Below are 54,596 nucleotides of genomic sequence, written 5' to 3'. Positions count from 1 at the left end.
AAAAAAACGCGTCGTCGTGCCGGCCGCGTGGTCCAACCGGGATCGCGCGACGTATCGGGATCACCAAAACGGGAGGCGCCACATGAACCCTGTGGTTAAGTCCTTGTCGGTCGAGCGGGCTCTGGGGCCCTCCGCGGACAAGTTTCTGATCAAGCAGCCGACGCAGGAACAGGCGGAGGAGGCCGTGCGCACCCTCCTGCTCTGGGCCGGGGACGACCCGTCCCGCGAAGGTCTCCAGGACACGCCGCGGCGCGTGGCCAAGGCCTACAAGGAATTCTACAAGGGCTATGAGGAGGATGCGGCCGAGATTCTCGACCGCGTCTTCGAGGAGGTCGAAGGCTATCGCGACATGGTCCTCGTGCGCGACATCCCGTTCTACTCCCATTGCGAGCACCACATGGTGCCTTTCGTCGGCAAGGCCCATATCGGCTACTACCCGGCCAAGGGCGTCGTCGGCCTGTCCAAGCTCGCGCGCGTCGTCGATGTCTATGCCCGGCGCCTGCAGACGCAGGAAACCATGACGGCCCAGATCGCGGATGTGATCGACCGCGTGCTCGCGCCGCGCGGCGTCGCCGTCCTGATCGAGGCCGAGCACATGTGCATGTCGATGCGCGGCGTGCAGAAGCAGGGCTCCTCGACCATGACGACGCGCTACACCGGCCTCTTCAACGAGCCGGCCGAACAGGTGCGCTTCTTCACCATGGTGAAGTCGCCGGGCCTCTGACCAGCAGGCGCGCGGCACCATCGCGCGCCTGCCGTTCCACCCCCTAGTTGCGGCCAGCCATCACGCCGCCATCGACGTCGTGGATCGCGCCCGTCGTCCAGCCAGCCCGCTCCGACAGCAGAAACGCGATATGGGCCGCGACGTCGGCCGCCCGACCGACCCGGCCAATCGGATGGAACGCATCGAATCCGCCGGTCAGCGTCGCCTCGATCGCTTCGGGCTCGATGAAAGCACCGTAGATCGGCGTGACGACGACCGCCGGTGACACGGCGTTCACACGGATGTTCAGGCCCGCCAGTTCCATCGCGAGATGCTGCGTCAGGGCGTGGAGGCCCGCTTTCGCCATAGAATAGGCTGAGGACGGCGTGGCCTTGACGGCCTGTCGCGCCCACATCGAGCCGATCATGACGATCGCACCGCCTCCATGAGACGCCATGTTGCGGGCCACCGCCTGCGTCACGAAATAGAACGCCCTGTTGAGCGCGTGATAGCGGTCGAAATCCGCGCCGGTATGCTCCAGGAACGGCTTCGGGAAGAAATAGCCGGCAGCATTGACCAACTGATCGATATGGCGTCCGTCGCCATCAATCCGACGGATCAATCCATCCACGGCAGCGGCATCGTAGAGGTCCGCTTCGATCGTTTCGACGGCGCCACCGCTGTCCTTTTCGATTTGCTTTCGCGCGATCGCGAGCTTGGCGGGATCACGGCCAACGAGGGCAATGGTTCTGCCCTCGGCAGCGAGCAGCGTTGCTGTCGCGAGGCCCATTCCGGATGACCCGCCAACGACCAGGCTCAACGAACGTCCCATGATAAACTCCCTTGATAAATCTATCTATCGATAGATAGACATCCGAGCCTAGATAGTTGAGATCGTGCGCGTCAAGCCTTATCTATCGACTGATAGAGAGGCTGATATGATCGAGACATCCGCGCGCGAACAGATTCTGGACGCTGCCGAAAAGCGGGCGCGGATGACCGGCTATCACGGCTTCAGCTTTCGCGACGTCGCTGACGACGTCGGCATCAAAAGCTCAAGCGTGCATTACCATTTCCCGACCAAGGGCGATCTCTGCGAGGCCTTGGCGCGACGCTATACCGTGCGGGCGGTCGATCGGCTGGGCGATCCCCGGAGCCTGGCGCCCGGCGAAGGTCCGGAGCGCGTCGCAGCCCTGTTTCGCGATGCCCTGCTGATCGAGGACCGGATGTGTCTTTGCGGGTTGTTTGGTTCGCAACGCGACGCTTTGCCGACGCAGGTCGCCACGACCGTGGCTGCATTTTTCCAGATGATCCTGGATTATCTCGATGCGGCGCCCAAGGCGTCGCGAGGCAGCCAGAACCCGGCGGCCTTGCTGGCCCGTCTTGAGGGAGCGCTCATTCTGGCACGGACGCTGAACAATCCGAGCCTGTTCGAGGACGCGCTCAGGGAGCCCGCAGCCTGAGCCTTGGCGCCCGCGTCCCCGCCTCGCCGACCAAGACCGCCTGATGACACGCAACACCCGCCGAATGAGACACCGATGAACGCTTTCCCCGTCCTCGACACCAAGCAGGCCCTCGAGGAGGGCACCACCTTCGCCCCGCGCTTCGACGCCAACGGGCTCGTGACCTGTGTCACCACCGATGCGGCCACCGGCGAACTGCTGATGGTCGCGCATATGAACGCCGACGCGCTGGCCCGTTCGATCGAGACCGGCGAGGCCTGGTACTGGTCGCGCTCGCGGGGCGAACTCTGGCACAAGGGCGCGACCTCCGGCCAGATCCAGACCATCGTCGAGATGCGGGTCGATTGCGACCAGGACGCGCTTTGGCTGAAGGTCCAGGTCGCCGGCGATGGCGGCTGCTGCCACACCGGGCGCCGTTCCTGCTTCTACCGGGTGCAGCCGCTGCGCGAGGAGGCCGACGCCCCGCTGCGCTTCGCCTGACGCCGGGATGGCGCCGCCGTCACGCGGCGGACACGAAGCACTGGCAGGCGATTTGCCTCACCGTCGCCGGGGCGAGGGTGGCAGGGATCCGACCCATGAGCGATGCCGGCATGTCGAAGGTCAACGGGAACGGCCGGCCGAAGATCGGCCTCGCGCTCGGAGGCGGCGCCGCGCGCGGCTGGGCCCATATCGGCGTGCTGCAGGTCCTGACCGAGGCGGGACTGCAGCCGGACGTGATCGCCGGCACCTCGATCGGCGCCGTCGTCGGCGGCTGCTTCGCCGCCGGCAAGTTGGCCGAACTCACCGATTTCGCCACGGGCCTTACCAAGCGCCGCGTCGTCGGCCTGATGGATTTCCACATCGGCGGTGCCGGGCTGATCGGCGGCGGGCGGCTCAGGCGGCTGCTGGAACGCGATCTGACGGGCCTGCGAATCGAGGACCTGTCGACGCGCTTCGTCGCGATCGCCACCGAACTCGGCACCGGCCACGAGATCTGGCTGACGCAGGGCACGCTGGTCGACGCGCTCGGCGCCTCCTATGCGCTGCCGGGCGTGTTCGATCCGGTCAAGCTCGGCGGCCGCTGGCTGATGGACGGCGCGCTGGTCAATCCCGTGCCGGTGACGGCGGCGCGCGCGCTCGGCGCCGACATCGTGATCTGCGTCAACCTGAACAGCGATCTCGCCGGCCGGGGCACCATCATCCAGAACCATGCGGCCGAGCCCGACCCGGAGATCGTCCCCGAACTCGACGTCCGCCCGACCTCGCGCTGGCTCGGCGGCATCACAGGCGCCGCCCGGCGCGTGCGCGGCCTCGTCGGCCGGCAGGGCGAAGCGAGACCGGGACTCGCCGGCGTGATGATCGACGCCTTCAACATCACGCAGGACCGGATCTCGCGCTCGCGTCTGGCGGGCGACCCGCCAGACGTCATGGTCGGCCCCAGGCTCGGTCGCACCGGCCTGTTCGACTTCCACCGCGCGCAGGAGACGATCGAACTCGGCCGGCAGGCCACGCTGCGTTGCCTCGACGACATCGAGACGGCCATCGCCGGCAGCCGTCTCTCCCCCTGAGGCGGGGTCGTCTCAGGCCATGGCGATATAGTCCCGCATCGCCCGGCTCTCGGCTTCGATCGCCGCGACGCGGTGCTTGACCACGTCGCCGATCGAGACGAGGCCGACGACGCGGCCGGCTTCCACCACCGGCACATGCCGGAAACGGCCCGAGGTCATGATCTCCATCAGCTCGTCGACGCTGGTCTGGGCCCGGCAGGTCACGACCTTGGCCGTCATCACCCGCGAGACCGGGCTGTCCAGCGCGGCCGCCCCGCTCTCCCCGAGCGCCCGGATGATATCGCGCTCGGATAGGATGCCGACCAGCGCACCGTCCGCACCCATCACCACGACGGCGCCGATCCGCTTCTCGCTCAGTGTCTTCACGGCCTCGCCCAGCGTGCGATGCGGCTGGACGGAGATGACCTCGCGTCCCTTGTCCCCCAGAAGCTGCTCGACATTCATGGCGTCGTCCTCCTTGCGGTGGCGCCGTTGCCCGGCGCGCGGGTTCGTCCTGTTCCCGCCATCCGCGCCGAACTCGACCGCCCGGCAAGACCGCGGGAACGCTGCGAAGACCGCGAGTGTGGGCGAAGACGGGGGCGCAGGCAAGGCGAGCGCGGGGCCGGCTCAGCGCCGCGATGCACCCCGGTCAAACAGGGGAAACAGCAGGAGCCCGACGAGGAATCCGCCGATATGCGCCTCCCAGGCGATGCTCGTCTCCTCCCCCAGGATCGGCACCAGCCCCGCCCCGAACAGGATGTTCGTCGCGAACCAGATCACGATGAAGAGCATGGCGCGCGAATTGCGCCAGAGCTCGCCCAGCGGTTCGGCGGGAATCGCCCGCACCACCGCATCGTCGGCGAGGGAGCCGAAGCGTAAGCCCGGCGCGAAGACGAAGCGGATCGCCGCCGCCGTCGCCCCCGACACCGCCGCCGAGGCCCCGACCAACGGCAGCACGTCGAGCTCGCGGGCGAACCAGTGCAGCAGCGCGCCGCCGATCGTCGACAGGCCCATCAGGCTGAGGAAGCGGCCGCTCCCGAGCCGGCGCGCCACGGGGCTGCCGAAGGCCGCGAGCCAGACGACATTGGTGATCAGATGCACCCAGGACCCGTGCAGCAGGCCATAGGTCAGCAGGTTCCAGAGCCTCGGCCCGCCATCGGCCAGCAGCAGCCGCACCAGTTGCAGCCGGTCGGCCAGATTCTGCCCCGCCGCCGAACTCGCCACGGCGGAGACCATCTCCTCGAGTCGGTCGGGTGCGAGCCAGAGGCTCAGCCGCGCCGGAACGAAGGCGAACCAGGACAGAAGGACGTAGTCGTCATAGGCCGACAGCAGCTCACGCCCGCCCTGGATCAGGGCGAGGAGCGCAGTCAGCCAGACGATGACGGCCGGGAGATTGAGGATCGGCTCGCGCTGGACGGGGGCGGGATGGCCGGGAGCAGGATGGGACATGTGTTCCAACCCTTGCCGAAGCCGCCGCCGCTGGCAAGCGAGGGCGGTAGGCGCCGATGAAAAAAGGGGAGCGGCCTCGCGCCGCTCCCCTCGCCCCGGCTGATCGGGCGCGAGCCGAGCGGCTCGGCGCCACGGTCACATCCCCGCCGGCCCCTCCGTCTGCGGGGCGAAACCGCCTCGCGAAAACAGACAATTTGATAATCATTTTAGGCGGTTATCCACAATCGAAAGGTCTTGTTAACCCTAACGCACCGTTTACCCGAACTCCGACCGGCCGGCATGGCAAGACGGCATGGCGCCTGCGTCCTTCACCGACCGAAGGGCCGATTCGTCCCGCCTCCTGACGGTTCTGCGCCATCGCGGGACGGCGGGTCGGCAGTGGCGGCGGCCGGCAGCACTGGATACCGGAATGAAGAACACAAGCACCCGCCTCGTCTTCGAGTACTGGGACGCTCTCCGCGGAGAGCGTTCGGCACCCGAGCGCGGCGAAATCGAGCCGGGCGCCCTGCGCCATGCGCTCGCCGATACCTTCGTCCTGGAGAATGAACCGATCGGACCTGTCTTCAGGCTTGCGGGCACGCGGCTCTGCGCGCTGCTCGGCCACGAGTTGCGCGGCCGCGCCTTCACCGCGCTCTGGTCAGACGTCGAATCGCAGGCCGAGATGCGCCGCCTCGCCCAGACGGTGATGGACGAGTCAGCCGGCGCAGTGGCCGGCCTGACCGGCGAAACCCGCACCGGCGCACCGGTCTATCTCGAACTCCTGCTGCTGCCCCTGCGCTATCGCGGCCGCACCCATGCCCGCATGCTCGGCGCCCTGTCGGCCGCGGCAACGCCGGAATGGCTCGGCCTCGACACCATCGAGTCGATGCGGATGATCTCGCTGCGCATGCTCTGGCCCGGCCTGGCGCCGCGCCAGCAGACCCCGGTGCCGGCACGCGGGCACCCGCCGAAATTCATGGTCCTTCCGGGCGGCCGCGCCTGACGGACACACCATGCGTTAACCAGATCGCTTATAGGATCGGCCCGAAAGCAGGCTGACCCTTTGATGTTGAGCGCCCTACAACCGCCCCGGACGGCTGCACGCACTGCCGAGCGCAGGCGCCATCATCGTATGAAGGTGGTCCTTCTGGGCCGCTACATGCTGCCCAACCGCATGGAATATCCCTGCCAGTCGATCGACATCTCGCCTGGCGGCGTGCATCTGGCCGCCCCCGCCCGGGCCAACCCCGGCGAGCGCGTCATCGTCTATCTCGAACATCTCGGCCGCATCGAGGGCACCTGCGTGCGCACCACGATGGAAGGCTTCGCGATGACGATCACCGCGACCAGCCGCAAGCGCGAGAAATTCACTGCCCAGTTGACCTGGCTCGCCAATCGCGAGGAACTCGGGCTGCCCGAGGATCGCCGCCACGAGCGCATCGTGCCGCGCAATCCGCGCGCCGTGGTGGCACTCGATGACGGCACGGAGCATGTCGTTCGCCTCATCGACATCTCGCTCTCCGGCACCGCCTTCACCAGTGATCTCGACCTGCCGATGAACACGCCGCTGCGGATCGGTTCGACGCCCGCCAAGATCGTCCGCCGCTTCGACGGCGGCTATGCGGCCGAATTCCGCTTCCCCCTCTCGGCCGACCTGCTCGACGAAAACCTCGAGCTCTGACGCAAGACCACCGCGCCGCCGCTGCCGCCGCCTTCGGCACGAACCCTGCTTGCGCCGGCTAACCGCAGCCGCCATAGCCTGTGGCTTCCGAAACGCTGCGCCGGCCGGGCATGCCCTACAAGCTGATCATCTTCGACTTCGACGGAACGCTGGCGGACACCTTCCCCTGGTTCACGGGCGTGCTGAACGATGTCGCGGCGCGCTACCGCTTCCGCCGGGTCGAGGCGGACGAGGTCGAGGGGCTGCGCGGCCTCAGCGCGCGGCAACTTCTCGTCCATCTCGGCATTCCTGCCTGGAAGCTGCCCTTCATCGCCCGCCACATGCGCCGTCTCGCCACCGATGACGGCGAGCCCGCGCCGATCTTCCCGGGCAGCGACGCGATGCTGCGCGACCTGCACCAGGCCGGCCTCATCCTTGCCATCGTCAGTTCCAACACCGAGCGCAACATCCGCCGCGCTCTGGGACCCGAACTGGCGGGGCTGTTCAGCCATTATGCCTGCGGTGCCGGCCTGTTCGGCAAGGCCGGCAAATTTCGCCAGATCGCCAGGCGGGCGGGCATCGAGCACGAGGACTGCCTGTGCGTCGGCGATGAGATCAGGGATTTCGAGGCCGCATCCGACGCCGGGATGGCCTTCGGGGCCGCCACCTGGGGCTTCACCAGCGCCGCTGCCCTGCAGGCCCTCGGTCCGGCCTTCCTGTTCACACGCATCGAAGAGATCGAGGCACGACGGCTCGTCGAGGCCGCTCCGCCCGAACGGCCCGAAGGAGCCGTCCGCCGCAAGGCCCACCTGCCACGCATGGTTAAGCAGATCGCACCCGAGGCCGATCGATAATTAACAGCCGCTGAATCGATCCCGACAATTTGCGAACGACGGCTTTCACGACGATTTAGACTAAGTTCTCTTACCCGGAGACAGCGACGAATTCACTAGAATTGTTCGCTTTCATTTCAAGTCAAATCCATGAGCCGGCGGCATCGTCTTCCCCAGGGACCAGAAAGGGGACGACATGCCTTCGAAGACCACAAAGACCCTCGGCGCTGCTTTTGCCTTGCTGCTCGTGACCGTCAGCGCATCGGGCGCATCCGCTCAGACCGCCGGCGTTCCGATCGCGAGCCTTCCGGCCGCGGCCTCCGGCGACGCCAGGGCACCCTATGCCTGGAATGACCTCTGCCGCCGCACCCCGGCCGAATGCCGGGTCGATCTGCGCGAAGCCGAGGTCGTCGAGATGACACCGAAGCTCTGGAAGACGATCCTGGCGGTGAACACCCGGGTGAACCGCGAGATCGAGGCGATCACCGACGAGGATCACTGGGGCGTCGTCGATCGCTGGGATCTGCCCACGGACGGCAAGGGCGACTGCGAGGATTTCGCGCTGCTGAAGCGCAAGCGCCTGGCCGAAGCCGGTGTCCCGCGCCGCGCCATGGTGATGACCGTGGTGATCGACGAGGAGAACGCGGGCCACGCCGTGATGATGATCCGGACCGACCGCGGCGACTTCATCCTCGACAACAAGCGCAACGCCGTCCTGCCCTGGAGCCAGACCGGCTACGTCTACGTCAAGCGCGAGTCGCAGATGCGGACGGGCTGGACCTCGCTCGGCGGCGCGCAGACCTCCACGGTCGCATCCGTGCGCTGAGGCGACGAATTCGAGCGGCGACGATGTCGATCGGAACGGGACCTTCCGTTCCGCATAGGCGGCGAGACTTGGTCACGTCCCCACCCACCCCGTCCCCAAGGCCGGGTTTCGCCAAGGGCCGGCTCCTTCCCCGGGGGCCGGCCCGCTTCGTTTCCGGCGGGACGGCTCAGTCGAGTCGCACGAGCCCTGCCGCGAATTGCTTCCAGCGGGCCGCATAGCCGCGCGCAGAGGCGGTGATGCCCGCGGCCGCGGCCTCGTCCAGCGTGCGGATGGCCTTCGCCGGCGCCCCGACGATCAGCGAATTGTCCGGGAATTTCTTGCCCTCGGTGACCAGCGCGTTGGCACCGACGAGGCTGTTGCGGCCGATCTTCGCGCCGTTCAGCACCGTCGCGCCCATGCCGACCAGGCTGTTCTCGCCGATCACGCAGCCATGCAGAATCGCCCGATGGCCGATCGTGCAGTTTTCGCCGACGACGAGCGGAAAGCCCATGTCGGTGTGCAGGACGCAGCCCTCCTGAATGTTGCTGCCGGCCCGGATCTCGATCCATTCATTGTCGCCGCGCAGCACGGCACCGAACCAGATCCCGACATCGACGCCGAGCCGAACCCGCCCGATCACATGGGCATCGGGCGCCAGCCACCACTGCCCGTCACCGGGCGTCTCGGGCGATTGTCCGTCGAGGGCATAGAGAGGCATGACCGCTGTCCTTCCGCGCTGGAGCGCCGTCAGGAGTGGCCGCGGGCTGCCTCCGCCGTCAAGAGGCGAACGCGTGCAGCAGGTCGAGCACGACCCGGCCGGAGAAGATGCTCCAGACCGAGGCGATCATGCTGGCGATCATCACGAACACGATCGGCCGCCCCTCGATCCGCCGGCCGCGCACCGTATTGCGCAGGATCAGGAAGGGCGCGCTGAACACCACCACCGGCACGCTCGCCACCGCAAACAGTCCGCCGGCCTGGAGCAGGCGGAAATCGGCGCGCTGCGCGGTGAAGAGTTCGAAGGCCGAGGCCAGCAGCCCCGCGAATGCGAAGCCGACGACCAGCGCCTTCAGCACTTCCATGGCGGAGGGATCGATCGTCAAGGAAGTCTGCTCCGGCGGCCGCGACGCCGGAACAGTGCCTCATGGTTTACGAAGTGTGAAGAAAAGGCTGAAGCAGTGGTTAACACCGCCGCCGGCGCCGCGACCGGCATGGTTTACGTCACGTTAACGGGCAGATGCTTGAGTGGCGACACAGCCAGACGGAACCGGACGTGACCGCCTATCATCCCCAGGATCCCGCCGTCGATCGCACGCAGCCGGCCCAGGCCGCAGCCGCGCTCGCCGGGGCCGTGCGCAACCGGCTGAAGCGCCCGCCCCCGCCGCTGCCGCGCGCCGATGGTGCACTGCTCAAGGCCGCCGCCGCGATCATGCTGCTCGGCGCGCTGGCCACGGGGCTCGCGCTCTATCTCGGCCATCGCGAGGTCCCCGCCGAGCCGGTGATCCAGCCCGCCCGGATCGGCGGTGTCTCGCTGCTGGTGCCGCAGAACCTCACCGGCGCCGAGCCCGACGACACCAGCCGACTCGTCGGCATGGTCCGGCTCCGGCTCGACTGGCCGAGCCTCGGCCCGGCCCAGACCGGCCCGAACGCGCTGCAGCACCGCCAGCGCCTGCTGGTGACGCTGAGCCCGCCCGACAAGGTCAACGATCCGCAGACGCAGCTCTCGGTCTATGCCCGCTTTTTGACGCCGACCGTCTGGTCGAATCCCGGCGGGCTCGTGGTGCGCGGCTTCCGCAAGGGCTCGCCCTATGAGGGCGAGGAGCTTTATGTCTCGGTGCCCGACGGGCGCGGTTTCGCCGCCCGCTGCCCGCTCGACGGCATCAAGGCCGATCCCGCCAGGCCCGATCTCGACGAGCCCTGCCGGGTCACCTTCAAGCACCGCGGGATGGATGTGAACATCCGCTTCCCCCGCGCCATCATCGCCGACTGGGAGCTGATGCTCGGCGGCGTCCGCCGCACCATCGACGGCCTGATCCGCTGACGGTCGTCCGCAACGCGCGGCAACACCCCGTCATCCCGGACAAGCGGCGAAGACGCGCTGATCCGGGATCCATCGTCGTGCGAAGACGGAGCCGGTGATGTCTGCCCCTTTCGATTCCGTGGCGGGGGCGATCCACGATCCGAGGGCTGGCGTCGTCTCGGCGGCGCGAGCCCGGACGGAAGGATCAATCCTCGAGATCGACGTCCAGGATCGCCATCGTGAAATTGAACGAGCGGTCGCCGTCCTCGTCGTCGACATGGATGATGCCGATGAACTCGTCGGCGAGATAGACCTCGGCCGAATCGTTCTTCTTCATCCGCGCCCGCACGCTGATGCCGTGATTGTTGAAGGTGCGCCGCAGATAGCCCTCGAGCTTGGCGAGTTCGGTCTTGTCCATGGGACGGGTCCTTTCGAAGTGGCCGGACGGATGCCATGGCCCGCCGGTGAGGGCAAGCCGCTCCGTCGCCTTTGCCGGTGCGTCGGCGGCCGCAACCTGGACGCTCTCGCTGAGCCAGGACCCACGCCGGAAATCAGAATCAGGAGATGGCGGGACATGCCGTCACCCGCGGATGTCCCGCGGCAGGATCCCGAGCGTCGCCCGTAACGAGCGCGCCATCTGGGCCGCGCCATCGAATCCAGCGGCGACCGCGGCCTCCCCGACGGAGCGCCCCGACTTCAAGGCCTCGACCGCGGCTCGGCATCGCAAATCCAGCAGGTAACGATAGGGCGTGCGGCCGGTCGTCGCGCGGAAACACCGGATGAAGTGGAACTTGCTCATGCCGAGGACACCGGCCATCTCCTCGAGACGGATGTCTCGGGCGATGTTCTCCCGAAGGTATTCTTCGACCCGCCTGATCTCGGTCAGCTCCAGTTTGCGATCCGCGCGGGCGGGCGGCTCGCTGGCGGACTGGAGGCTGGCAAAGGTGGCGACCGCAACCTGCCCGAGCGACTCGACGAGAAGCTCCTTGAACGGCAGCGTCCCGTGCAGAACCTCGTTGAGCTGCGTGAACACGCGCAGCAGCGCCGGTGACTGGAAATAGATCGCCGGCCGGCTCCAGCACGCCTCCGTCAGCAGCGGCTCCGGAACGGCATCGGGCTCGATATAGAGGGCGGTAAAGGCCTGGGGACGACCCGTCGGCTTGCACCAGCCCTCGACCGCGATCCCTGCGGGAACAAAGGTTAGCGTCTGCCGCAGATCACGACCGCGTCTCGGCTTTTCGCCCTCGACGCGCATCAGGCCGTCGTGGAAGACGAGATCGTGGAACGCGACGTAATGCCGGTCGCTCGTCATCGAGAATTCGTAGTCGACCGGGTTCCGCGTCTCGACATGCTCGACCATGCAATCGCTGGTTTCGGCATGCGACCGCAGAACCCTGGTGCGGCGCTTCAGCGTCAGATCGATGTTTTTGGGTTGTGCCACGCGCCAGTATTGCCCAGTGCGCCCTGCGAATGAGAGGCCAATTGCAAGATCAGATTTCAGCGGCGACGCCGTCGGTGTCAAGCGAAGATGACACATCTGAGACCAGACTGCGTCGCATGTGACCGCGATTTATCAAGCCGCTCGGGGCAAACAGCCGCGAAAACACGATCGAGCCCCCGCTTGAGTCAGTCCGCATAGCCCGAATACTGTGGCGCGGCGCGGTTGATTTCAAATGTATCCATGTATTACAGCAGCAACATCGGCAGCATGGGCTGCATGACGTAAACGCATCGTGCTAAAAGTGCTCGCATTTACCTAAATTTAAAGCTGCGATTCTAACGTTGCGGCAGGCGACGAAACTGATCCCCCTCATTTCGGACCTCATGACAAAAATTGCGGCGCCTTGGACTGACGCCCGCCGGGAGAAAACACGATGTCGATTCGCGATCTGATGAACAGGGGCGCGCATGCCGCAGAGGCCGCCGCCATCAGGCGCACCCAAGCGGTGATCGAATTCGATCCCTCGGGCAAGATCCTGGGGGCGAACGACCTCTTCCTGCAGACGATCGGCTATGGGCTGGGCGAGATCGAGGGTCAGCATCACGCGATGTTCGTCGAAGCCGGCGAGCGGGCCAGCCCGGAGTACCAGGCGTTTTGGCCACGCCTGGCGGCGGGCGAGGCGATCCAGGCGCAGTTCCTCCGCATCGGCAAGGGCGGCCGGCGCCTCTGGCTGCAGGCCATCTACACGCCGGTCATGGACCAGGGCGGCAAGGTGAAGAAGGTGGTCAAGTTCGCCACCGACATCACCGCCCACAAGACCGCCATCGCCAATATGGAGGGCCAACTCGCCGCCATCAACAAGGCCCAGGCCGTGATCGAGTTCGATCTCACCGGCAAGATCCTGCACGCCAACGCCAACTTCCTGGCCGTGACCGGATACAGCCTCGGAGAGATCGTCGGGCAGCACCACCGCATCTTCGTGGCCGAGGAGGAGCGCAGCGCCGCCGCCTACGGGCAGTTCTGGGAGAAGCTGCGCCGCGGCGACTATGAAGAGGGCCGCTATCGCCGCATCGGCAAGGGCGGCAAGGCCATCTGGATCCAGGCCAGCTACAACCCGATCCTCGACGCCATGGGAGCCCCCATGAAGGTGGTGAAATACGCCACCGACATCACGGCCAGCAAGGAAGACGAGGAGCAGACGGAATTCGCCATCGCCGAGGTCGGCACGGTCGTCCAGGCGGCGAAGGACCGTGACCTGACGCGGCGGATCGCACTCCAGAAGCTGAATCCCAAGAATGTCGAGCTCTGCGAGGGCGTGAACGAGCTCGTCGACACGCTGGCGAGCCTCGTCGGCCAGGTCGCCGTCGCGGCCCAGGGCATCGACACGGCCGCCAAGGAAATCTCCATGGGCGCCGACGATCTGTCGAAGCGGACCGAGGAACAGGCCTCCAGCCTCGAGGAGACGGCGGCGACCACCGAGGAACTGGCCGCCAGCGTCAAGGCTTCGGCCAACAACGCCCGCGCAGCGGCCAACCTCGCCTCGGAGGCGACCGCAGCCGCGCAATCCGGCGGCGACATCGCCGGAGAAGCCGTCAACGCGATGGCGCGCATCGAGGATGCCTCGCAGAAGATCCAGGCGATCACCCGCGTCATCGACGACATCGCCTTCCAGACCAACCTCCTGGCGCTGAACGCCGCAGTCGAGGCCGCGCGCGCCGGCGATGCGGGCAAGGGCTTCGCCGTCGTGGCGAGCGAGGTCCGCACCCTCGCCCAGCGCTCCGGCGAGGCCGCCAAGGACATCTCGGCGCTGATCTCCTCCTCGAATGCGGAGGTCGGCGAGGGCGTCAAGCTCGTGCGCAAGGCCGGCGAATCCCTGACCGTCATCCTCGACGCCTCGCAGAAGGTCGCCTCGACGATCGCGGATATCTCTTCGGCCGGCGGCGAACAGGCCAATGGCATCGACGAGATGAGCCAGACGGTGGCGCATCTCGACGAGATGACCCAGTCCAATGCGGCCCTGGCGGAGGAAAGCGCCGCCTCGGCCAACGCCCTGGCCGATCGCATCGCCCAGCTCAACCAGCTCGTGGCGGGCTACCGCACCGAGGCGGGTGGTTCCGTCGCGGCCGCGAGCGCGACCGGTCTGCAGCGCCAGCTCCAGTCCGCCTTCGCGCAGCCCCGTGCCGCCCGGCCGGCAACGCCCCCCGCCGCGCGCCCGGCACAGCCCCCGATGAAAAAGGCCGTCAACGCCCACGCCTCCTCCGGCTGGGACGAGTTCTGAGCGAAGGCCTGGCGGGGCCCGGGCACGCGCCCGGCCTCCGGGGACGAGGAAGCACCGAACCGCGGGGAACCTTCACCCTTGTGGGGCGGGGCCGGAACCGCGACGCCTCTTCCCTTCTCCCGGATGGGAGAAGGTGGCGCGGAGCGCCGGATGAGGGCCCGCCATCTCCGCAAAAGGCACCACGGCTCCGTCTCGCTTCAGTAAGGAGCGGCAGTCCCTCACCCCTGCCCCTCTCCCATCCGGGAGAGGGGTTCCTCGCGCTTCATTACGACAGGGCACGACCAATCCCCGCCCGCCTTCCAGCGGCGGTTGATGACGAGGGGCAGCGGAGCGCCGCGAGGCGCGTAGCAGTAAATCCGCATCCATTGAGCCAGGATGCGGCGCGGATGGATTGAGCCACCCGCCGCACGCCCCGTGGCGCTCCGCTTGTCGGGGATTTTGGGCTCCGGGCCGCGCTTATCGGGTCGAAAGCCATCCTCCGCCGCGAGCCCTTTCGACGCCAGTGCCCCTCATCGGGTTCAGCTCTAACCGACGATCGCAGGCCGCGACGGCGCAGGCCCGGTCATGGCCTGTCCTCGCCATGGGGCCGACCATGAACAAGAAGCCTGCGACTGCGCATTCGTTATTTCGCGGAAGCGGTCATCGTCCCAAGGGCCGTGCTCTTGGCGGCATGCGAACACCCCCGCGGCAAAAGTGCTGCGATCGCGGGTGATTTCGACGCCACTTGAAGCCTGATCACCGACAGTGCGAAGCGGATCGAGTTAATTCTGGCGGATGCGTCCTGATACTCTTGCTTACGTCAGAGCGCGAAATGACTTTGAACACACGGCACAAAAAGACCGGCGCTCAGCGCCGCGTTCACTATCCAGATTACCGTCAAAGCAATTGACTTGTTTAAAATTCGGCTCTCAGTTTGAGCAGCTCAAGATGCCGACCCCGGGGTACGCCGTGAACGCAAATGCAGGAAGCTTCTCCCCACCGCCGCACCCTCTGGATCAGCAGTGGTACGTAGCCGAGAATGGCCAAACAATCGGCCCTATGCCGGGAGTGCAGCTGAAAGAGCTGATTTCCAAGGATCAGGTCATACCAACGGCCATCGCGGCTGACTCACGGGGGTCTTTTCGGCGGCTCGTTTCGCTGATTCCATGTGCGCGAGGAGGATTCGCGCCATGGCTGCTGCGGTGAAGCTTCGAACGGACTACTCGGCCCTCGACCTGCGTCGGCTTGCGGCGGGGTCGAGGCACGCCAACCAGAGCCGCCGGCTTCTGTCGCTGGCGGCGGTTCTCGACGGTATGGATCGGGAGCAGGCCGCGCGGATCGGCGGCATGGATCGCCAGACGCTGCGCGACTGGGTTCACCGGTTCAACGAAGGCGGCCCCGACGGGCTGAAGGACATTCGTTCCAAGGGACATCCGCCCAGGCTCTCGACCGATCAGCTCGCCGCCTTGGCGGCCATCGTCGAGACGGGCCCCGACCGGGCCGTCAATGGCGTGGTGCGCTGGCGGCGCATCGACCTGCAGAAGGTCGTTCGTGAGCGCTTCGGCGTTGATTATCACGAGCGCACGATCGGGAAGCTTCTGAAGCAGATCGGCTTTTCCCACATCAGCGCGCGCCCGCACCACCCGGCGCAGGACGCGCGCGTGATCGAGGCGTTCAAAAAAACTTCGCGGTGACGCTGGGGGCCCATCTCGCCCATGTGCCGAAGCGCAAGCCGATCGAACTCTGGTTCCAGGACGAAGCCCGCATCGGCCAGAAGAACGGCCTGGTCCGGCAATGGGCCAGGCGCGGAACCAGGCCGCGCCAGCCCGCCGACCAGCGCTACGAGAGCGCCTATCTGTTCGGGGCGATCTGCCCGGCCCGCGGCGTCGGCGCGGCGCTCGCCATGCCCTTCGCCGATACCCACGCCATGCAGGCCCATCTCGACGAGATCGCCAGGACGGTCGCGAAGGGCGCCCATGCCGTCCTACTGCTCGATCGCGCCGGATGGCACACCACGGCCAAGCTCGTCGTGCCGAAAAACATCTCGCTGATCTTCCTGCCCTCGCGCTCGCCCGAACTGAACCCGGTCGAGAACATCTGGCAGTATCTGCGCGCGAACTGGCTCTCAAACCGCGTCTTCGACACCTACGACGACATCATCGACGCCGCCTGCGACGCGTGGAACCGCCTCGTCGATCAGCCCAGGACCATCACATCCATCGGGAGGCGTGAATGGGCGCATATCGGTCAGGAATGAGGGCCGTTGGTATCACACCGAAAACACTGGTTTGCGTCGTCGGTGCCACTGAATGGACCGAAGCCGGATCAGTGCCGTTTCTCGCCGGAATGTTCGCGGAGCGGGCTCCGCCGCTGCCGCCGATGGCGACGGCGCTTCCGCCAGCACCGACCGCAGACGTCCGGATCACCCAAAACCAAGGCCAATACGGCGGCTATCCTCAGCCGGCGACTGCCGGCAACGTTCGCTATGCTGGATTCTGGATTAGGACCGGCGCCTACCTGCTCGACGTCGTCTTCCTCTTCTTGCTGATGATCATCCCGGTGACCATTGTCATCATGATTACTGGCGATCCGAATTCGGGACTCGGCACAATCGTGACACTCTTCGTGGGCATTTGCTATTACGTGGTCCCCGTGTCCGGCCCAACGCAAGCTACATGGGGCAAGCAGATGGTCGGGCTGAAAATCATCCGAGTCGATGGGGCGCCAGTCAGTGGAGGCTTGGCCTTCGGCCGGTACCTCTCCTACATCATCTCCGGCATCCCATTCGGTATCGGCTTTTTCATGGTTGGCTGGACCAACCAGAAGAAGGGATTGCACGACATGATCTGCGGCACCCGCGTCATTCATAAGGCCTGACCGGTGAGCGACACGCCCCCACTGCCAGCTCCGATCGGCGGCAACAGCAATGTCCCGCTGCCTCCGCCCCATCCGCTCGATGGGGAGTGGTTCATCTATCTCGAGGGCAAGAACTACGGGCCCTACACAGGCCACACCCTCAAGACCTTCCTCTCAGAAGGCCGCATTGACGACAAGACGAGCGTCTGTGCAGTCGGAAAATCGGATTGGATTACCGCATCGAAAGACGCAGTGCTGGGTCCGCTCTTTCGCGCGCGGCCGCCCGCCGTCGGGTCGGCCTCATCACTCGTGCACAGCGTCCCAAGTGCCTCGGCGGCTGGAAGTGGGGCAGAGGGCCAAATACGGAATGATGGCGGCACGGTGGTGCAGATCACCCAGCATTTCGGACCGGGGCCCGGCTATAACCCGGAACTCTATGCCGAGATGGGTCCGAAGAGCCCCGGGCTCGCTCTCCTGCTCTCGTTCTTCATCCCTGGCATCGGCCAGATGTACAACGGCCAAGTTGGCAAAGGCATCGTCATGCTGCTGCTGTGCGCCGTCCTGTGGCTGGTGCTGCTGGGCTGGATTATCTGGATCTGGGCTATGATCGACGCCTACTCGTCAGCCAAGGCTGTGAACATCATGTTCCACCAGAGAGCAGCCCGGCAGTGGCCCAATCCGTAGCGCAGCCACCACCGCCTCCTACGCTTTGCAGGCAATGCGGCGCCCCGCTTGCCCGGCAAGCCATTGTCTGTCGGGAATGCGGCTGCGTACTCCTCATTGAGGATTCCTCGGCTGTCGTAATCTCGGCGATCGGCGTTACCCGCCGCCGTGCGCGCAGCACGCTGCGGTTGATCTTTACCAACAGGTTCGCCCTTCTCTGGCTCCTGGCGCTAGTTCCATTCGTGATGGTGACGCCTTTCGCCGTCCTTGCCTATTGCGCCTTTATGATCCTGAGGCCGGGTTCCGGTCTAACGCCAAGAGACATGCTGCATCTGGCGATCATAGGAGGTGTGGCGCTGATCAATCTGAAGCTCAGCTACGACTTCAGCCACGACACGATCTCCGCCGCCTCGATCTGGGTCGCCCAATGGCGGGACTGGCTTTTCAACCTCCGGCCGCTCGACCGAAACCCCTCAATTCGAAGCGCCTAAAGCGAACCGAAGCAGACGCCCCTTGCAGGCGGCGTCGATCTCCAGTTGCTGGCGCCAACGTAACGATCCGAGAATTCAGCAAGGCTTGGATTCAACACCGATACCGATCGCAGCACGGTTTAGGACCGCCGAAAGGATCGGCTAGATGTAAGCGGTGTTCTCAGGCCACGGCCTTGAGCGGCAGTTTGGCGTAGGCCCAAGGCAGCAGATCGTCGAGCTGGCTTTGCGGGTGGCCGGCGACGATACGGGCGATGACGTCGGCGAGGTAGGCTTGCGGATCGACGCCGTTGAGCTTGGAGGTCTCCACGAGCGAGGCGACGACTGCCCAGTGCTCGGCGCCGCCATCGGATCCGGCAAAGAGCGCGTTCTTGCGGTTCAAAGCGATCGGTCGGATCGCGCGCTCGACCACGTTGGAGTCGATCTCGACGCGGCCGTCGTCGAGGAAGCGTGAGAGACCGGCCCAGCGCGAGAGCGCGTAGCGGATGGCCTCGGCAAGCTTGCTCTTCTGGCTGACGAGGCCGAGCTTGTCCTTGAGCCACGGCTCCAGCGCCGCGACAATGGGGCGGCTCCTGGCCTGCCGGGCGGCGCAGCGTTCCTCGGCCAAGCAGCCTTTGATGTCGGCCTCGACCTGATAGAGCGTCGCGATGCGCGCGAGCGCTTCCGTGGCGATTGGCGCGGGGCCACCTTGCGCGAGATCGTAGAACTTGCGCCGGACGTGTGACCAGCAGAAGGCCAGGCTCACGGCATTCCTCTCGGCCAGCGCCTTGTAGCCGGCGTAGCCGTCGACCTGGAGCACGCCGGTGAAGCCTTGAAGATGCCGGATCGGCTGGTCAGCCTTGCGGTCGGGCGCATAGAGATAGGCCACGCCAGGAGGGTCTGCGCCGCCCCAGGGCCGTTCGTCACGGGCGTAGGCAAAGAGCTGGCCGGTCTTGGTCCGGCCGCGGCCGGGATCGAGCACCGGCGCCGTCGTCTCGTCGGCGAAGAGCTTGGTCGATGCCTTCAGCCGCTCGAACAAGCGCTCATGGACCGGCCGTAGGAGGAAGGCTGCCTTGCCGACCCAGTCAGCCAGGGTCGAGCGGTCCAGGTTCACGCCCTGCCGGCCATAGATCTGGGCCTGGCGGTAAAGCGGCAGGTGGTCGGCGTATTTGGCGACCAGAACATGGGCCACCGTTGCCTCGGTCGGGATGCCGCCCTCGACGAGCCGGGCGGGTGCCGGCGCCTGCACCACGACCTCCTCGCAGGCCCGGCAGGCGTATTTCGGCCGACGGGTCACGATCACGCGGAACTGGGCGGGGACGATGTCGAGACGCTCGGAGACATCCTCGCCCATCGCATGCAGCTCGCCCCGGCAGCACGGGCAGGTCTTGTCCTGGACGTCGACGATCTGCTCAACCCGCAGCAGGTGCGCCGGCAGTGCTCCACGGTTGGCGCGGCGTTTCCTGGCCCGGTCGGCATGCTTGACGGGATCAGCCGCTTCCTCGCCCGCGAGGGCCTCGGCCTCGATCTGCTCGGCCTCCTCGAGCCCGAGCAGGAGCTGATCGAGCGGCAGGCTCTCGGCTCGGCGCCCGAAGCGATGACGCTGCAACTCCTTGATGATCTGACGCAGCCGCTCGTTCTCGGCGCGCTCTTCCGCCAGCATCGCCCGAAGCGCGATCGGATCGCTGGTCAGTGGGTTGGCCGCGTTGTTCACGAAGCCGATTCAATCATGGATTACAGTGGCTTGCCAGTCTGGAACGATCAACTTGCCGCGACGGGGACCCGTGTCTCGCGCCGTTCATGCACCCGTCGCCAGTCGAGGCCTTCGAGCAACGCCTGAAGCTGTGCCGCTGTCAGTCGCACGACGCCGTCGGCGATGGCGGGCCACTGGAACTTGCCGTCTTCCAGCCTCTTCGAGAACAGGCAGACGCCCGTTCCATCGAAGTAGACCAGCTTGATCCGGTCGGCGCGCCGCGCCCGGAACACATAGACCGCGCCCGAGAACGGATCGGCGCCCATGTTCTCGCGCACCAGCGCGGCCAGGCCCTCCGCGCCCTTGCGGAAGTCGACCGGCTTCGTCGCGATCATGACGCGGACCGCGCCGGTCGGGCCGATCACGCGCCGCCCTTCAGCGCGCCGATCACCGCGGCAATCGTCTTGGGGCTCGCACCGGTTCCGACACGCACCACGACGCCGTCAATCTCGATCTCGATCCCGCCGCTCGGCCTGGCGACAGTGCGACGACGACGCGTGGTCGGCTGCCTCACGGTCTCGGGTTCGCAACGAACTGCATCGACCACCGCGGGCACGAACATGGGCGATGATGCCGGCTCTGGTGCTCGCCGCAAAAGACGCCGCCAGCCGAAAAGCTGCTGCGGAGACAAGGCATGGCGGCGCGCAATCGCGCTCACCGTCGCGCCCGGCTCGTAGCTCTCCGCCACGATCCTTGCCTTGTCGTCGTCCGACCAATCTCGTCGGCGCCCGGTCCCAGTGAAGACCTCGAACCGCCGAACCGGCTCGTCGTCGCTGGATTTAAGCGTAAGCTCTGAAATCGTCATGTGTCGAAGCCCTCAGGGGCCTCAAACATCGGCGCTCAGACCGCTCAAGCAAAGGTGCCAGCGGGACATCGCTTACGGCTAGATTCGGGCTGCTTCATCTGCAGCTATGACAAGCCGGTCGCCGGCGAGGGCATGCACGACGAAGCCGACCAAAGACTGTTCTATGTTCAACTGTAGTCGCGACCGGGAGAGTTTGCCACTCGCCGCCTATAGCGCCGAACCGCCAGCGGTGCGCTGCAACGTCATCTGCAGCGCTCGGTTAGGGACCGACGAAATCGCGATGGTCGAACCAGCTTGGAGCGCGCTGAACCGATGCGCTTTGCCACCCTCACTCATCAAGGCTTTGCGTAATCAGAACCTGATACGCGCTAGAGCAATGTTCCCAAAGCCGCAGAAAGGGCATCTCGGGCACGCGGCACACCGGAGGATCTACCCCCGAAACAGGACGTTCGGGGAGTCAGGAATTCTCCCCTCACCGCATGAAATGCAGCCCCCGGAACCTCCCCCGGAACGCCGTGACATCCCGCGCGATCGCCTCCGCCGGGCGCGAGCCATTCAGACCCTCGGCGATGTAAGCAGCGAGTTCGGGCATGTCGGCCGGGGTCATGCCGAAGCGGACGATTTCGGGGGTGCCGAGCCGCAGACCGTTGACGTCTCCCGCCACCTCCGGCAGCGGCAGGCCGATGCCGCAGCTCAGGATGTTGATGGCGCGCAGCTTATGCGCCGCCGCCTGGCCGCCGCCATAGGCATGGGCCTCGATCGCGAACTGGTGCGAGGTGGTGATGCCGCGCTCGCGCGCATAGACCGGGATCTGCCGCTCGCAGAGCGCCTCGCCCAGAGCCTTGGCGGTGGCGGCCATCATCTGCGCGTAATCGCGGCCATGGGCCTTCCAGTCGAGCAGCGTGATCGCCAGCGAAGCCGATTTCGCCGCGTCGAAATTCGCCGTCAGCCCGGGATAGGCGATGGCGTCGAGCCGCTCCGCGATGGCGGCGTCATTGGTGACGATCAGCCCCGAGGGCGGGCCGCCGAGGCTTTTGTAGGTGCTCATCGTCATCAGATGGGCGCCCTCCTCCAGCGGCTGCTGCCAGGCCTGGCCGGCGATCATCCCCGACATATGGGCGGCGTCGAACAGCACGAGCGCGCCGATTTCGTCGGCGATCGCGCGGATTTCGCGGATCGGATGCGGGAACAGGTTCAGGCTCGCGCCGATGGTAATCATCTTCGGCTTCAGCCGCCGCGCATCCGCGCGCAGCTGCGCGACATCGACGGTGTAGTTCGTCGCGTCGACCGGCGCCGGATGGGTGACGATGCCGTAGAGCCCGGCCGCGCCGGCGCCGTGATGCGTGACATGCCCGCCGATCGAGGGCGGCGGCGCGATGATGCAGTCACCGGGCCTGGCCGCGACCATGAAGGCGTAGAGATTGGCGATGGCGCCCGAGGGCACGCGGATCTCGGCATATTTGGCGCCGAAGACCTCGGCCGCGAGCTCGGCGGCGATGATCTCGATCTGCTCGATCGCCTCCAGCCCCATCTCGTATTTCTCGCCGGGATAGCCGAGCGAGGGCCTGGCGCCGAGACCCGAGGCCAGCGCCGCTTCGGCGCGCGGGTTCATCACATTGGTCGCGGGGTTGAGGTTGAAGCAGTCGCGCTCGTGGATGTTGCGGTTTTCCGTCGTCAGCGCCGAAAGCCTGGCCTCGATCGCGTCGAGCGGCTGGCCGCTGACACCGCCGGCGATCTCGAGCACGTAATCCTCGCTCGCGGCGGGAACCCAGTCGCGCCTGCCCAGTGCCGTCATCGCCATTCTCCCGCCCCGCCGGGGCCTGCCTGAAACCTCACGCATAGGAGCGGTTTGCGCGGGCCGGCGCAAACGAGTATTCGTCGCCGGTAGGCGGAGAAAATCTCAGCCTCCCGCCGGACGCTCCCATGGCCATCAAGCCGCCCCGCCCCCGCCTGCCCTCGCTCAAGGCGCTGCGCGCTTTTGAGGCGGCTGCGCGTCTGGAAAGCTTCACCGAGGCCGCCGCCGAGCTCGGCGTCACGCCCGGCGCGGTGACCCAGCAGATCCGCCAGCTCGAGGTCGCTTTGGGGCTTTCGCTGTTCCGCCGGCTGCCGCAGGGCGTGGTGCCGACGACCGCCGCGCGCGAGGTCCTGCCCCGGCTGACGCGCGGCTTCGACATCCTCGCCCAGGCCGCCCAGAGCCTGCGCGAGAGCGAGAGCCAGCGCGCGCTCACCATCGCCGCCTTACCTTGCATCGCCCAGCTCTGGCTCTCGCCGCGCCTGCCGGCCCTGCAGCGCGCCTGGCCGGATCTGCAGGTCTCGATTTCGGCGATGGAGGCCCCGCCCGATCCGCGCCGCGAGCCGCATGATCTCTCGATCTTCTATCGCGAGCCGGGCTCAGGCCCGCAGGCGCTGACGCTGCCCGGCGAGGATGCGATCCTGCCGGTCTGCGCGCCCGCGCTGGCGGAACGCCTCGGCTCACCCGCCGATCTCGCCGGCCAGACGCTGCTGTACGACGCCGTCTGGCAAAGCGACTGGTCGCGCTGGCTCGCTCATGCCGGGGCGCCGCGCCACCTCGATGCGACGCGGGGCCCGCGCTTCTCGCTCTACAGCCTGGCGCTGGACGCGGCGCTGACCGGCTCGGGCGTGCTGATGGGGCGGCTCTCGCTGGTGGCGCCGCTGCTCGCGCAAGGGCGGCTGGTCGCGCCGCTCCAGCCGCCGCTGCCGCTCAGCGAGCGGCTGACCGTGGCACCCGCGACCGCGGAGCGCCCGCATCCGCGCCAGGCCGAGATCGCCGCCTGGCTGGTCGCGCAGGGCTGAGGCCGCAGGCCGCGCGGCTCAGATGTCGGCGCCGCAATCGCCGCCGAGGATCTGGTCCATCGAGCGCGACGGCTCGGCACAGCCCGCCTCGCCGACCACCTTGGCCGGCACGCCCGCGACCGTCTTGTTGCGCGGCACGCTCGCCAGCACGACCGAGCCAGCCGCGACGCGCGAGCACTGGCCGACCTCGATATTGCCGAGGATCTTGGCACCGGCGCCGAGCAGCACGCCCTTGCGGATCTTGGGGTGGCGGTCGCCGCCCTGCTTGCCGGTGCCGCCCAGCGTGACGCTGTGCAGCATCGAGACGTCGTCCTCGATCACCGCCGTCTCGCCGACGACGAGCCCGGTGGCATGGTCGAGGAAGATGCCCTTGCCGATGCGCGCGGCGGGGTTGATGTCGGTCTGGAAGACCTCCGAGGCGCGGCCCTGCAGATAGAGCGCGAAGTCGCGCCGCTCCTGCTGCCAGAGCCAATGCGCCAACCGGTGGCATTGCAGCGCGTGGAAGCCCTTGAAGAACAGCACCGGCTCGAGCACGCGGTAGCAGGCCGGGTCGCGATCGAGCACCGCGACGACGTCGGCGCGCATGCCGGGCCCCACCGTGGCGTCGGCGGCGAGCGCCTCGGCGAAGGCCTGCTCGATCAGATCGGCCGGCACGGCGGGATGGCCGAGCCGCGCCGCGACGCGGTGGCTGACGGCGGCCTCGAAGCCCGGCTGATTCAGCACGGAGGCGAGGATCAGGCTGCCCAGCGCCGGCTCGGCGGCGAGCGCAGCCTCGGCCTCGCGGCGCAGGCGCGACCAGACGGGGTCGAGCCGTTCGAGCCCGCTCGCGGGGTCGCGGGCTTCTGCGACGGAGCGTCCTGACGACATGGTTGCTCTCCGGAGAGGGTCGTTCGGCGAGGCCGATCCTAGCACCCGAGGCGGCATCGACGCCAAAGCTGTTTGAGGGCGATGGGCCGCCCGCATGTGGGGCGCCGGATTCGGTTTGTCAAAATTGTTCCGCAAACGCTTGTCGGAAGAGGGTTTTCGAACCGTCTCCCCGCGACCTCACAAACGCGACAGGAAGTCGAGCACCGCCTGCTTGTGGGTCTTGTCGCCGACGGCGAGGTTGTGGTCGCGCCCCAGGATGTCGAAGGCCTCCGCGCCGGGGATGAGCCGCGCCAGCGCCGGGCCCGAGCCCGCGATGTCGTCCGTCGTGCCGACGCTGACGAGGGTCGGCACGGCGATGCGGCCGACCTCGGCCTCGCTCAGCGTCTGCCGCGAGCCGCGGATGCAGGCGGCGAGCGCCTTGAGATCGCTCTTCGTCGCCTCGGCGAAGGCGCGGAACATCCGCTGCATCGGGTCGGTCAGCCCATCGAGCGAGGGCGCCTCCATGGCGTCCGCAATCCCGAGCGGCAGGCCGACGCCCTCGACGAGATGGATGCCGAGCCCGCCGAGCAGCAGCGCGGTCAGCCGCTGCGGATGCGCCAGCGCCAGATGGGCGGAGATGCGCGCGCCCATCGAATAGCCCATCACCGCTGCGCGCGGGATGGCGAGATGGTCCATCAGCCGCCGCACATCCTCGGCCATGATCTGGGAGGAATAGCTGGCCGGATCGTAGAGCTTCTGGCTCTGGCCATGGCCGCGATTGTCGAGCGCGACGACGCGGTAGCCGGCATGGGTCAGCGTCTTCGTCCACTGGGTGTTGACCCAGTTGACCATGTGGCTGGAGCCGAAGCCATGGACCAGCATAACCGTCTCGTGCCGGTCGACATCGCCGGTGGGCGCGAGATCGATGAAGGCGAGGTTGACGCCGTCGGATGAGAAGCTCTGCATGGCAGTCCGTTACCGTCGCGGGAAGTGGGCTCTCCCATGCCATCAACGCCCCGCTTTGGGTAGCGGTCGCGCCGCAGCCTGCCTATGAAGGCCGGCATGAGCGTCGTTCCTCCCTTCGCTGCCGCCCCCTCGCCGCGCCTGCGGCTGGAGGTCGTCGACCTCGCCCGGGGCCTCGCGCTTCTGGCGATGTTCGTCTTCCATTTCGCCTATGATCTTTCCTATTTCGGGGTGATCGAGACGCATGTCCCCTCCGATCCCGGCTGGCGCTGGTTCGCCAGGCTGATCGCCGGCTCCTTCCTGACGCTGGTCGGAATCAGCCTCGTGCTGGCCACCCGGAACGGCCTGAATCGCCACGCCTTCCTGAAGCGCCTCGCGATGGTCGCGGGCGCCGCCACGCTGGTGACGCTCGCGACGTTCTTCGCGATGCCGCGCAGCTTCATCTTCTTCGGCATCCTGCATCATGTCGCGCTCGGCAGTGTGCTCGCTCTGCCCTTCCTGCGCTTGCCGGCTGGCGCCGTGGCGGTCGCTGCGGTCGTCGCCTTCGCCCTGCCGGTCCTCGTCGCCCATCCGCTGCTTGATGCGCCCTGGCTCGCCTGGCTCGGCTTCTCGCGCGCGCCGATCGTGACGGCGGATTTCGTGCCGATCTTCCCCTGGTTCGGCTGCGTGCTCTCAGGGATGGTGCTGGCGCGGCTCGCTTTGCCGCGCCTCATCGGCAGCCGCCTCGCCGCCTGGCGCCCGGCCTCGCTGCCGGCCCGGATCGTCGCCTGGGGCGGGCGCCACAGCCTGTTGGTCTATCTCGTCCATCAGCCGGTCTTCATCGGCGCGCTGATGCTGGCCCTGCAGCTGTCCCCCTCGCCGCCCGCCTCGCAGGAGCGCGGCTTCATGCTGTCCTGCCAGAGCAGCTGCGCCGCAGGCCCCGCTCGGCGCGGAAGCCTGCGAGCGGCTCTGCGTCTGCACGGCTGATTCGCTGAAGCGGGAGGGGCTGTGGGCAGCGACGCTGGCGGACCGGCTCGACGAGGCCGGGCGCGGGCGCGTCACCGAGCTCGCCCAGGCCTGCCTGCGCCCGGCGGCACCGCGCTGAGACAATCGCGCACTGGCGCGCAGCCGTCCGGCGCGGTAGTTTGCAGCCACATCACGAAGCAAGAGCGACGATCATGGCCGATCACGGCATTCCGCATTTCCACAACGACAAGGGCGTCGCCGTCATCCATGTCGGTGCGCGCGAATTCATGTGCGTCGGTGCCAAGCCGCCTTTCGACCATCCGCATGTCTATCTCGACATGGGCGCCGACCATGAGATCGTCTGCCCCTATTGCTCGACGCTCTACAAATTCGACGCGACCCTGAAGGCCGGGACCTGCTCGCCACCCGAATGCGCCCATCACGAGACGGCGCAGGCCGCCTGACGGCGCTCTTGCCCTGAGCCGGCCGCCCCGGCGGCCCTGGGGCGCGCCTCGCAAAGGCGGCGGCCGTCCCGCCTCGACGACGAAGGCCTGAGCCCAGTGCCCGCTCCCCATGTTCTGATCGCCGGCGCCGGCATCGGCGGGCTCACCGCGGCGCTGGCGCTGGCCCGCCGCGGCATCGGCGTCACCGTGGTCGAGAAGCGCACAGGCTTCGGCGAACTCGGCGCCGGGCTGCAGATCAGCCCGAATTCCGGACGGGTGCTGGACGGGCTCGACCTGACCCTGCCGCTCAAGCGCGTCGCCGTCTCCTCGCATGGCCTGGCGGTCCGGCGCTGGCGCGACGGCCGCGCGCTGCTGGAGATGCCGTCCCATCCCGAACGGCTGGCGACGCCCTACCGGCTGCTCAAGCGCAGCGACCTGCACACCGTGCTGCTCGATGCCGCCCGCACCATGCCCAACATCCGGCTCGTCGTCGGCCGCGGCCTCGAGAGCGTGACGCAGGAGGCCGACGGCGTCTCGACCACCCTGACCGGTGCCAGCGGACAGTCGGAGCGCGTGTCGGGCCTCGCCCTGATCGGCGCCGACGGGCTCTGGTCGCGCATGCGCGATGCCGTCGGCGACACCTCGCCTCCGGTCTACACCGGCTTCGAGGCCTGGCGCGCACTGGCGCCGCCCGCGGAGCGCGGCCCGGCGCGGGTCCAGCTCCATCTCGGCGACGGCCGCCACGCCGTGCATTACCCGGTCGCGGCCGGGCGCGAGACCAATCTCGTCATCATCCGCCGCAGCCCGGAGGCCCGCGAAGGCTGGTCGCGCGAGGGCGATCCGCGTCTGCCGGCCAGCACCGTCGCCCAGGCCTCGCAGGGTCTGCGCGATCTCGTCGCCGCGGCCTCGGGCTGGCAGGTCTGGTCGTTGTTCGACCGCAAACCGGCGGCGATGGCGCAGGGCCGCATCGCGCTTCTGGGCGATGCGGCCCATCCCGTGCTGCCCTTCCTCGCCCAGGGCGCCTCGCTGGCGATCGAGGATGCGGCGGTGCTGGCACGGCTCCTGGCCAAGGCGCTGGAGACGGACGGGCCGCAAGCCGTTCCCGCCGCCCTGTCCGCCTATGCCACGGCTCGCGCCGCCCGCGTGGCCCGTGTCCAGGAGGCGAGCCGCGGCAACGGCCGCAACTTCCATCTCGGCTGGCCGCTCGCCATCGGACGCGACCTCGCGCTCCGCCATCTCGGCGCCGAGGGTCTGGGCCGGCGCTATGCCTGGCTCTATGACTGGCAGGATAGCGCCCGCGACGGTGGCTGAACCGGGGCGACGGGTGATCTCGCCTTCGCCGCAATTCGCACCTAGCTTGGGGATGAACCGAGGACCGAAAGCAGATGATCCGGGTCAATTTCTCCGAGCAGATCGGCGGTCGCGCCACAACGATGCCGCGCTGGGCCGCCTGGCTGGCGATGGCCGCGAGCCTCGTGATCGGCGTCGTGCTCTTCCTGCTGGCCGCCAGCCTGGCGCTGATCCTGCTGCCGGTTGCGGCGGTAGCCGGCGCGATCGCGATCTGGCGCCTGCGCAGCCGCATGAAGGCGGCCGGCTTTGGCGCGCCCGGCGCCTTCTCCGAGCGCCCGCCCTCGCCCGCGCGCGGCGAGATCGTCGATGCCGAGTACCGGATCATCGACTCCGGCGAGCCCCCGCGCCGCTGAGCGCAGCCGCTCAGGCCGGCAGACGGGTCAGAAGCACACCAGCCGCCGCGCAGGCGGCGAGTGTCGGGATCATCCCGACCTTGAGGCGCAGCATCGCGACCATGGCGCCGGCGCTGAGCAGCGCCGCGCGCCAGTCGAGCGACGCCAGCACCGGCCAGTCCGGCGAGAGCCCGAACAGGGCGACCGGGCGGACCTCCCTGAACAGCACATGCAGGCCGAACCAGAGCGCGAGGTTTATGATCACGCCGACCACGGCGGCCGTGATCGCGCCCAGCGCTGCTGAAAGCGCCTTGTTGCCGCGCAGCGCCTCGACATAGGGGCCGCCGAGGAAGATCCACAGGAAGCAGGGCGTAAAAGTCACCCACAGCGTCAGAAGCGCGCCCAGGCTCCCCGCCAGCAGCGGCGAAAGCTCTCCCGCGGCGCGGTGACCGGCGAGAAACCCGACGAATTGCAGCACCAGGATCAGCGGCCCCGGCGTCGTCTCGGCGAGGCCGAGCCCGTCGATCATCTCACCGGGTCGCAGCCAGCCATGGGTCTCGACCGCCGCCTGCGCGACATAGGCCAGCACCGCATAGGCGCCGCCGAAGGTGACGACCGCCATGGTGCTGAAGAAGCGGCCGAGCTGCGTCCAGGCGCTCTCTCCCCCGGTCAGCAGCCAGAGCGCGAGCACGGGGCCGAGCCAGAGCGGCAGCCAGATCGCCAGCGTCCGCAGCGCGCGGCCGGTCGAAGGCCGGACATGATCGAGCTCGCCGCGCGCAAACAGCGCGTCGACGACGCCCGTGACGGCGGTCCCGGCCTTGGCCTGGGCGGCCTGCCCGCCGAAAACGCGGGGCAGCCAGCGGTGTCCCGCCCAGCCGATCAGCCCGGCCGCCAGAATGATCGCCGGAAACGGCACCTTGAACAGGAAGATCGCGAGGAAGGCGGCGATCGCGAGCGCCACCATCGCCCGGTTCTTCAGGGCCCGGCGGCTGATCCTCAGGCCGGCCTCGACCACCACGGCGAGCACCGCCGCCTTGATGCCGAAGAACAGCCCGTCGACGAGCGGCACCTCGCGGTAGAGCACGTAGAGGATGCTCAGGCCCAGCATCACGGCCGCACCGGGCAGGATGAAGAGCAGCCCGGCGATCAGCCCGCCGAGAGTCCGGTGCATCAGCCAGCCGATATAGACGGCGAGTTGCTGCGCCTCGGGGCCCGGCAAAAGCATGCAGTAGTTCAGCGCGTGCAGGAACCGCTCCTCGCCGATCCAGCGGCGATCCTCGACCAATTCCTTGTGCATCAGCGCGATCTGCCCGGCCGGCCCGCCGAAGGAGAGCAGGCCGATGCGGGCCCAGACGCGTGTCGCCTCCGCCAGCGTCGGCAGCTTGGCCGGGGCCGCGGTGTCGTTGTCGGGAGGGAGGGTGGTCACAGTGTCGGCCCTTTGGCAGCGCCGGCCGCGGCGGGCCAATTATGGGTTTCCTCGCTGGCATCCCGGCACCAGCGATACATCGCGTCGTAGAGCAGCATGCCGGCGTCGAGCTGGGCGAGATCGTCCCTGAACATGCGCGAGAGGCCGAGCGATGCGGCCAGAAATCCGGCGGCCTCGGGCACGGTCTCCAGGGTCGCGGTATCGGCCGCGCGGACGATCGCCGCGAGCCGGTCGAGCGCCGGCGTCGCGAGCCCGAATTCCTCGATCATGACGTCGAAGCTGCAGCATTCGCCGCGGTGGCTCCAGAACACGCCCTCGATGTCGAAGGGCGTCGCCGCGAAGCGCTCGGCCACCGCGGCGACCTCCGAGGGCGAAACGAACAGGAAGACGGCGTGCCGGTCGACGAAACGCCGGATCAGCCAGGGGCAGGCGATCCGGTCGACCTTCGGCCGCGTCCGCGTGACCCAGACGCTGCGGCCGGCGGCATCGCGCGGCGGCAGCGCCGCGCTGCGCAGCAGGAGGCCGCCCGCGTCGCGCCAGGCCTCGAAGCCGCCCGCGAGGTTTTCGGCGGCGACGCCGTGGTGGCGCAGCCAGGCCGCGACACCCTCGCTGAGCTTCAGGCCGCGCTGGCAGGACACGACCACGCGCTGCCCGGCATAGGCGTTCGCCCAGACGCTGACATCGGTGTGGGAGCGGCTGTCCGAGCCCGGCAGCCGGCGCGGATCGGCCGCGACATCGTCGGGGATCCGGACATCGATGATGACGGGCGCATCGGGCAGGCCGACAAGCTTCGACAACGGGGCAGCGCTGATCGAGATGTTGGAAGACATGGGCGTCCATCCTGAAGCTGAGGATATTGGACGCGAGCCTTGGGCCGAAGCCTCACGGGGTCGTCGCGGTGAACCCCTAGCCAGACTTAAACCATGCACCGCTGCCGAACGTCAAACATGGCAAGTCCAGATCAGTCGATCCGGCTGACCAGGATCTTGTCGATGCGGCGACCGTCGAGATCGACGACCTCGAAGCGCCAATGCCCCTTCTCGAAGACCTCGCCAACGACCGGCAGATGGTTGAGCTCGGCCAGGATGAAGCCGGCGACCGTCTGGAAATCGGCGTCGCGCGGAATGTGGATACCGAGTTCGTGCGAGAATTCGTCGACCTGCATCCAGCCCGCCACCAGCCAGGAGCCGTCGGCGCGGGTGACGATCGGCGGCTCATCCTGTTCCTCTTCCTGGAAGGCGCCAATGATCGCCTCCAGCACATCGCCCGGCGTGATGATGCCTTCGAAATGCCCGTATTCGTCGAAGACGAGCGCCATATGGACGCGTGACGACCGGATTTCGCGCAGCACCTGCAGGGCTCCGGCCGTGTCCATCACCACCGGCGCCTCGCTGACCAGCCCGCGCAGTTCATGCGTGCCGCCATCGGAGAGGAAGTCGATCAACTCCTTGACCACGACGACGCCGATGATCGAATCCGACTCGCCGTCCTGGACCGGCAGGCGCGAGCGCCGCGTGGCGCGTAGCTGCGCGCGAATCTCGTCGGCGCTGTCGGTCAGGTCGATGACCTCGACCTCGCGGCGCGGCGTCATCAGCGCGCGCGCCGACCGGTCGGCGAGGCGCATGACGCCCGTGATCATCTCGCGCTCGTCGCGCTCCAGCACGCCGGCCGTCTCGGCCTCGGCGATGATGGTGCGGACCTCCTCCTCGGTGACCCTCTCCTCCGACTCGCCCTTCTGTCCGAGCAAGGCCAGCACCGCCCGCCCCGAAATATCGAGCAGGAAGACCAGCGGCGCGCCGACCTTCGAAAGCAGCAGCATCGCCGGCGCGACGCGCGCCGCCACCCGCTCGGGATCGCGCAGCGCGATCTGCTTGGGCACGAGCTCGCCGATGATCAGCGAGAGATAGGTGATCGCCACGACGACGAGGCCGACGCCGAACCCATCCGAAACCACCCGCGAGAACCCCTGCCCGATCAGCCACTCCGACAGCCGCGCGCCGAGCGTGGCGCCCGAAAAGGCGCCCGACAGCACGCCGACCAGGGTGATGCCGATCTGGACGGTCGAGAGGAAGCGGCCGGGATTGTCGGCCAAGCGCAGCGCCGTTGCGGCGCCCTTGCTGCCCTGATCGCTGAGAACCCTGAGGCGGGCGGGACGGGAGGAGACAACCGCGAGCTCGGACATGGCGAGCAGACCGTTGATGACGGTCAGGGCCACGACGATCAGAATTTCGGTTAACAAAACCAGTCCGTATCATGCAGAGCCGCAGCGATGGCGGCCTGCTTCCTCGCCCCTTATAGCGGATGTTGCGCCTCTGGCGATGGTTCGGACCGATTTTTTTAAAAAGGGCCTTGTGATGACGCAGACGAGGCCGAGCCCCTGGGAACCCGCCGCCGCAGTAGCCGAAGCCGACCGCCGCCTCCATGCGCCGGCGGCGGCGCGCAACCGCGACGCGATCCGCGACACGCTGCGCTCCCTTCTGCCGGAAAGCGGCCTCGTCCTCGAGATCGCCAGCGGCTCGGGCGAGCACATCGTCCATTTCGCAGAAGCTATGCCGGCTCTGCGCTTCCTGCCGAGCGATCCGGCGCCAGAGGCCCTGGCGAGCATCGCCGCCTGGACCGCGCAGTCTGGCCGCGAGAACGTCCTGCCGCCGCGGCGGATCGACGCCGCGGATCCCGCCTGGCCGGCGACCCTGCCGCCCGGCGAGACGCCGGGGGCGATCCTCTGCATCAACATGATCCACATCGCGCCGTGGACGGCGACGGAAGGGCTGTTCCGCGGCGCGGGCGCCCTGCTCCCGACGGGCGCGCAGCTGATCCTCTACGGCCCCTTCCGCCGCCCCGGCCGCCCGCTCGAGCCCGGCAACGCCGCCTTCGACGAGAGCCTGCGCGAACGGGACCCGGCTTTCGGCCTGCGCGACCTCGGCGAGGTCACGGCGCTGGCATCGACGGCGGGGTTCGGCGAGCCCAAGGTGATCGAGATGCCCGCGAACAATCTGACGGTGGTGTTCGGGAAACAGGCAGAGCGCTGAAATGGCGACGACCGAGGTGGTGCGGACGGCGGGGATCGAACCCGCATAGCCTCGCGGCTGAGAGATTTTAAGTCTCTTGCGTCTACCAGTTTCGCCACGTCCGCCTGAGGCAGAGCGGTAGCGGCGCGGACGCCGCCGCGCAAGCGCTGCAAGCACGCAACCAAGGCGTTCGCTCGAAGCCGGGGCTCGTCCCCTTCCCCCCGCTTGCGGTGGGGAAGGGTGAGGGATGGGGGGCCGCAAAGCAGGTTTCGCCCTAGGCTTGAGCAGACCGCCGAGCGGAACTGCCCCCCACCCCGGCCCTCCCCACCGCAAGCGGGGGGAGGGTAAGGCTCAGTTCCGCCGCGCCGGCTTGTACCATTCGACGCCGTCGGGATCGACATAGAGGCCCGGCGCGACGTTCGAGCCGATCGGCTTCTCCTGCATCGGCACGCGCACCGTGTCGTCGCGGTCGCCGCGCTTGACGTAAGGCGCCCCGCTCTGCGGAGCGTTCCCGCCATGGCCGCGCGAGGCCGCGAGCCCGATCGTGCCCTGGCGCCCGGCGACCTTGTCCTGCAACTCGCTGACGCTGCGCCCGGCGAAGGCGACGTGCCCGCCGCCCTCGATCACCGGGAAGGCCCGGCGGGCGGCGCCCTCCCCGGTCACCCGCACCCCGGTGAAGCGCGGCACATAGGTCGCCCCGCCTTTGCCGAAGCTCTCCCAGCCGCCGGTCGCGATCATCTGCGCGCCGCAGCGCTTGTGGCTGCGCTCGCACAGCGCCCGCGAGGCGTAGCGCGGCGCCTTCTGCTCGAATTCGGCGCGGGCGTTGCGATAGGCGAACTCGCACTGCTCCGCCGTCAGGATGCCGCCGGCGATGCACTCGTCGCGGCGCTCATAGACGGCGCCGCGCTCCTGCGCCGCGAGATCGCCCGGGGCGAGGAACAGCAGCGGCGAAAGCGCCGCGGCGCGCAGGGCCCCGAGCAGGGGAGCGGCGGAACTGAGCAGAATCATGGGCCGCAGCAACAGCATGATTGTGGCTTTACAGAAGCGAGCGTCGCGAGCGGGCGAGTTCGAGCGTCGCGCCATAATCGATCTTGCCATTGCCGAGGACGGGAATCGAGTTCGTCACCAGGATGGCGCGCGGCACCCAGAGTTCCGGGAAGCCCTGCACTTTCGCCGTCTCCTGCAGCACGCTGCGCTCGGCATTGGGCTTCTCGGTGACGAGGACGAGCTGCTCGCCCTTGCGGGCGTCGGGCAGCGCCACCACGACATGGTTGAAGTCCGGCCAGAGCCCGGACACCATCGATTCGACCGCCGCGAGCGACACCATCTCGCCGCCGAGCTTGGCGAAGCGCTTCGCCCGGCCCTTGATGACGACGAAGCCGTCATCGAGCGTGACGATGTCGCCAGTGTCGTGCCAGCCGCCCTCCGGCGGCACGAGCACGCCCGGCCGGTCGGCACTGAGATAGCCGGCCATGATGTTGGGGCCGCGCACACAGAGCTTGCCGCCCTCATGGATGCCCTCGACCGGCTCCAGCCGCGCTTCGATGCCCGGCAGCAGCCGCCCGACGCTGCCCTCGCGTGTCGCCAGCGGCGTGTTGCAGGCGAGCACCGGCGAGCATTCCGTGCAGCCATAGCCTTCGAGGATCGTGGTGCCGTAGGGCTCCCACATCCGCCGCGTCTCGGGCTTCACCCGCTCCGCCCCGGCGACCACATAGCGCACGCTCTTGAGGTCGTTGGGATCGGCCGCGCGCGCATACCCTTGCAAAAATGTGTCCGTCGCGAACAGGAAGGTGCAGCCGGTCTCGCCGATCAGCTTCGGCACCTGCTTGTAGTGCAGCGGGCTCGGATAGAGCACGACCTTCATGCCCGAGAGCAGCGGCATCAGCATGCCCGCCGTTAGCCCGAAGGAGTGGAAGGCCGGCAGCGGGTTCATGACGATGTCGCGCTCGGACAGGAAGCCGGCAGCGAGCGCGAAGATCTGCCGCGCATTCGAGACGAGATTGGCGTGGCTCAGCACCACGCCCTTCGGCTTGCCCTCGGTGCCGGAGGTGAACAGGATCACCGCCGCCTCGTCCGGCGCGGCGGCGTATGAGCGATGGACGAAGCGCGGCGCGAGGCTCGCCAGCGCCCCCAGGGCCTTGTCGAGGCTGGTGATCTCCTTGCGGACGTCTTCGAGATAGATGACCCGCCTGTTCTCGCCGAGCGCCTCGAGTTCGTCCTCGAGCTTGGCCTGGTCGACGAAGCGCCGCGAGGTGACGATCGTCTTCAGCTCGGCGAGTTCGCCCGCCGCCCGCAGATTCTTGACGCCGGCGGTGAAGTTCAAGAGCGCCGGCACGCGGCCGAAGGCCGACAGCCCAAACAGCGTCACCGCCAGCGCCTGCACATTCGGTAGCAGCACGCCGACATGCTCCTTCGGCTGCGTGAAGCCCGCGAGCTTGCGCCCGAGCACGAGCGCGCCGAGCACGAGGTTGCCATAGCTCAGCGGCTTGCGCTCGGCATCCTCGACCGCGACGCGGCCCTTGCCATGGCGCGAAACCGCCTGCAGCAGGGCCTGGAACAGGGTGATCCTTGCGCCCGCCGCATCGAAGACGGGCAGGTCTCGTTCGGTGTCGGCCATGCTTGGCTCGGCTCCCGGCTGGCGTTTCCTCTCAGCCTAGGTAAGCCGATATCCTGAGGATGCAACGACGATCGAAGCCCGAACTCGCCGTCACTGCGAGCAAAAGCGAAGCAATCCAGATCCCGCAGCGCTCGACGTCCCCCCTGGATTGCTTCGTCGCGACGCTCCTCGCAATGACGGATGCCGCCAGGTTTGAATCCCTATCCGAAGGCGCCGATCTCGTGCTGGATCGCGCCGGAGATCTCGCGCAGCAGTTCGAACAGCCCCTGCATCGGCGTGATCACGTCGCGGTGCAGCGCCTCATAGGTGCCGGTTTCGCGCGGGCCCGGCGGCTCGCCGAAATCGAGCCCGATGGTCGGGTCGGGCCGCAGCGGGAAGATGTCGGCGAGCAGCGCGAGGCAGGCGGGCACGTCGAGCCGCAGCAGCCGCTCGACCAGCACCTCGCGGGTGATACCGGCATGGGGCCGGAAATCCGGGATGTGGCTCGCCCGCAGCCAGATGCCGTGCATCGCCGCCAGCCGCAGCGCATGCAGCGCCACCAGCCGCGCGGGCATCTCCGGCACGTCCGGCGCCGCCGCCTTCAGCTTCAGCGCATCCGAGGAGAGCCGCCAGAACAGGCTGCGCAGCGAAGGCGCGAGATCGAGCCGCGACAATGCCTCGCCGACGGCGAGCAGTTCGTCGCGGCGTCCCTCGCGCAGCGTGCGCCGCGCCCGGTCGAACCAGCTGCCGGGGTCGAGCGAGTCGAGATAGGCGCGCAGCACGTCGAGATCGCTGGCGGCGAGCGCGTGCTCCGCCAGCCGATAGGCCCGGTCGAAGCGATCGGAGCGCTCGCGCATCGCGTTGAACAGATCGGGCGCGCGCGCCGCCGCCTGGCCGATGCCGTGGACGCTGTTGGCGAGCCAGCCGAGCTGCTGCAGGATCGCGTTGTTGGGGATGGCGCGCAGTTCGCGCGGATGGCGGATGCGCGTCGGCCCGCCGGCATCGCTCTGGCGCGCGGCCGGGCGCGAGCCGGTCTTGTCGAGCAGCGAGGGGCCGAAGGTGCCGATCAGCGCGGCATAGCCGGGGTCGTCGACCAGCGTCGTCATCTCCTCGCGCACGGTCTGGAAGAACTCGCTGGCGAAATCGGGCTCGTCATAGATCGGGTCGGCGACGTCCTCGGCCACCGGCACCAGCACCGCCTCCGCGATGCGCCCGACGGTCGCCGCCGCCAGAAGCGGCGTGCCGAACATCAGATAGCCGTCGCTGCCCTGAAAGCTGGTCTCGCGCACCGTGCGCAGGCCGGCCTTGGCGAAGGCGGCGCGCGCCCAGGCGGGTTCGAGATAGGCCAGCCGGTCGGCGAGGCTTCCGGGATGAGCGCCCCGCCCGGCGGATTCGCCATGGGTGTCGAAAATCACCAGCTCGACCTCGGCGAGATCGTAGCGGCGCAGCAGCTCGCAGATGCGGATGCGCAGCCGCTCGATCCAGAAGGTCGCGGCGACCTGCCCGATATAGCGGCCGGAATCGGAATAGCCGAACTGGACGCAGAAGCGGCCATGGCGCTTGAGATAGGCGCGGAAATGCGGGCTGCGCAGCGCCTCGTCGATGATGCGCGGCCCCTGCTCCAGCGCGTCTTCGGTCTCGAAGAGCGGCGAGATCTCGACCCGGTCGGCGATGCCGAAGCGGGTGGCGAGCCAGAGCGCGCAGAGCAGCGTGTAGCCGGTCTCCGTCTCGGCGACGAGAAACCGCACCGCCTTGGTGCCATCCACATGCTTCACGATCTGCGCGATCGTCATCAGCATCCGCGTCGCCGAGGCGCGCTCGGCCGCCAGAGCGCCGAAATCGACCGCAATCGGCGCGACCTTGGCCAGCAGCCCGTTCACCGCCGAGAGGAAGGCGCGCCGCTGCGCCGGCTGCGTCGGCTCCTCGTCGAGCGGGATCACGCCGCGCATGGCGTTGTGGAGCTGCGAGGCGTTGAGCCGGAAATGCGGCAGCGCAATCGAGACGCCATGGGCGACGCAGCCGGCCTTGACCAGGCACAGCGCCATCGTCGTGTCATCATCGGCAGAGAGCGCGATGGCTTCATCCAACACCGCAATAAGTCCCGACGCCTCCGGCAGCGCCGCCTCGCGCTCGTTGACCAGCGACAGAGCGAAGGCCCGCAGCGCCGGCAGATCGGGCTGCGTCGTGATCGGCGGCGCCAGCGCCAGCTGCCGCTCGACCGCCGCCAGCGCCGTGCCGACCAGCTCGCGCACGGCAGCGGTTGCCGGCACAGCCGGAAGCTTTTCCAGGATGCGCGCGAACTGGCCCTGCTTCGATTCCAGCCGGTAGCGCAGCGTGTCCCACCAGCCGATATCGGTGCGCCCGTCGGTGTCGCAGCCGACCCAGGAGGCGAGGATGACCGGGCACGGCGCCAGGCCGTGCCAGCGCTCGGGCGCGAGCCCCTGCGCCGCCCGCAGCAGCGCGGCGTTCAGCCGGTCGATCGCGTCGCGGGCATGGCGCACGGCGTAGCGCGCCTGCTCGAACTCGTCCTGCAGCGTGATCCGCCCATCGGGCCGGAAGGACAGCGCCGCATCGTCGATTACCGCCTCGCCACCCGCCTCCCCGCTGGCCTCAGCGGCGAGGGCATGGGCGAGCCTGCGGCTCATGCCGAAGGTCGGATGCGCCGTGAAGACGGCCGCGAAGCGCAGCCGCTCCACCGCCTCGCGATAGGCGGCCAGCGGATCGGCCGCGCCGGACGCAGCCTCCGCGAGCGTTCCGGCGAGCGTGGCGAAGGCGCCCTCGCCATCGCCGTCGAGCCCGACATAGGCCGCCAGCCGCCCTGCCCGCTGCCGCAGCGCCTCCCGCCCCAGCCGCCGCACGAGCCCGCAGGCCGCCTCGACATCGAGCTCGCCGCGGTCCATGCGCCGCGTCAGCCACAGCGTCACGCGCAGGACCGGATTGCCGAACGGGTCCTCGCGGGCATCGGCCCGCGCCTGGGTGATCTCGTCCAGCAGCCGCGCCGCCAGCGCCGCCTCGTCCGCGATAGAGCCTTCGACCCCGTCATTCATCGCGCGTCCTCCCGGATTCGGCCGAGGCAAGTTTCAGACCGGAACGGCACCGCGGCGCAAGGCGGCCCGGCATGGCTCTTGCTGGCAGAACCGACGCATCTTGCCGGCCTGGCCCGGCATGCGATGCTCGCCTGCGCCAGAGCGCCCATGCCTTGCCGGAGATGCCGATGCACGCCCTGTCCGCCGCCGGTCTGCCCGAGCCTGACACGACTGCCGCCTCGATCGTCCTGCCGGCCCGGCCCGAGCCGCTACGGCTGGACACCGCGAAAACCGCGCTGATCGTCGTCGACATGCAGAACGCCTATGCCTCGCCCGGCGGCTATATCGACATCGCCGGCTTCGACATCACCGGAACGCCCGCCGTGATCCGACAGGTCGCCCTCGCCGCCGAGGCCGCCCGCCGCGCCGGCATCCCGGTGATCTTCCTGCAGAATGGCTGGGACGCGGGCTATCGCGAGGCCGGCGGGCCGGGCTCTCCGAACTGGCACAAGTCGAATGCGCTGAAGACGATGCGCCGCAAGCCCGAGCTCGACGGCAAGCTGTTGGCCAAGGGCGGCTGGGACTACGCCATCGTCGATGCGCTGACGCCGCAGCCGGGCGACATCGTCGTGCCCAAGCCGCGCTACAGCGTCTTCTTCAACACCAACATCGACAGCCTGCTGCGGGTGCGGGGCATCCGCAATCTCGTCTTCACCGGCATCGCCACCAATGTCTGTGTCGAATCCTCGCTGCGCGATGCCTTCCATCTCGAATATTTCAGCGTCGTTCTGGAAGACGCCACCCATGCTGCCGGGCCGGACTTCGCCCAGAAGGCCGCGCTCTACAACATCGAGACCTTCTTCGGCTGGGTCTCAACCGTCGCCGATTTCGCCGGCGCGGTCGGCCAGCAACCGCCCGCCTGAGCCTGAAACACCCCGCGCCGCCCCGCCTGCCCGAAAGCGAGCCCGCCATGCCTGCCGTCGACACCCAAGCCTTCCTGCGCGATCTCTACGAGCTGCGCGGCATCGGCACCTTCAAGACCGGCGTCCACCGCCCGACCTATTCGCGGGAGGACATGGAAGCCCGCCGCTGGCTGATGGCCAAGCTGACCGAGTGCGGGCTCGAGGCCTCGATCGACGGCATCGGCAATGTCTATGGCCGCCATCCCGGCCCCGGCCCGCATCTGCTCGTCGGCAGCCATATCGAATCGCAGAACGAGGCCGGCTGGCTCGACGGCGCGCTCGGCGTCGTCGCCGGCATCGCGCTCGCCCGCGCGAGCCTCCCGGTCGATGTCTGCGCCTTCGCCGACGAGGAAGGCCATTTCAGCCTCAGCCTGCCCGGCAGCCGCTCGATGATCGGCGATCTGACCGAGGAGGCCATCGACGGCGCCCGCAACCGCACCGACGGCACACCGCTGCGCGACGCCCTGCGCGCCGCCGGACTCGAGGGCCTGCCGCGCCGACAGCTCGAGATCGGCCGCTACAAGGGCTATTATGAGATGCATATCGAGCAGGGCACGCAGCTCGAAGAGGCGGGCCTGCGGCTCGGCGTCGTCACCGGGATCGTCGCGATCTGGCAATGGCGCATCATCGTCGAGGGCCAGCAGGACCATGCCGGCGGCACCACCATGGCCGAGCGGAAGGATGCGGGCCTGAGCGCGGTCAGGCTGCTGGCGGCGATCGACGCCGAGTTCCCGCGTCTCGTCGGCGAGCGCACGACCTGGACCACCGGCCGCTTCCGCCTCGAGCCCGATGCGCCCAACATCATTCCCGGCCGGGCCGAGATCCTGTTCCAGTTCCGCGACGTCTCGGTGGCCGTGCTGGAGCGGCTGGAGGCGGGGCTCAGGTCGCTGGTGCAGGAGGCCAACCGCCGCGAGCGCTGCAGGATCACGCTCTCCTCCGTCTCGAAGGCGGTGCCGGCGCTCTGCGATCCCGCGATGATGCAGGCCCTTTCCGAGGCCGCCGAGGCCCTCGCGCCCGGCGCCTGGCAGACCATGCCCTCGGGTGCCGGCCACGACGCGCAGGTCATCGCCCGCACAATGCCCGCCTCGATGCTGTTCGTGCCCTCGATCGGCGGCATCTCGCATCACTGGAGCGAGGACACGAAGGACGAGGACCTCGCTTTGGGTGTCCAGGTCCTGCACGGCGCGGCGGAGCGATTTCTGGCAGGGTAGACTGCACCGAGCGCAGGGTTGCTTCGGCGCCGAAGCCCCTTGCCCGGCGAAGGCGGGCCAAGCATAGGAGCGGACGCACGCCGGAGCGTGTCTCCGGCCCCGTGCCTTGCGAAAGCCCCTCGTGTCAGACCTCGCCTCTCCCGACCCGGCCGCCTCCGCGCGCCGCCGCCTCTGGCTCGGCATCGGCTGCGGGCTTCTGACCAGCCTGATCTGGGGCGTCCAGTCCGTGGTCTCGCGCCAGTCGGTGGCGGATGGGCTGAGCGCGGCCGATGTCACCATCCTGCGCTTCGTCGTGGCGTCACTCATCCTTCTGCCGCTCGCGCGGCGGCGGATGCGGCCCTTTCCGGTCGGAGCGCTCGGCTGGCGGCGCGCGCTGATCCTGACCGCGCTGGCCGGCGCGCCCTATGCCCTCGTTCTGGTCGGCGGCGCCACCTTCGCCCCGGCGCTGCACGCCTCGGTCATCGTGCCCGGCCTGATCCCGGTGATGACGGTGGCGCTGGCCTTCCTCGTGCTGGGCGAGAGGCCGGGTCCGCTGCGGCTGCTCGGGCTCGCTCTGGTGCTGGCCGGCATCGGCGCCTTCGGCTGGCAGGCCTTCGGGGAATCGGGCGCAGGGGCCGGCGCCTGGGTCGGCGATCTCTTTTTCGTCGCCAATGCGGTGATGTGGTCGGTCTTCGGGCTACTCGCCCTGCGCTGGCGGACGGACGCGATCGACGTCACCATCGCGACCTGCCTGCTCTCGCTGCTGTTGCTGCCGGTCTTCGCCCTGACCATGCCGATTCGGCTCGGCGAGGCCGCCTGGCCGGCGATCGCGCTGCAGGCGGTGTATCAGGGCGCGCTGGTCGGCGTCGGCGCGCTGTTTCTCTACACCAAATCGGTCGAGTGGCTCGGCGCCTCGCGGGCGACCCTGTTCCTGCCGCTCAACCCGGTCGTCACCGCGCTCGCCGCGATCCTGCTGCTCGGCGAGTACCCCTCCGCCATCGAGATCGCCGGCATGGTGCTGGTGATCGCCGGCATGAGCGTGGCGCTGCGGGCCCGCTGACCGGCGCCGGCCATGGAAGGCTGCCCCGCGCGGGCGCGCCGTTCAGCCTTCGTCGGCAGCGAGGGTGTCGCGCTCGAGATAGCGCGTGACGTAGAGATCCCGGGTCAGTTGCAGCGAGAGCGCGGCGATGGGCGTGGCGAGAGCCAGGCCGAGCAGGCCGAAAAGGGTTGCGAAGGCCAATTGCAGGGCAATCACCAGCACCGGCGGCAGCGAGACCTTTTGCTTCTGCAGGATGGGCGTGATCACATAGCTCTCGAGCGCCTGAACCGTGACATAGACCCCCAGGACCATCAGCACGGTGTTCATGCCCTGGGGCACCGCCAGGAGCAGGCCCGGAGCAGCCGCCAGGACCGGCCCGACATTGGGAATGAAGGCGAGCAACCCCGCGATCAGGCCCAGCACCAGCGCCAGCGGGATGCCGATCAGCCACAGGCCGAGCCCGGTCAGCACGCCCACCACGGCCATTGCGATCGACTGCGCGACGAGCCAGTTCTGCAGCGTGTCGACGCTGCGGGCGAGGACGATCTTGGCGTCCGCCCGGCCCGACGGCGCGATCAGCTTAAGAAACCCTTGGCGATAGGTCCTAGGATCGGCCGCGCCGTAAAGCGCGATGAACAGAAGCAGGACGATGTTGCCCAGCGTGCCGAAGACAGAACCGACCGCCTGCGTGGCCACGCCGCCCGCCTCGAAAGACCAGAGATCGCTCGGACTGAGCTGTTCGAGCGCCCTGCGCCCGGATTCGTACTCCTTGATCCACGCCATCACGCTGTCGACCGCCGCGGGCACCTCGCGCCAGAGTTCGTCGAACTGATGCAGGACGGCCGGCGCGATCGCGACCCCGCCCCCGGCGAGCAGCAGCACGAGGCCCAGCAGGAAGAGGGCCACGCCCCAGCCGGGGGCGATGGAGAGCAGCCGGCCGATGCGAACGCCGCAGGACCTGAACAGGATCGCGAGCAAGAGACCCGCGAAGACGATCAGCAGCGTCGTCGGCAGGAACACGAGTAGCAGAGCCAGGACGCCGAACAGGACGCCGATCGACACCGGGCCGCGCCGCCAGTTGATCGAAGGGGCGGGAGCCTGGCGCGGCTCGGAGCGCTCGGTCATCGCTGTCACGGGTCCACCGGTGTGAGGTCATGAGACCGAGACGGGCTCGGCGAGGTCAATCGGGCGAAGTGATCCATCGGGCGAAGTGGAAGCTTCGCCTGATCGTCTTCCCGACGTTCAACGCACCGATCGTCGCTTTGTGCCTTGCCAGGGCGGCAATCCGTGGGAGCGCGGGCCGCGGCGGTGCGAAAGCCCGCCCTTGCGAAGGCCTTCTCAGTGCCGGCCGATCCAGCGGCGGACGCGGCCGCGATAGGCCAGCCAGGCCGGGCCGAAGACGGCTTCGAGATGCGCCTCCTCGCGTGCGATGGCGAGTTTCAGAACCAGGAACGCGGCGACGAGCCCGGTCACGATCAGCCAGAGATTGCCGAAGCCGAGGCCGGCCCCGACCATCATCAGGGTGTTGCCGAGATAGATCGGGTTGCGGCTGATCGCGAAGGGCCCGCTCTCGACCAGCGCGGTCGCAGCGCGATGCGGCAGGATGTTGGCGCGGGCGCGGGCCATCGTCGCCATGGCGGAGAGATCGAAGCCGGCCCCGACCGCCAGCAGCGCCCAGCCGACGGGGCCGAGCCAGCCCGCAAGCGCGCCGTCGGGCGCAGGATAGGGCAGTGGCAGCAGCCTCTGCAGCACCATCGCGACGAGAATGGCCGCGCCGTAGAGCAGAGGCGGCCAGGGTATGCGGTTGGGCCGGTCCGTCGCTGTGTCGATCATCGCGATCTCCTCGAGACGGTGGCGGCCGGCCCACCCTCAGCCCAGGTGGCCCTCAGCCCTTGTGATCCTTGGCGATGGGCTCGACATAAGCCAGCCCCATGTCCCAGGGGAAATAGATCCAGGTGTCCTGGCTGACCTCCGTGACGAAGGTGTCGACGGTGGGCACGCCGGCGGGCTTGGCGTAGACCGTGGCGAAATGCGCGTTCGGCAGCATTTCGCGCACGACACGGGCCGTCTTGCCGGTGTCGGTGAGGTCGTCGACGACGAGCACCCCCCGGCCCTTGCCGTCGCCGATCGCCTTGATCGAGGGGGCGACGTCCTTGAGCACCTTGAGCTCGGTCTGGTTCTTGTAGTCGTGATAGCTGGCGACGCAGACCGTCTCGATCAGGCGCAGGCCCAGCTCCCGGCAGATGATCGCCGCCGGCACCAGCCCGCCGCGCGTGATGCAGACGATCGCCTCGAAAGGCCCCTTCTCCGCGAGCCGCCAGGCGAGCGCCCGGGCGTCACGGTGGAACTGGTCCCAGGAAACGGGGAAAGCCTTGTTGGAGGTCGGCTCGGCCATGGCGCGGAGGCTCCGGATCGGTACGGGCGCGAACGGCCCTTCAGCCCGTGGCAAAACCCTATCGGCGCGCCGCTGGCAAGAGGCGACGCGCCGTTCGTCCCCGCAAAAGCCCTTGCGTCAGGCGCCGAGCTTCGCCTGCTCGGCCGCGATCATCGCCTTCACGGCCTCCATCGCAACCGCCAGCGCGTCGGGGTCGCGCGAGCGCACGACGACATTGGTGTCCGGCCCCGTCTCCGAGAAGAACGGATAGGAGCCGATCGAGACGTCCGGATGAGCCTTGGCGACCTCGGCCAGCGCCGTGCCGATATCGCCCTCGCGCAGACCGGCGCGGACCGTGTCGGACAGGATCTTCACCCCCGTCTGCAGCGTCGGGGCGACCACATCGAGCATGGCCTGCATGATCGAGGGCACGCCCGCCATCACATGGACGTTGCCGATCTTGAAGCCCGGCGCCTTCGACACCGAATTGGCGATGAGGTCGGCCCCGGCGGGAATCCGCGCCATCCGCAGCCGCGCCTCGTTGAGCTGGTCGGGCGGGAAGCGCTCGGCCAGCATCGCGATGGCGCGCGGATCATGGTCGATCGAGACGCCGAAGGCCGCCGCCACCGAATCGGCGGTGATGTCGTCATGGGTCGGGCCGATGCCGCCGGTCGTGAAGATGTAGGTGTAGCGCGCCCGCAGCGCGTTCAGCGCGGCGACGATCTCCTCCTGCACGTCCGGGACGATCCGGACCTCGCGCAGCTCGATGCCGATATTCGTCAGATACTCGGCGATGTAGCCGATGTTCTTGTCCTTGGTCCGGCCCGACAGGATCTCGTCGCCGATGACCAGGATCGCGGCGGTCACGCTGACCGGGGATGATGTCGTCTCGCTCGTGGTCATGCCCGGCTCCTGGCTGCGGCGCGAGGCGCGCTCCGCCTCCTGGCGCCGCTACTGCTAGGGCTTTGCCGGCGCCGGCTCAAGCGGCGCCTTCGCCGCGCCTTCAGCCGCCGATCACAGTCTGTTCGGCCGGCGTATGCGGGCGCTCGAAGACGAGATTGAGCCGCGTCTGCGCGAGCAGCGTGTAGCCGCTGCGCTCGAGCAGGGCGGCGAGGTCGCTCTGCCAGCGCTGGCGCGAATCCTCGATGACGATCAGCCCCGGCCAGAGGCTCTGCGGCGCGTCGCGCAGGAAGGGCTCGAGGATCAGGTCCTCCGCGCCCTCGACATCGAGCTTGATCGCGTCGAGGCGCTCATAGCCCTCGTTCTGGACCAGCGCGAGCAGCGTCATGGCGGGAACCCGCACCGTGCTGCCGGCGCTCGAGCGCAGGATGCGCACGCTCGATTCGCCGCGATTGGTCGGGTCGAGGAAGAGCGTCAGCTCGCCCGGCTTGTCGGCGAGCGCGCAGGCCACCGCCTTGATCGTGCCGAACGGGTTCTGGGCGATGTTGAAGGCCAGCCGGGCGAAGACTTCGGGCTGGGGCTCGACCGCGACGATGCGTGCACTCGGCCCGGCCTTGGCGGCGACGAAGAGCGAATACGCGCCGATATTGGCGCCGATGTCGATGAAGCGGAAGCCGTCGCGCAGGCGCGAGGCCAGGATGTCGCGCTCGACGGGATCGAAATATTGCGGCGTGAACAGCACCCGCTTCTCGCAGACATTGCCGTCCGGATACAGCCGCATGCGCGCGCCCAGCGACTCGATGTCGACCGGGCGCCCCGCGAGCGAGCGCAGGCCGAGCCGGCGCAGGGCATAGGCGAACTTGCGGCCGAAGAAGCTGTCGGACGCACAGCGCGTCCAGGCGATGAGGCGCGACAAGCCGCGCGGCGGTGCGAAGGCGCCGTAAGGCTTGTCCTCCGCCTGTGAATGATCGATGCTGGCCATGCTGCCCGCCTGATACACGCGCGCGGCCAGTGACGCCAGCCGGCGCGACACGCCGAGGGTCAAAGCGACGTGAAGACGACGGGACGAGCCGCCTTGCGCCGTCCGCCAAACGCAATAGATAGGCCCGGCGAGGAGTTGTCCGGCGAACATGACCTTTGACGAGACACTGGGCCGGTCGCGGCACCGCGAGCCGGCCATCAAGATTCACGGCGCGGACGCCTTCGCGGCCATGCATAAGGCCGGCCGTCTGACGGCCGAGGGCCTCGACATGCTCGGCTCCTACGTCAAGCCCGGCGTCACCACCCAGCGTCTCGACGACCTCGCCTTCCAGTTCGCGCGCGACAACGGCGCCTACCCCGCCACGTTGTTCTATCGCGGCTACACCAAGTCGATCTGCACCTCGATCAACCATGTCGTCTGCCATGGCATTCCCGACGACAAGCCGCTGCGCGACGGCGATATCCTCAACATCGACTACACGCTGATCGTCGATGGCTGGCACGGCGATTCGAGCCGGATGTACGGCGTCGGCGCGATCTCGCGGAAGGCCGAGCGCCTGGTCGAGATCACCTATGAGAGCCTCATGCGCGGCATCAAGGCGGTGCGCGCCGGCGCCACCACCGGCGATATCGGCTTCGCCATCCAGCGCTATGCCGAGGCCGAGCGCTGCTCGGTGGTCAGGGATTTCTGCGGCCACGGCGTCGGCCGCAATTTCCACGACGCCCCCAACATCCTGCATTACGGCTCGCCGGGCGAAGGCCCGCAGCTGAAGCCGGGGATGATCTTCACCATCGAGCCGATGATCAATCTCGGCAAGGCCGGGGTGAAGGTGCTCTCCGACGGCTGGACCGCGGTGACGCGGGACCGCTCGCTCTCCGCCCAGTTCGAGCACACGATCGGCGTGACCGAGACCGGCTGCGAGATCTTCACGCTCTCGCCGTCGGGACGGGACAACCCGCTGGCCGCCGGCTAAGCCGGGCCGACCTCAGGAACCGATCGCCTGCTCGAAGGCCGCGGCGAAACGCTTGGTCGCGTTCTCGCGCGCATGCAGTTCGTCGAACCAATCGTCGGCATGGGCCTTCTTCCTGAGATCGACGTAGATGACGGCGCCGCTGGACCCGTCGGCAAACTGCTTCAGCCGACTGTTGAAGGCATCGATCATCACCTTGATCACGGCCTTGCACAGAGGGGCCTTGTAGACCGGATCGAGCCCGCGGAAGGTCATCGCATTCCCGAGCCAGTGTCCGTTCTGCTGCGGGATCACGTAGTCGTAGCCGTGTATGACCAACTTCGTCTTTGGCAACTCGCGCACGACGATCTTCAGCAACTCCCGATAGTGCCCCATGACGCGATCGAGCGCGTCCACGAACAGGTCGTTGATGTACCACGACGCGTCGCTGGGATCGGCGTGGCCGACATCGAATTGCCTCAGGAAGAGCTCGAGTTTGCCGCCGCCGACGATGTCGTTGCCACCACCCGAAAACAGGAAATGCTTGAAGGCCTTGGTTCGCAACGGCTTCACGAATTGCTTGGCGGCAATCATGCCTTCGAGCGTGTCGCCCCATTGCGCCAGCGTGACGACCGCATGCCGCTCTCCCAGGAAATCGACCAGCGTTCGCGGGTAGATGAAGGGAAGATCGAACCAGGAGTCGCCCTCGGCGAGAATGGTGGCGCCCGCCTCGGCCGCAGCGATCGCCTCGCCGCTCGTAACGGCCTTTCGCGCGAAGAACGGGCCGGGCACGGCGTGGCGCAGGGTAGCGGAGCTGCGACCAATGTCTCGCGCCAGTGCGGACGCCAGAACACTGGCCGAGCCCCGCAGTGCGGTCACATTGACGGTTTTGGGATTGAACCGGACCGCCGGCTCGAACGGCGTGCCGGCAGCATCGTCCGGCAGAAAGTAGCGTCCGGCGGCTTCGGCTGTCAGCGTCCCGGCTTCGGCTTGGGCAAGCAACTGTGATAGTGAGAGCTTCACGACCATCTCAATCCCTCCGGATTGTGCTTTCCAACGATCAAATCAGACGCTGCGAAACGTGTCAAAAAGAAAGAATGCCGACGGAGAACACAACCAGGAGCCGCATTATCTCGGCCATCGCGAGCGGCTGCGCACCCGCTTTCAGGAGGCGGGCGCCGACACCCTGCCCGATTACGAACTGCTCGAACTGCTGCTCTTCCGCTCGATCCCGCAGCGCGACGTCAAGCCGCTCGCCAAGGAGCTGATCGCGCGCTTCGGCTCCTTCGCCGAGGTGCTCGGTGCCCCGGCGGCACGGCTGACCGAGGTCAAGGGCATCGGCGAGGGCGTCGCGCTCGATCTGAAGGTGGTCGAGGCAGCCCTGCAGCGCATGGCCAGGGGTGCCGTCACGCGGCGCACCGTGCTGTCCTCCTGGTCTGCGGTGCTCGACTACTGCCGCACGACCATGGCCTTCGCCGAGCGCGAGCAGTTCCGGCTGCTCTTCCTCGACAAGAAGAACGCCGTCATCGCCGACGAGGTGCAGCAGACCGGCACGGTCGACCACACCCCGGTCTACCCGCGCGAGGTCGTGAGGCGCGCCCTTGAACTCTCCGCCTCGGCGATCATCCTGGTCCACAACCACCCCTCGGGCGACCCGACGCCCTCGGCCGCCGACGTCAAGATGACCCGCGAACTCGTTGATATCGCGAAGCCCTTGGGCATCGCGATCCACGACCACGTCATCGTCGGCCGCGACGGCCATGCGAGCTTCCGCGGGCTGGGGCTGATCTAGGCCCCGCCTTCGCCGCCCCTCGGGCGGCGCTGGCGTCAGGCGACGCGGGCGGAATAGCGATTGACCAGCGAGCGCAGGCGCGGCGGAAAATCCGGGCGGCGGGTCAGGTTCAGGAGATTGCCGTAGACCGGCTCGTAGAACTCCACCACATATTGGTTGAGGTAGAAAATCATGCAGACCCCGGAACTCCCGTCGGCGCGCTGATATCCGGGCCTGTCGTTGGGCATGCGATCGATACAGCCATCGCCCCGCCGCTTGGGGTCCATGTCGTTCATCCACAGCTGGACACCCGCAAGAACCATCCGACTTCTGGCGCTCTGATGGGTTGGGCGCAATTGCTGCATGGTACTCGCTAAAAACGAGTTTGCAGGACCTCGAAATGCACGTCGTGCCGTGTTACCGGAGCTGCGCCACAAATGTAATCCCGCTGTCGTTCAAGGAAGTGACATGCTTCACACCCACATTCCGACGTCTTACGATATCGAAAAGATCGCAGCCGTCCGTGCGACGCCGGCCCTTTCTATCTATCTGCGGACGACACCGGTGACGCAAGATGCGAAGAGTGACCGCATTGCGTTGAAGAATCTGCTGAAAACCGCGCTTGATGAGATGACAGCGGCTGGTATCGACAAACGCAGCATTGCGCCCATCGAGAGCTATGTCACTGACCTAATCGATGATGATGATTTTTGGGCCACGCAAGCCAACAGTCTCGCGATCTTCGCGACACCCGAACGCTTGTTCACCTATCAACTCGGCAACCATGTGACCAATCTCGCTGAGGTGTCAGACAGATTTCACCTGAAGCCGTTGCTGCGCGCCGTCACTTTTCCGCACCATGCCTATGTTCTTGCGATCAGCATGGGTGCAGTGCGGTTAATCGAGGTTACCGCGGACAGTGCGCCGCGAGAGGTTACCGTGCCTGGCCTACCCAAAAGCATGGCGGACGCACTTGGCCGGCGTAGCCATCTGGAACGCTCCGGTGATATGAGCAGTGCCGGGGAAGGCAGTGAGAATGCTTTGCTTACACGGTATAGCCGCGCGGTCGACAAGGCCCTAAATCCCGTGCTCACGGGTCGCCAGCGTCCTCTCATCGTGGCTGCAGCCGAGCCCCTTGCCTCGGTGTTCCGCCACGTCTCCAGCTACCACAACATCGCAGCTGAAGTGATCCCCGGAAGCGCCGACCATACCCCGGACCATGAACTGGCCAGCGCCGCGCGCGCGGTGCTCGATACCCTCTACGCTGGGGAAATCGCGGCCTTCGCTGATCTATACGCCCGGCGGGCGCGGCAGGATCGCGCGACCGCCGACATTGCCAAGGCTGCGGCAGCGGCCACCCATGGTGCCATCGATACGTTGATCGTGGATATGGATGCGGTCATTTCAGGCTCGATTGACGACGACGGCGTCGTCACATTCGACAAAGCGCCGGACGCCAAGAACTATGGTGTGGTCGATGAGATCGCGCGCCGGACCATGCAGGCCGGCGGCCGGGTGATTGCCGCGCGGCGTGATAACATTCCAGAAAAAGCTGATCTCGCCGCGATCCTCCGCTACGCCTTCTGACAATGAAGCGTCACCGTCAGCATGTTCTGGCGGTGACGTTTAGCAGGTCAAGGAAAAAGGCTCTTCTCATGGGGAGCTTGGCGTGATTCCGTCGTCTTGAGAGATGACGGAGTGGTTAGATGCGCGGTTCGGCCGATAACGCCGGGCTGGGTCTTTCCCGAGCATTGTCGGTAGTTTCTGAGCTGGACACCCGCAAAAACCTATCGGGGTGCCCGACAAGCTACGTCACCTACGAATTTGATTCCGCTCTGTTCTCGTTCTGATTCTGTGGCGTTCATGGCACCTCGGGCAGTTTGCGAGGACGCCGAAGGTTTTTGCGGGTGTCCAGCTCGAACATCTTGATCCGCGCCTTCGTCTTCGGCCCGATGATGCCGTCGGTCGCGAGAAGCTGCCTGGCTCGCTCGCCGAACTGCCGGCGCTCGGCCGCAACCAACTCATGCGAGATCCAGAGGTTGAGATAGTATTGGACCAGGGTGACGTCGTCGCGATTATTGGCTCGGCCCGGGCCGACGCCCATCGTCACCGTGAAGAAGATCTGATCGTCACCGAAATCGAGAATCTTTGCCATCGTCGTTGTCCCTGCCCGCCCCTGCGAACCGCCTGGTTTCATGACGCTAGGGAACGGAGACGAGCGGCGCTGTTCCCGGCGGGACAGGCCCGTTTGAGCGTCGCCGGCATTTGCGCAAGGATTAGGCAACAGGCGGCGCACCCCTGACCATCGGCCCCCTTTCCGAACGCCTGCGAATGCGCATAGGCTGCTGAAAATGGGGAAAGAAGGCTGCATGGTCGCGTTCGACGAGATGACGGGGACGGAGGGCGACGTCCGGCAGGCCTATACGGCGCTGGACCGCTGGCTGAAGGAAGCGCCGCCGGAGATGCTGGCGCTGCGGCGCAGCCAGGCCGAACTCTTCTTCCGCCGCATCGGCATCACCTTCGCCGTCTATGGCGACGAGGAATCGACCGAGCGCCTGATCCCTTTCGACATCATCCCGCGCGTGCTCACCAAGCCGGAATGGACCAAGCTCGAGGCCGGCCTGCGCCAGCGGGTCACCGCGCTCAACATGTTCCTGGCCGATGTCTACGGCCCCAAGGAATGCATCAAGGCCGGCATCATCCCGGCCGACCTGGTCTATCGCAACGCCTGCTACCAGCTCGAAATGGTCGATTTCCAGGTGCCGCACGGCATCTACTGCCACATCGCCGGCATCGACATCGTCCGCGTCGATGCAGACACCTTCTATGTGCTGGAGGACAATGCCCGCACGCCGTCCGGCGTCTCCTACATGATGGAGAACCGCGAGGTGATGCTGCGGCTCTTCCCGGAGCTCTTCGCCACGCATCGCGTCGCGCCGGTCGACAACTATCCCGATCAGCTGCTGGCGACGCTGCGTTCGGTGGCGCCGCGCAGCGCGTCGTCAGACCCCAACATCTGCCTGCTGACGCCGGGCCAGTTCAACTCGGCCTTCTACGAGCACTCCTTCCTGGCCGACAAGCTCGGCGTCGAGCTGGTCGAGGGCTCGGACCTGCTGGTCAAGGACGACGTGGTCTACATGCGCACCACGCAGGGGCCCAAGCGCGTCGACGTCATCTACCGCCGCATCGACGACGACTTCATCGACCCGCTGGTCTTCCGCAGCGACTCGGTGCTCGGCGTTCCCGGGCTGATCGGCGCCTACAAGGCCGGCAACGTCACGCTCGCCAATGCGGTCGGCACCGGCGTCGCCGACGACAAGGCGGTCTACAGCTACATGCCCGAGATCGTGAAGTTCTTCACCGGCGAGGAGCCGATCCTGAAGAATGTACCGACCTGGCGCTGCCGCGAGCCGGAAGCCAACGCCTATGTGCTCGACAATCTCGAGCAGCTCGTCGTCAAGGAGGTCAACGGCTCGGGCGGCTACGGCATGCTGGTCGGCCCCCACGCCAACAAGGCGCAGATCGAGACCTTCCGCCGCAAGCTCAAGGCGAGCCCCGAAGGCTTCATCGCCCAGCCGACGCTGGCGCTCTCGACCTGCCCGACCTTCGTCGCCTCCGGCGTGGCTCCGCGCCATGTCGATCTGCGGCCCTATGTGCTGTCGGGCGCCAACGGCATCTCCTGCGTGCCGGGCGGCCTGACCCGCGTCGCCCTCAAGGAAGGCTCCCTCGTCGTGAACTCCAGCCAGGGCGGTGGCACCAAGGACACCTGGGTGCTCGATGCCTGATCTCGGCACCGGCTCCCTGTTCCACCGACCTGTCGATTCCTCCCGCCTCGTCGCCAGAAGGCCCGATCTGACTATGCTCTCGCGCACCGCCGACAGCCTCTACTGGGTCTCCCGCTACGTCGAGCGGGCGGAATACCTCGCCCGCATCCTCGACGCCACGATGCGCCTCTCCAACCTGCCCTCCTCCTATGGCGGCGCCGGCAGCGAATGGCAGAGCGCGGTCGCCACCGCAGGCTGCGACGAGGCCTTCGCCCAGGCCTATGGCGAGGCCAATGAGCGCAATGTCTGCGACTTCCTGACCTTCAACCCCGACAACCCCTCCTCGATCCGCAACTGCCTCGCGCTCGCCCGCTCCAATGCGCGCGGCGTCCGCACCGCGCTGACCTCGGAGATGTGGGATGCGCTCAACGGGGCCTGGCTGGAGCTGCAGCGCTTCGAGAAGAAGCGCATGGACCGCGAGGAGTTCGCCCGCTTCCTCGACTGGGTGAAGAACGTCTCGCTCGTCTTCGACGGCTCGGCCTACCGCACCATGCTGCGCGACGACGGCTACTGGTTCTCGCGGCTCGGCGTCTATGTCGAGCGCGCCGACAACACCGCCCGCATCCTCGACGTGAAGTACCATGTGCTGCTGCCGGCCAACGAGCAGGTCGGCGGGTCGCTCGACTATTTCCAGTGGACCACCGTGCTGCGCGAGGTCTCGGCGCTCACCGCGTATCACTGGGTCTATCGCGAGGCGGTGAAGCCGCTGCTGATCGCCGACCTCCTGATCCTCAACCGGCGCATGCCGCGCTCGCTGGCCGCCTGCTACGAGAACATCTCGCGCTTCCTCGACCTGCTCGGCGATTCCTATGGCCGCCAGGGCCCGGCCCAGCGCCAGGCGCGCAAGACGCTCGCCAATCTCTCGAGCACCAGCATCGACGACGTCTTCCAGCACGGGCTGCACGAATTCATCGAGGACTTCATCACCGAGAACAACCGGCTCGGCGGCACCATTTTCGAGCAGTACCTGCAGTGAACGGCCACAGCCGCCCGTCTCCGGGCGGCTGCGGCGACTGAGACCTCCGAAGACAGCAAAGCCCGACGCCTCCAGTTGCGATTGCCATGCGGATCAGGATTTCCCACACGATCGCCTACGTCTATGCCGAGCCGGCGCGGCATATCACGCAGATCCTGCGGCTGACCCCGCGCGACCATGATGGCCAGCACGTGATGAACTGGCGCATCGAGCCGACCATCGACGGGCGGCTGCGCGCGACGCAGGACCCCTTCGGCAACATCGTCCACACCTTCTCGGCCGACGGCCCGATCGCCGAGATGGCGATCCAGGTCGAGGGGCTGATCGAGACCACCGATCTCGCCGGCATCGTCCGCGGCGTCACCGAGCGCGTTCCGGTCGAGGTCTTCCGCCGCGACACGCTGCTGACGATGCGCGACGCGGCGCTCGCCGCCTTTGCGGAGGATGTCACCCGCGCGGCCGAAACGCCGCTGTCGAAGATGCATGCGCTGATGGACGCCCTGCACGAGACGCTGCCCTGCGTCGAAACCGGGCAGCGCACCGGCCTCGGCGCCGCCGCCGCCTTCGCCGCCGGGGAGAGCATCCCGCAGGACATGGCCCATGTCTTCATGACCTGCGCCCGCCAGCTCGACGTCCCGGCCCGCTACATCTCCGGCTATGTCGCCCAGTCCGACACCCTCCCCCATGCCAACGGCGCCCATGCCTGGGCGGAGGTCCATCTCGACGGCTATGGCTGGATCGGCTTCGACCCCGCCAACGGCCTGTGCCCGATCGACACTCATGTCCGCGTCGCGGCCGGGCTCGATTTCGCGGACGCGGCTCCCGTGCGCGGGGCGCGCAAGGGCGGCGATGGCGAGGCGCTCGCCGTGCGGGTCAGCGCCCGCAACGCCGACGGGCGCGCCGCGAACCAATAGCTCGCGCGCGCGGACAGCGAGGTCCGCCCGCGGCCTCATGGCTGGCGGGGCGTCCGGCGATGTGCGACGACAGCGCCACCCGCTTTCGCCAGACCAGGATCACCCCTTTGACCTATTGCGCCGGAATCCTCGTTCAGGACGGGCTCGTCATGATCGCCGATACCCGCACCAATGCGGGGCTCGACGACATCTCGACCTTCCGCAAGCTGCATGTCTTCTCCTGGCCGGGCGACCGCACCTTCGGGCTGATGACAGCCGGCAACCTCTCGGTCACACAGTCCGTGGT

The 54,596-nt window shown here is 67.8% G+C and carries 57 protein-coding genes and 1 tRNA gene (1 of these 58 cut by a window edge); 30 read left to right on the top strand and 28 right to left on the bottom strand.

Annotated elements, in window-relative coordinates; genetic code table 11:
- Positions 1-82 precede the first annotated feature (82 nt).
- Positions 83-724 (top strand): GTP cyclohydrolase I FolE, encoded by a 642-nt coding sequence (folE, locus tag SJY11_RS12425; RefSeq protein WP_326909350.1) that lies wholly within the window; start codon positions 83-85, stop codon positions 722-724.
- A gap of 43 nt (positions 725-767) precedes the next feature.
- Here the strand turns inward: folE and SJY11_RS12420 are convergent, their stop codons facing one another.
- Positions 768-1,535 (bottom strand): SDR family NAD(P)-dependent oxidoreductase, encoded by a 768-nt coding sequence (locus SJY11_RS12420; RefSeq protein WP_376986929.1) that lies wholly within the window; start codon positions 1,533-1,535, stop codon positions 768-770.
- A 64-nt stretch (positions 1,536-1,599) separates the two neighbouring features.
- Between SJY11_RS12420 and SJY11_RS12415 the strand changes: the two genes are divergently transcribed.
- From SJY11_RS12415 to SJY11_RS12405, 3 genes are all read left to right on the top strand, one after another.
- The gene (locus tag SJY11_RS12415; protein ID WP_376986928.1) at positions 1,600-2,166 is read left to right on the top strand and encodes a TetR/AcrR family transcriptional regulator; all 567 of its coding nucleotides are present in this window, start codon (positions 1,600-1,602) and stop codon (positions 2,164-2,166) included.
- A 75-nt stretch (positions 2,167-2,241) separates the two neighbouring features.
- Positions 2,242-2,646, top strand: coding sequence for a phosphoribosyl-AMP cyclohydrolase (gene hisI, locus SJY11_RS12410; RefSeq protein WP_376986927.1), 405 nt, complete (start codon positions 2,242-2,244; stop codon positions 2,644-2,646).
- A gap of 95 nt (positions 2,647-2,741) precedes the next feature.
- Positions 2,742-3,713 carry a patatin-like phospholipase family protein gene (locus SJY11_RS12405; RefSeq protein ID WP_376986926.1) on the top strand — a complete coding sequence of 324 codons (972 nt, stop codon included), beginning with the start codon at positions 2,742-2,744 and terminating at the stop codon, positions 3,711-3,713.
- A gap of 12 nt (positions 3,714-3,725) precedes the next feature.
- On the opposite strand, the gene SJY11_RS12400 is transcribed toward SJY11_RS12405, so the two are convergent.
- Both SJY11_RS12400 and SJY11_RS12395 read right to left on the bottom strand, forming a co-directional pair.
- Complete coding sequence (locus SJY11_RS12400; RefSeq protein ID WP_305690292.1) at positions 3,726-4,157, bottom strand: CBS domain-containing protein; 432 nt, start codon at positions 4,155-4,157, stop codon at positions 3,726-3,728.
- Between the two features lie 162 nt (positions 4,158-4,319).
- The gene (locus SJY11_RS12395) at positions 4,320-5,141 is read right to left on the bottom strand and encodes a rhomboid family intramembrane serine protease (protein ID WP_376986925.1); all 822 of its coding nucleotides are present in this window, start codon (positions 5,139-5,141) and stop codon (positions 4,320-4,322) included.
- A gap of 409 nt (positions 5,142-5,550) precedes the next feature.
- Here SJY11_RS12395 and SJY11_RS12390 point away from each other — a divergent pair, with 409 nt between their 5' ends.
- From SJY11_RS12390 to SJY11_RS12375, 4 genes are all read left to right on the top strand, one after another.
- A complete protein-coding gene (locus SJY11_RS12390) occupies positions 5,551-6,123 on the top strand; it encodes a PAS domain-containing protein (RefSeq protein WP_326909359.1) in 573 nt (190 codons plus the stop codon).
- 63 nt (positions 6,124-6,186) lie between these two features.
- A complete protein-coding gene (locus SJY11_RS12385) occupies positions 6,187-6,801 on the top strand; it encodes a PilZ domain-containing protein (protein ID WP_326909361.1) in 615 nt (204 codons plus the stop codon).
- Between the two features lie 80 nt (positions 6,802-6,881).
- Positions 6,882-7,634: an HAD hydrolase-like protein gene (locus SJY11_RS12380; RefSeq protein ID WP_376986924.1), complete on the top strand. Its 753-nt coding sequence runs from the start codon at positions 6,882-6,884 to the stop codon at positions 7,632-7,634.
- Positions 7,635-7,809: 175 nt separating this feature from the next.
- Positions 7,810-8,439, top strand: coding sequence for a transglutaminase-like cysteine peptidase (locus tag SJY11_RS12375; protein WP_376986923.1), 630 nt, complete (start codon positions 7,810-7,812; stop codon positions 8,437-8,439).
- A 166-nt stretch (positions 8,440-8,605) separates the two neighbouring features.
- Here SJY11_RS12375 and SJY11_RS12370 read toward each other — a convergent pair whose 3' ends face one another.
- Both SJY11_RS12370 and SJY11_RS12365 read right to left on the bottom strand, forming a co-directional pair.
- A complete protein-coding gene (locus tag SJY11_RS12370) occupies positions 8,606-9,136 on the bottom strand; it encodes a gamma carbonic anhydrase family protein (RefSeq protein ID WP_376986922.1) in 531 nt (176 codons plus the stop codon).
- Positions 9,137-9,194: 58 nt separating this feature from the next.
- On the bottom strand, positions 9,195-9,521 hold the full coding sequence (locus tag SJY11_RS12365) for a DUF6949 family protein (protein ID WP_376986921.1): 327 nt from the start codon (positions 9,519-9,521) through the stop codon (positions 9,195-9,197).
- A 170-nt stretch (positions 9,522-9,691) separates the two neighbouring features.
- Between SJY11_RS12365 and SJY11_RS12360 the strand changes: the two genes are divergently transcribed.
- Complete coding sequence (locus SJY11_RS12360) at positions 9,692-10,459, top strand: hypothetical protein (protein WP_376986920.1); 768 nt, start codon at positions 9,692-9,694, stop codon at positions 10,457-10,459.
- A 184-nt stretch (positions 10,460-10,643) separates the two neighbouring features.
- On the opposite strand, the gene SJY11_RS12355 is transcribed toward SJY11_RS12360, so the two are convergent.
- Positions 10,644-10,856 (bottom strand): DUF3126 family protein, encoded by a 213-nt coding sequence (locus SJY11_RS12355; RefSeq protein WP_054141925.1) that lies wholly within the window; start codon positions 10,854-10,856, stop codon positions 10,644-10,646.
- 162 nt (positions 10,857-11,018) lie between these two features.
- The gene (locus tag SJY11_RS12350; RefSeq protein WP_376986919.1) at positions 11,019-11,879 is read right to left on the bottom strand and encodes an AraC family transcriptional regulator; all 861 of its coding nucleotides are present in this window, start codon (positions 11,877-11,879) and stop codon (positions 11,019-11,021) included.
- 433 nt (positions 11,880-12,312) lie between these two features.
- On the opposite strand from SJY11_RS12350, the gene SJY11_RS12345 reads away from it, so the two are divergent.
- The 5 genes from SJY11_RS12345 to SJY11_RS12325 all read left to right on the top strand — a co-directional run bounded on the left by SJY11_RS12345 (position 12,313) and on the right by SJY11_RS12325 (position 18,146).
- Complete coding sequence (locus SJY11_RS12345) at positions 12,313-14,157, top strand: methyl-accepting chemotaxis protein (protein WP_376986918.1); 1,845 nt, start codon at positions 12,313-12,315, stop codon at positions 14,155-14,157.
- A 1,169-nt stretch (positions 14,158-15,326) separates the two neighbouring features.
- Positions 15,327-16,393 (top strand): IS630 family transposase gene (locus SJY11_RS12340; RefSeq protein ID WP_376984777.1). Its coding sequence is split into 2 segments (ribosomal slippage): positions 15,327-15,813 and positions 15,813-16,393, totalling 1,068 coding nucleotides; the frame shifts between segments, so codons are not numbered across the junction.
- Positions 16,369-17,013 carry an RDD family protein gene (locus tag SJY11_RS12335; protein WP_376986917.1) on the top strand — a complete coding sequence of 215 codons (645 nt, stop codon included), beginning with the start codon at positions 16,369-16,371 and terminating at the stop codon, positions 17,011-17,013. The genes SJY11_RS12340 and SJY11_RS12335 overlap by 25 nt, the downstream gene beginning before the upstream one ends.
- Before the next feature lie 3 nt (positions 17,014-17,016).
- Positions 17,017-17,676: a DUF4339 domain-containing protein gene (locus tag SJY11_RS12330; RefSeq protein ID WP_376986916.1), complete on the top strand. Its 660-nt coding sequence runs from the start codon at positions 17,017-17,019 to the stop codon at positions 17,674-17,676.
- A gap of 224 nt (positions 17,677-17,900) precedes the next feature.
- Positions 17,901-18,146, top strand: coding sequence for a hypothetical protein (locus tag SJY11_RS12325; protein WP_376986915.1), 246 nt, complete (start codon positions 17,901-17,903; stop codon positions 18,144-18,146).
- 160 nt (positions 18,147-18,306) lie between these two features.
- On the opposite strand, the gene tnpC is transcribed toward SJY11_RS12325, so the two are convergent.
- The 4 genes from tnpC to SJY11_RS12305 form a co-directional block, all read right to left on the bottom strand.
- Positions 18,307-19,836 (bottom strand): IS66 family transposase, encoded by a 1,530-nt coding sequence (gene tnpC, locus SJY11_RS12320; RefSeq protein WP_376986913.1) that lies wholly within the window; start codon positions 19,834-19,836, stop codon positions 18,307-18,309.
- A gap of 47 nt (positions 19,837-19,883) precedes the next feature.
- Positions 19,884-20,240 (bottom strand): IS66 family insertion sequence element accessory protein TnpB, encoded by a 357-nt coding sequence (tnpB, locus tag SJY11_RS12315; RefSeq protein WP_376986912.1) that lies wholly within the window; start codon positions 20,238-20,240, stop codon positions 19,884-19,886.
- Positions 20,237-20,680 carry an IS66-like element accessory protein TnpA gene (tnpA, locus tag SJY11_RS12310; RefSeq protein ID WP_376986911.1) on the bottom strand — a complete coding sequence of 148 codons (444 nt, stop codon included), beginning with the start codon at positions 20,678-20,680 and terminating at the stop codon, positions 20,237-20,239. Before tnpA ends, tnpB begins: the two co-directional genes overlap by 4 nt.
- A gap of 472 nt (positions 20,681-21,152) precedes the next feature.
- Complete coding sequence (locus SJY11_RS12305; protein ID WP_376986910.1) at positions 21,153-22,475, bottom strand: serine hydroxymethyltransferase; 1,323 nt, start codon at positions 22,473-22,475, stop codon at positions 21,153-21,155.
- 128 nt (positions 22,476-22,603) lie between these two features.
- Between SJY11_RS12305 and SJY11_RS12300 the strand changes: the two genes are divergently transcribed.
- Positions 22,604-23,494, top strand: coding sequence for a LysR substrate-binding domain-containing protein (locus SJY11_RS12300; protein WP_376986909.1), 891 nt, complete (start codon positions 22,604-22,606; stop codon positions 23,492-23,494).
- Between the two features lie 18 nt (positions 23,495-23,512).
- Here the strand turns inward: SJY11_RS12300 and cysE are convergent, their stop codons facing one another.
- Positions 23,513-24,361, bottom strand: coding sequence for a serine O-acetyltransferase (cysE, locus tag SJY11_RS12295; protein ID WP_376986908.1), 849 nt, complete (start codon positions 24,359-24,361; stop codon positions 23,513-23,515).
- Between the two features lie 177 nt (positions 24,362-24,538).
- Positions 24,539-25,306 (bottom strand): alpha/beta fold hydrolase, encoded by a 768-nt coding sequence (locus tag SJY11_RS12290; RefSeq protein WP_376986906.1) that lies wholly within the window; start codon positions 25,304-25,306, stop codon positions 24,539-24,541.
- Positions 25,307-25,402: 96 nt separating this feature from the next.
- Between SJY11_RS12290 and SJY11_RS12285 the strand changes: the two genes are divergently transcribed.
- The 4 genes from SJY11_RS12285 to SJY11_RS12270 all read left to right on the top strand — a co-directional run bounded on the left by SJY11_RS12285 (position 25,403) and on the right by SJY11_RS12270 (position 28,394).
- Positions 25,403-26,269, top strand: coding sequence for an acetyltransferase domain-containing protein (locus SJY11_RS12285; RefSeq protein WP_376986905.1), 867 nt, complete (start codon positions 25,403-25,405; stop codon positions 26,267-26,269).
- A gap of 191 nt (positions 26,270-26,460) precedes the next feature.
- Entirely contained in the window at positions 26,461-26,712 is a 252-nt protein-coding gene (locus SJY11_RS12280; RefSeq protein ID WP_376986904.1) for a zinc-finger domain-containing protein, read from the top strand.
- Between the two features lie 96 nt (positions 26,713-26,808).
- Positions 26,809-28,002, top strand: coding sequence for an FAD-dependent monooxygenase (locus SJY11_RS12275; RefSeq protein ID WP_376986903.1), 1,194 nt, complete (start codon positions 26,809-26,811; stop codon positions 28,000-28,002).
- Between the two features lie 74 nt (positions 28,003-28,076).
- Positions 28,077-28,394 (top strand): hypothetical protein, encoded by a 318-nt coding sequence (locus SJY11_RS12270; RefSeq protein WP_326909398.1) that lies wholly within the window; start codon positions 28,077-28,079, stop codon positions 28,392-28,394.
- Between the two features lie 10 nt (positions 28,395-28,404).
- Here the strand turns inward: SJY11_RS12270 and chrA are convergent, their stop codons facing one another.
- The 3 genes from chrA to SJY11_RS12255 form a co-directional block, all read right to left on the bottom strand.
- The gene (gene chrA / locus SJY11_RS12265; protein WP_376986901.1) at positions 28,405-29,799 is read right to left on the bottom strand and encodes a chromate efflux transporter; all 1,395 of its coding nucleotides are present in this window, start codon (positions 29,797-29,799) and stop codon (positions 28,405-28,407) included.
- Positions 29,796-30,629, bottom strand: coding sequence for a chromate resistance protein ChrB domain-containing protein (locus tag SJY11_RS12260; RefSeq protein ID WP_376986900.1), 834 nt, complete (start codon positions 30,627-30,629; stop codon positions 29,796-29,798). Before SJY11_RS12260 ends, chrA begins: the two co-directional genes overlap by 4 nt.
- Before the next feature lie 131 nt (positions 30,630-30,760).
- The gene (locus tag SJY11_RS12255; protein ID WP_376989316.1) at positions 30,761-32,023 is read right to left on the bottom strand and encodes a hemolysin family protein; all 1,263 of its coding nucleotides are present in this window, start codon (positions 32,021-32,023) and stop codon (positions 30,761-30,763) included.
- Between the two features lie 130 nt (positions 32,024-32,153).
- On the opposite strand from SJY11_RS12255, the gene SJY11_RS12250 reads away from it, so the two are divergent.
- Positions 32,154-32,828 carry a DUF938 domain-containing protein gene (locus SJY11_RS12250; protein ID WP_376986899.1) on the top strand — a complete coding sequence of 225 codons (675 nt, stop codon included), beginning with the start codon at positions 32,154-32,156 and terminating at the stop codon, positions 32,826-32,828.
- 17 nt (positions 32,829-32,845) lie between these two features.
- On the opposite strand, the gene SJY11_RS12245 is transcribed toward SJY11_RS12250, so the two are convergent.
- From SJY11_RS12245 to SJY11_RS12230, 4 genes are all read right to left on the bottom strand, one after another.
- Positions 32,846-32,932 (bottom strand) — tRNA-Leu (locus SJY11_RS12245).
- 226 nt (positions 32,933-33,158) lie between these two features.
- Positions 33,159-33,815 carry a DUF1190 domain-containing protein gene (locus tag SJY11_RS12240; protein WP_376986897.1) on the bottom strand — a complete coding sequence of 219 codons (657 nt, stop codon included), beginning with the start codon at positions 33,813-33,815 and terminating at the stop codon, positions 33,159-33,161.
- A 28-nt stretch (positions 33,816-33,843) separates the two neighbouring features.
- Complete coding sequence (locus SJY11_RS12235; protein WP_376986896.1) at positions 33,844-35,424, bottom strand: AMP-binding protein; 1,581 nt, start codon at positions 35,422-35,424, stop codon at positions 33,844-33,846.
- A gap of 200 nt (positions 35,425-35,624) precedes the next feature.
- Positions 35,625-38,450, bottom strand: coding sequence for a phosphoenolpyruvate carboxylase (locus tag SJY11_RS12230; protein ID WP_376986895.1), 2,826 nt, complete (start codon positions 38,448-38,450; stop codon positions 35,625-35,627).
- A 167-nt stretch (positions 38,451-38,617) separates the two neighbouring features.
- Here SJY11_RS12230 and rutB point away from each other — a divergent pair, with 167 nt between their 5' ends.
- The 3 genes from rutB (at position 38,618) to SJY11_RS12215 (ending at position 41,641) form a co-directional block, all read left to right on the top strand.
- Positions 38,618-39,352, top strand: coding sequence for a pyrimidine utilization protein B (gene rutB / locus SJY11_RS12225; protein ID WP_376986894.1), 735 nt, complete (start codon positions 38,618-38,620; stop codon positions 39,350-39,352).
- Positions 39,353-39,399: 47 nt separating this feature from the next.
- Positions 39,400-40,602, top strand: a complete 1,203-nt coding sequence (locus SJY11_RS12220) for a Zn-dependent hydrolase (protein ID WP_376986893.1) — start codon at positions 39,400-39,402, stop codon at positions 40,600-40,602.
- A gap of 121 nt (positions 40,603-40,723) precedes the next feature.
- A complete protein-coding gene (locus tag SJY11_RS12215; protein WP_376986892.1) occupies positions 40,724-41,641 on the top strand; it encodes a DMT family transporter in 918 nt (305 codons plus the stop codon).
- Positions 41,642-41,683: 42 nt separating this feature from the next.
- Here the strand turns inward: SJY11_RS12215 and SJY11_RS12210 are convergent, their stop codons facing one another.
- From SJY11_RS12210 to SJY11_RS12190, 5 genes are all read right to left on the bottom strand, one after another.
- Complete coding sequence (locus SJY11_RS12210) at positions 41,684-42,745, bottom strand: AI-2E family transporter (protein ID WP_376986890.1); 1,062 nt, start codon at positions 42,743-42,745, stop codon at positions 41,684-41,686.
- A gap of 213 nt (positions 42,746-42,958) precedes the next feature.
- Complete coding sequence (locus SJY11_RS12205; protein WP_376986889.1) at positions 42,959-43,453, bottom strand: methyltransferase family protein; 495 nt, start codon at positions 43,451-43,453, stop codon at positions 42,959-42,961.
- A gap of 52 nt (positions 43,454-43,505) precedes the next feature.
- Positions 43,506-44,015: a xanthine phosphoribosyltransferase gene (gene gpt / locus SJY11_RS12200; RefSeq protein ID WP_291826491.1), complete on the bottom strand. Its 510-nt coding sequence runs from the start codon at positions 44,013-44,015 to the stop codon at positions 43,506-43,508.
- Between the two features lie 117 nt (positions 44,016-44,132).
- Positions 44,133-44,897 carry a competence/damage-inducible protein A gene (locus tag SJY11_RS12195; RefSeq protein WP_376986888.1) on the bottom strand — a complete coding sequence of 255 codons (765 nt, stop codon included), beginning with the start codon at positions 44,895-44,897 and terminating at the stop codon, positions 44,133-44,135.
- 100 nt (positions 44,898-44,997) lie between these two features.
- A complete protein-coding gene (locus SJY11_RS12190) occupies positions 44,998-45,876 on the bottom strand; it encodes an FkbM family methyltransferase (protein ID WP_376986886.1) in 879 nt (292 codons plus the stop codon).
- A gap of 148 nt (positions 45,877-46,024) precedes the next feature.
- Between SJY11_RS12190 and map the strand changes: the two genes are divergently transcribed.
- A complete protein-coding gene (gene map, locus SJY11_RS12185) occupies positions 46,025-46,849 on the top strand; it encodes a type I methionyl aminopeptidase (protein ID WP_069055643.1) in 825 nt (274 codons plus the stop codon).
- Between the two features lie 12 nt (positions 46,850-46,861).
- On the opposite strand, the gene SJY11_RS12180 is transcribed toward map, so the two are convergent.
- The gene (locus SJY11_RS12180) at positions 46,862-47,854 is read right to left on the bottom strand and encodes a hypothetical protein (RefSeq protein ID WP_376986885.1); all 993 of its coding nucleotides are present in this window, start codon (positions 47,852-47,854) and stop codon (positions 46,862-46,864) included.
- A gap of 52 nt (positions 47,855-47,906) precedes the next feature.
- Here SJY11_RS12180 and radC point away from each other — a divergent pair, with 52 nt between their 5' ends.
- Positions 47,907-48,617, top strand: coding sequence for a RadC family protein (gene radC / locus SJY11_RS12175; RefSeq protein ID WP_236840413.1), 711 nt, complete (start codon positions 47,907-47,909; stop codon positions 48,615-48,617).
- Between the two features lie 35 nt (positions 48,618-48,652).
- Here radC and SJY11_RS12170 read toward each other — a convergent pair whose 3' ends face one another.
- Positions 48,653-48,892 carry a hypothetical protein gene (locus SJY11_RS12170; RefSeq protein WP_376986884.1) on the bottom strand — a complete coding sequence of 80 codons (240 nt, stop codon included), beginning with the start codon at positions 48,890-48,892 and terminating at the stop codon, positions 48,653-48,655.
- 172 nt (positions 48,893-49,064) lie between these two features.
- On the opposite strand from SJY11_RS12170, the gene SJY11_RS12165 reads away from it, so the two are divergent.
- Positions 49,065-50,183, top strand: coding sequence for a baeRF11 domain-containing protein (locus SJY11_RS12165; protein WP_376986883.1), 1,119 nt, complete (start codon positions 49,065-49,067; stop codon positions 50,181-50,183).
- 274 nt (positions 50,184-50,457) lie between these two features.
- On the opposite strand, the gene SJY11_RS12160 is transcribed toward SJY11_RS12165, so the two are convergent.
- Entirely contained in the window at positions 50,458-50,751 is a 294-nt protein-coding gene (locus tag SJY11_RS12160; RefSeq protein WP_376986882.1) for a hypothetical protein, read from the bottom strand.
- A 214-nt stretch (positions 50,752-50,965) separates the two neighbouring features.
- Here SJY11_RS12160 and SJY11_RS12155 point away from each other — a divergent pair, with 214 nt between their 5' ends.
- The 4 genes from SJY11_RS12155 to SJY11_RS12140 form a co-directional block, all read left to right on the top strand.
- Positions 50,966-52,381, top strand: a complete 1,416-nt coding sequence (locus SJY11_RS12155; RefSeq protein ID WP_376986881.1) for a circularly permuted type 2 ATP-grasp protein — start codon at positions 50,966-50,968, stop codon at positions 52,379-52,381.
- A 73-nt stretch (positions 52,382-52,454) separates the two neighbouring features.
- Positions 52,455-53,396, top strand: a complete 942-nt coding sequence (locus SJY11_RS12150) for an alpha-E domain-containing protein (RefSeq protein ID WP_376989315.1) — start codon at positions 52,455-52,457, stop codon at positions 53,394-53,396.
- Between the two features lie 86 nt (positions 53,397-53,482).
- Complete coding sequence (locus SJY11_RS12145) at positions 53,483-54,310, top strand: transglutaminase family protein (protein WP_376986880.1); 828 nt, start codon at positions 53,483-53,485, stop codon at positions 54,308-54,310.
- A gap of 107 nt (positions 54,311-54,417) precedes the next feature.
- On the top strand, positions 54,418-54,596 hold the beginning of the coding sequence (locus SJY11_RS12140; protein ID WP_376989314.1) for a proteasome-type protease. The gene runs 571 nt beyond the window's last position; 179 of the gene's 750 nt are visible here — the first part of the coding sequence; its start codon is at positions 54,418-54,420; its stop codon lies beyond the right edge, outside the window.

Origin of the sequence: Allobosea sp. R86505 (assembly GCF_042466375.1) — a bacterium.
In the GTDB taxonomy this organism is placed as follows: Bacteria; Pseudomonadota; Alphaproteobacteria; order Rhizobiales; family Beijerinckiaceae; genus Allobosea.
The sequence above is the reverse complement of the archived record's forward strand: the minus strand, read 5'-3'. Positions and strand labels throughout refer to the sequence as shown.

Excerpts from the sequence above, each read along its gene's own strand:
- SJY11_RS12250 (WP_376986899.1), top strand. The coding sequence starts at position 32,154 with ATGACGCAGACGAGGCCGAGCCCCTGGGAACCCGCCGCCGCAGTAGCC.
- SJY11_RS12395 (WP_376986925.1), bottom strand. The coding sequence starts at position 5,141 with ATGTCCCATCCTGCTCCCGGCCATCCCGCCCCCGTCCAGCGCGAGCCG.
- SJY11_RS12270 (WP_326909398.1), top strand. The coding sequence starts at position 28,077 with ATGATCCGGGTCAATTTCTCCGAGCAGATCGGCGGTCGCGCCACAACG.
- SJY11_RS12300 (WP_376986909.1), top strand. The coding sequence starts at position 22,604 with ATGGCCATCAAGCCGCCCCGCCCCCGCCTGCCCTCGCTCAAGGCGCTG.
- SJY11_RS12230 (WP_376986895.1), bottom strand. The coding sequence starts at position 38,450 with ATGAATGACGGGGTCGAAGGCTCTATCGCGGACGAGGCGGCGCTGGCG.
- SJY11_RS12400 (WP_305690292.1), bottom strand. The coding sequence starts at position 4,157 with ATGAATGTCGAGCAGCTTCTGGGGGACAAGGGACGCGAGGTCATCTCC.
- SJY11_RS12235 (WP_376986896.1), bottom strand. The coding sequence starts at position 35,424 with ATGGCCGACACCGAACGAGACCTGCCCGTCTTCGATGCGGCGGGCGCA.
- SJY11_RS12240 (WP_376986897.1), bottom strand. The coding sequence starts at position 33,815 with ATGATTCTGCTCAGTTCCGCCGCTCCCCTGCTCGGGGCCCTGCGCGCC.
- SJY11_RS12290 (WP_376986906.1), bottom strand. The coding sequence starts at position 25,306 with ATGCAGAGCTTCTCATCCGACGGCGTCAACCTCGCCTTCATCGATCTC.
- SJY11_RS12345 (WP_376986918.1), top strand. The coding sequence starts at position 12,313 with ATGTCGATTCGCGATCTGATGAACAGGGGCGCGCATGCCGCAGAGGCC.
- SJY11_RS12150 (WP_376989315.1), top strand. The coding sequence starts at position 52,455 with ATGCTCTCGCGCACCGCCGACAGCCTCTACTGGGTCTCCCGCTACGTC.
- SJY11_RS12305 (WP_376986910.1), bottom strand. The coding sequence starts at position 22,475 with ATGACGGCACTGGGCAGGCGCGACTGGGTTCCCGCCGCGAGCGAGGAT.
- rutB (WP_376986894.1), top strand. The coding sequence starts at position 38,618 with ATGCACGCCCTGTCCGCCGCCGGTCTGCCCGAGCCTGACACGACTGCC.
- SJY11_RS12375 (WP_376986923.1), top strand. The coding sequence starts at position 7,810 with ATGCCTTCGAAGACCACAAAGACCCTCGGCGCTGCTTTTGCCTTGCTG.
- SJY11_RS12205 (WP_376986889.1), bottom strand. The coding sequence starts at position 43,453 with ATGATCGACACAGCGACGGACCGGCCCAACCGCATACCCTGGCCGCCT.
- SJY11_RS12370 (WP_376986922.1), bottom strand. The coding sequence starts at position 9,136 with ATGCCTCTCTATGCCCTCGACGGACAATCGCCCGAGACGCCCGGTGAC.
- SJY11_RS12220 (WP_376986893.1), top strand. The coding sequence starts at position 39,400 with ATGCCTGCCGTCGACACCCAAGCCTTCCTGCGCGATCTCTACGAGCTG.
- SJY11_RS12180 (WP_376986885.1), bottom strand. The coding sequence starts at position 47,854 with ATGGTCGTGAAGCTCTCACTATCACAGTTGCTTGCCCAAGCCGAAGCC.
- SJY11_RS12405 (WP_376986926.1), top strand. The coding sequence starts at position 2,742 with ATGAGCGATGCCGGCATGTCGAAGGTCAACGGGAACGGCCGGCCGAAG.
- SJY11_RS12210 (WP_376986890.1), bottom strand. The coding sequence starts at position 42,745 with ATGACCGAGCGCTCCGAGCCGCGCCAGGCTCCCGCCCCTTCGATCAAC.
- SJY11_RS12420 (WP_376986929.1), bottom strand. The coding sequence starts at position 1,535 with ATGGGACGTTCGTTGAGCCTGGTCGTTGGCGGGTCATCCGGAATGGGC.
- SJY11_RS12190 (WP_376986886.1), bottom strand. The coding sequence starts at position 45,876 with ATGGCCAGCATCGATCATTCACAGGCGGAGGACAAGCCTTACGGCGCC.
- SJY11_RS12355 (WP_054141925.1), bottom strand. The coding sequence starts at position 10,856 with ATGGACAAGACCGAACTCGCCAAGCTCGAGGGCTATCTGCGGCGCACC.
- SJY11_RS12145 (WP_376986880.1), top strand. The coding sequence starts at position 53,483 with ATGCGGATCAGGATTTCCCACACGATCGCCTACGTCTATGCCGAGCCG.
- SJY11_RS12170 (WP_376986884.1), bottom strand. The coding sequence starts at position 48,892 with ATGAACGACATGGACCCCAAGCGGCGGGGCGATGGCTGTATCGATCGC.
- SJY11_RS12285 (WP_376986905.1), top strand. The coding sequence starts at position 25,403 with ATGAGCGTCGTTCCTCCCTTCGCTGCCGCCCCCTCGCCGCGCCTGCGG.
- SJY11_RS12280 (WP_376986904.1), top strand. The coding sequence starts at position 26,461 with ATGGCCGATCACGGCATTCCGCATTTCCACAACGACAAGGGCGTCGCC.
- SJY11_RS12195 (WP_376986888.1), bottom strand. The coding sequence starts at position 44,897 with ATGACCACGAGCGAGACGACATCATCCCCGGTCAGCGTGACCGCCGCG.
- SJY11_RS12155 (WP_376986881.1), top strand. The coding sequence starts at position 50,966 with ATGGTCGCGTTCGACGAGATGACGGGGACGGAGGGCGACGTCCGGCAG.
- SJY11_RS12160 (WP_376986882.1), bottom strand. The coding sequence starts at position 50,751 with ATGGCAAAGATTCTCGATTTCGGTGACGATCAGATCTTCTTCACGGTG.
- SJY11_RS12390 (WP_326909359.1), top strand. The coding sequence starts at position 5,551 with ATGAAGAACACAAGCACCCGCCTCGTCTTCGAGTACTGGGACGCTCTC.
- map (WP_069055643.1), top strand. The coding sequence starts at position 46,025 with ATGACCTTTGACGAGACACTGGGCCGGTCGCGGCACCGCGAGCCGGCC.
- cysE (WP_376986908.1), bottom strand. The coding sequence starts at position 24,361 with ATGTCGTCAGGACGCTCCGTCGCAGAAGCCCGCGACCCCGCGAGCGGG.
- SJY11_RS12335 (WP_376986917.1), top strand. The coding sequence starts at position 16,369 with ATGGGCGCATATCGGTCAGGAATGAGGGCCGTTGGTATCACACCGAAA.
- SJY11_RS12260 (WP_376986900.1), bottom strand. The coding sequence starts at position 30,629 with ATGTCTTCCAACATCTCGATCAGCGCTGCCCCGTTGTCGAAGCTTGTC.
- SJY11_RS12385 (WP_326909361.1), top strand. The coding sequence starts at position 6,187 with ATGTTGAGCGCCCTACAACCGCCCCGGACGGCTGCACGCACTGCCGAG.
- gpt (WP_291826491.1), bottom strand. The coding sequence starts at position 44,015 with ATGGCCGAGCCGACCTCCAACAAGGCTTTCCCCGTTTCCTGGGACCAG.
- SJY11_RS12165 (WP_376986883.1), top strand. The coding sequence starts at position 49,065 with ATGCTTCACACCCACATTCCGACGTCTTACGATATCGAAAAGATCGCA.
- hisI (WP_376986927.1), top strand. The coding sequence starts at position 2,242 with ATGAACGCTTTCCCCGTCCTCGACACCAAGCAGGCCCTCGAGGAGGGC.
- tnpA (WP_376986911.1), bottom strand. The coding sequence starts at position 20,680 with ATGACGATTTCAGAGCTTACGCTTAAATCCAGCGACGACGAGCCGGTT.
- SJY11_RS12325 (WP_376986915.1), top strand. The coding sequence starts at position 17,901 with ATGGTGACGCCTTTCGCCGTCCTTGCCTATTGCGCCTTTATGATCCTG.
- folE (WP_326909350.1), top strand. The coding sequence starts at position 83 with ATGAACCCTGTGGTTAAGTCCTTGTCGGTCGAGCGGGCTCTGGGGCCC.